General features: G+C 70.5%; 45 protein-coding genes and 4 pseudogenes. 23 read left to right on the top strand and 26 right to left on the bottom strand.

All coding sequences use genetic code 11. From position 1 onward, the window contains the following. Nucleotides 1-480: 480 nt before the first annotated feature. Nucleotides 481-996 carry a lytic polysaccharide monooxygenase auxiliary activity family 9 protein gene (locus ACF061_RS37920; protein WP_392271567.1) on the top strand — a complete coding sequence of 172 codons (516 nt, stop codon included), beginning with the start codon at nucleotides 481-483 and terminating at the stop codon, nucleotides 994-996. 397 nt (nucleotides 997-1,393) lie between these two features. Here the strand turns inward: ACF061_RS37920 and ACF061_RS37915 are convergent, their stop codons facing one another. Next, nucleotides 1,394-2,161: a TetR/AcrR family transcriptional regulator gene (locus ACF061_RS37915; RefSeq protein ID WP_392271566.1), complete on the bottom strand. Its 768-nt coding sequence runs from the start codon at nucleotides 2,159-2,161 to the stop codon at nucleotides 1,394-1,396. A 98-nt stretch (nucleotides 2,162-2,259) separates the two neighbouring features. Here ACF061_RS37915 and ACF061_RS37910 point away from each other — a divergent pair, with 98 nt between their 5' ends. From ACF061_RS37910 to ACF061_RS37900, 3 genes are all read left to right on the top strand, one after another. Then, nucleotides 2,260-2,646, top strand: coding sequence for a VOC family protein (locus ACF061_RS37910; RefSeq protein ID WP_392271565.1), 387 nt, complete (start codon nucleotides 2,260-2,262; stop codon nucleotides 2,644-2,646). A gap of 834 nt (nucleotides 2,647-3,480) precedes the next feature. Continuing rightward, nucleotides 3,481-6,084, top strand: coding sequence for an SdrD B-like domain-containing protein (locus ACF061_RS37905; protein WP_392271564.1), 2,604 nt, complete (start codon nucleotides 3,481-3,483; stop codon nucleotides 6,082-6,084). A 303-nt stretch (nucleotides 6,085-6,387) separates the two neighbouring features. Continuing rightward, on the top strand, nucleotides 6,388-7,068 hold the full coding sequence (locus ACF061_RS37900) for a hypothetical protein (protein ID WP_392271573.1): 681 nt from the start codon (nucleotides 6,388-6,390) through the stop codon (nucleotides 7,066-7,068). A 7-nt stretch (nucleotides 7,069-7,075) separates the two neighbouring features. On the opposite strand, the gene ACF061_RS37895 is transcribed toward ACF061_RS37900, so the two are convergent. Further along, nucleotides 7,076-8,416: a right-handed parallel beta-helix repeat-containing protein gene (locus tag ACF061_RS37895; protein ID WP_392271563.1), complete on the bottom strand. Its 1,341-nt coding sequence runs from the start codon at nucleotides 8,414-8,416 to the stop codon at nucleotides 7,076-7,078. Nucleotides 8,417-8,503: 87 nt separating this feature from the next. On the opposite strand from ACF061_RS37895, the gene ACF061_RS37890 reads away from it, so the two are divergent. The 3 genes and pseudogenes from ACF061_RS37890 (at nucleotide 8,504) to ACF061_RS37880 (ending at nucleotide 10,511) form a co-directional block, all read left to right on the top strand. After that, complete coding sequence (locus tag ACF061_RS37890) at nucleotides 8,504-9,661, top strand: Dyp-type peroxidase (protein ID WP_392271562.1); 1,158 nt, start codon at nucleotides 8,504-8,506, stop codon at nucleotides 9,659-9,661. Between the two features lie 14 nt (nucleotides 9,662-9,675). Then, nucleotides 9,676-10,078: pseudogene (locus ACF061_RS37885) on the top strand (transposase); the annotation flags it as partial. A gap of 250 nt (nucleotides 10,079-10,328) precedes the next feature. Further along, nucleotides 10,329-10,511 (top strand): DUF5302 domain-containing protein, encoded by a 183-nt coding sequence (locus ACF061_RS37880; RefSeq protein ID WP_392271561.1) that lies wholly within the window; start codon nucleotides 10,329-10,331, stop codon nucleotides 10,509-10,511. 445 nt (nucleotides 10,512-10,956) lie between these two features. Here the strand turns inward: ACF061_RS37880 and abc-f are convergent, their stop codons facing one another. The 4 genes from abc-f to ACF061_RS37860 all read right to left on the bottom strand — a co-directional run bounded on the left by abc-f (nucleotide 10,957) and on the right by ACF061_RS37860 (nucleotide 16,015). Beyond that, a complete protein-coding gene (abc-f, locus tag ACF061_RS37875) occupies nucleotides 10,957-12,567 on the bottom strand; it encodes a ribosomal protection-like ABC-F family protein (protein WP_392271560.1) in 1,611 nt (536 codons plus the stop codon). Between the two features lie 1,018 nt (nucleotides 12,568-13,585). After that, nucleotides 13,586-14,371 carry an ABC transporter permease gene (locus tag ACF061_RS37870; RefSeq protein ID WP_392271559.1) on the bottom strand — a complete coding sequence of 262 codons (786 nt, stop codon included), beginning with the start codon at nucleotides 14,369-14,371 and terminating at the stop codon, nucleotides 13,586-13,588. Continuing rightward, a complete protein-coding gene (locus ACF061_RS37865; protein WP_392271558.1) occupies nucleotides 14,368-15,324 on the bottom strand; it encodes an ATP-binding cassette domain-containing protein in 957 nt (318 codons plus the stop codon). The genes ACF061_RS37870 and ACF061_RS37865 overlap by 4 nt, the downstream gene beginning before the upstream one ends. Before the next feature lie 19 nt (nucleotides 15,325-15,343). Then, nucleotides 15,344-16,015, bottom strand: coding sequence for a DUF4097 family beta strand repeat-containing protein (locus ACF061_RS37860; RefSeq protein WP_392271572.1), 672 nt, complete (start codon nucleotides 16,013-16,015; stop codon nucleotides 15,344-15,346). 244 nt (nucleotides 16,016-16,259) lie between these two features. Between ACF061_RS37860 and ACF061_RS37855 the strand changes: the two genes are divergently transcribed. After that, a complete protein-coding gene (locus ACF061_RS37855; protein WP_392271557.1) occupies nucleotides 16,260-16,991 on the top strand; it encodes a helix-turn-helix domain-containing protein in 732 nt (243 codons plus the stop codon). A gap of 435 nt (nucleotides 16,992-17,426) precedes the next feature. Here the strand turns inward: ACF061_RS37855 and ACF061_RS37850 are convergent, their stop codons facing one another. After that, nucleotides 17,427-18,023 carry a TetR/AcrR family transcriptional regulator gene (locus ACF061_RS37850; RefSeq protein WP_392271556.1) on the bottom strand — a complete coding sequence of 199 codons (597 nt, stop codon included), beginning with the start codon at nucleotides 18,021-18,023 and terminating at the stop codon, nucleotides 17,427-17,429. Nucleotides 18,024-18,077: 54 nt separating this feature from the next. Between ACF061_RS37850 and ACF061_RS37845 the strand changes: the two genes are divergently transcribed. From ACF061_RS37845 to ACF061_RS37830, 4 genes are all read left to right on the top strand, one after another. Next, nucleotides 18,078-18,965 (top strand): SDR family oxidoreductase, encoded by an 888-nt coding sequence (locus ACF061_RS37845; RefSeq protein WP_392271555.1) that lies wholly within the window; start codon nucleotides 18,078-18,080, stop codon nucleotides 18,963-18,965. A gap of 247 nt (nucleotides 18,966-19,212) precedes the next feature. Then, nucleotides 19,213-19,869, top strand: coding sequence for a GyrI-like domain-containing protein (locus tag ACF061_RS37840; RefSeq protein ID WP_392271554.1), 657 nt, complete (start codon nucleotides 19,213-19,215; stop codon nucleotides 19,867-19,869). 366 nt (nucleotides 19,870-20,235) lie between these two features. Then, nucleotides 20,236-20,925, top strand: a complete 690-nt coding sequence (locus ACF061_RS37835) for a DUF4396 domain-containing protein (protein WP_392271553.1) — start codon at nucleotides 20,236-20,238, stop codon at nucleotides 20,923-20,925. A 349-nt stretch (nucleotides 20,926-21,274) separates the two neighbouring features. Continuing rightward, entirely contained in the window at nucleotides 21,275-22,474 is a 1,200-nt protein-coding gene (locus ACF061_RS37830) for a PP2C family protein-serine/threonine phosphatase (protein WP_392271552.1), read from the top strand. Nucleotides 22,475-22,680: 206 nt separating this feature from the next. On the opposite strand, the gene ACF061_RS37825 is transcribed toward ACF061_RS37830, so the two are convergent. Both ACF061_RS37825 and ACF061_RS37820 read right to left on the bottom strand, forming a co-directional pair. Continuing rightward, nucleotides 22,681-23,343: a response regulator gene (locus ACF061_RS37825; RefSeq protein ID WP_392271551.1), complete on the bottom strand. Its 663-nt coding sequence runs from the start codon at nucleotides 23,341-23,343 to the stop codon at nucleotides 22,681-22,683. Continuing rightward, on the bottom strand, nucleotides 23,340-24,515 hold the full coding sequence (locus ACF061_RS37820) for a sensor histidine kinase (RefSeq protein WP_392271550.1): 1,176 nt from the start codon (nucleotides 24,513-24,515) through the stop codon (nucleotides 23,340-23,342). The genes ACF061_RS37825 and ACF061_RS37820 overlap by 4 nt, the downstream gene beginning before the upstream one ends. A gap of 209 nt (nucleotides 24,516-24,724) precedes the next feature. Here ACF061_RS37820 and ACF061_RS37815 point away from each other — a divergent pair, with 209 nt between their 5' ends. Both ACF061_RS37815 and ACF061_RS37810 read left to right on the top strand, forming a co-directional pair. Continuing rightward, entirely contained in the window at nucleotides 24,725-25,645 is a 921-nt protein-coding gene (locus tag ACF061_RS37815) for an ATP-binding cassette domain-containing protein (protein ID WP_392271549.1), read from the top strand. Further along, entirely contained in the window at nucleotides 25,642-26,466 is an 825-nt protein-coding gene (locus ACF061_RS37810; protein WP_392271548.1) for an ABC transporter permease, read from the top strand. Before ACF061_RS37815 ends, ACF061_RS37810 begins: the two co-directional genes overlap by 4 nt. A gap of 301 nt (nucleotides 26,467-26,767) precedes the next feature. Here ACF061_RS37810 and ACF061_RS37805 read toward each other — a convergent pair whose 3' ends face one another. From ACF061_RS37805 to ACF061_RS37750, 12 genes are all read right to left on the bottom strand, one after another. Next, the gene (locus ACF061_RS37805; RefSeq protein WP_392271547.1) at nucleotides 26,768-27,352 is read right to left on the bottom strand and encodes an aerolysin family beta-barrel pore-forming toxin; all 585 of its coding nucleotides are present in this window, start codon (nucleotides 27,350-27,352) and stop codon (nucleotides 26,768-26,770) included. Nucleotides 27,353-27,363: 11 nt separating this feature from the next. Further along, nucleotides 27,364-27,690 (bottom strand): hypothetical protein, encoded by a 327-nt coding sequence (locus tag ACF061_RS37800; RefSeq protein WP_392271546.1) that lies wholly within the window; start codon nucleotides 27,688-27,690, stop codon nucleotides 27,364-27,366. Nucleotides 27,691-28,182: 492 nt separating this feature from the next. Then, entirely contained in the window at nucleotides 28,183-28,653 is a 471-nt protein-coding gene (locus ACF061_RS37795; protein WP_392271545.1) for an NUDIX domain-containing protein, read from the bottom strand. Between the two features lie 172 nt (nucleotides 28,654-28,825). Then, on the bottom strand, nucleotides 28,826-29,476 hold the full coding sequence (locus ACF061_RS37790; RefSeq protein WP_392271544.1) for a CoA transferase subunit B: 651 nt from the start codon (nucleotides 29,474-29,476) through the stop codon (nucleotides 28,826-28,828). After that, on the bottom strand, nucleotides 29,473-30,090 hold the full coding sequence (locus ACF061_RS37785; protein ID WP_392271571.1) for a CoA transferase subunit A: 618 nt from the start codon (nucleotides 30,088-30,090) through the stop codon (nucleotides 29,473-29,475). Before ACF061_RS37785 ends, ACF061_RS37790 begins: the two co-directional genes overlap by 4 nt. Before the next feature lie 17 nt (nucleotides 30,091-30,107). After that, on the bottom strand, nucleotides 30,108-30,845 hold the full coding sequence (locus tag ACF061_RS37780; RefSeq protein WP_392271543.1) for an SDR family NAD(P)-dependent oxidoreductase: 738 nt from the start codon (nucleotides 30,843-30,845) through the stop codon (nucleotides 30,108-30,110). After that, complete coding sequence (locus tag ACF061_RS37775; RefSeq protein ID WP_392271570.1) at nucleotides 30,842-31,813, bottom strand: fumarylacetoacetate hydrolase family protein; 972 nt, start codon at nucleotides 31,811-31,813, stop codon at nucleotides 30,842-30,844. Before ACF061_RS37775 ends, ACF061_RS37780 begins: the two co-directional genes overlap by 4 nt. Nucleotides 31,814-32,328: 515 nt before the next feature. After that, a complete protein-coding gene (locus ACF061_RS37770) occupies nucleotides 32,329-33,267 on the bottom strand; it encodes a VOC family protein (RefSeq protein WP_392271542.1) in 939 nt (312 codons plus the stop codon). Nucleotides 33,268-33,271: 4 nt separating this feature from the next. Further along, nucleotides 33,272-34,291 carry an amidohydrolase family protein gene (locus ACF061_RS37765; protein ID WP_392271541.1) on the bottom strand — a complete coding sequence of 340 codons (1,020 nt, stop codon included), beginning with the start codon at nucleotides 34,289-34,291 and terminating at the stop codon, nucleotides 33,272-33,274. Then, nucleotides 34,288-35,418: an FAD-dependent oxidoreductase gene (locus ACF061_RS37760; RefSeq protein WP_392271569.1), complete on the bottom strand. Its 1,131-nt coding sequence runs from the start codon at nucleotides 35,416-35,418 to the stop codon at nucleotides 34,288-34,290. The genes ACF061_RS37765 and ACF061_RS37760 overlap by 4 nt, the downstream gene beginning before the upstream one ends. A gap of 34 nt (nucleotides 35,419-35,452) precedes the next feature. After that, complete coding sequence (locus tag ACF061_RS37755) at nucleotides 35,453-36,415, bottom strand: cyclase family protein (RefSeq protein WP_392271568.1); 963 nt, start codon at nucleotides 36,413-36,415, stop codon at nucleotides 35,453-35,455. 2 nt (nucleotides 36,416-36,417) lie between these two features. Next, the gene (locus ACF061_RS37750; protein ID WP_392271540.1) at nucleotides 36,418-37,419 is read right to left on the bottom strand and encodes a fumarylacetoacetate hydrolase family protein; all 1,002 of its coding nucleotides are present in this window, start codon (nucleotides 37,417-37,419) and stop codon (nucleotides 36,418-36,420) included. Between the two features lie 128 nt (nucleotides 37,420-37,547). Here ACF061_RS37750 and ACF061_RS37745 point away from each other — a divergent pair, with 128 nt between their 5' ends. Together ACF061_RS37745 and ACF061_RS37740 are read left to right on the top strand one after the other, a co-directional pair. Further along, nucleotides 37,548-38,465, top strand: a complete 918-nt coding sequence (locus ACF061_RS37745) for a LysR family transcriptional regulator (protein ID WP_392271539.1) — start codon at nucleotides 37,548-37,550, stop codon at nucleotides 38,463-38,465. A 103-nt stretch (nucleotides 38,466-38,568) separates the two neighbouring features. Further along, the gene (locus ACF061_RS37740; RefSeq protein ID WP_392271538.1) at nucleotides 38,569-38,706 is read left to right on the top strand and encodes a hypothetical protein; all 138 of its coding nucleotides are present in this window, start codon (nucleotides 38,569-38,571) and stop codon (nucleotides 38,704-38,706) included. Nucleotides 38,707-38,873: 167 nt separating this feature from the next. Here the strand turns inward: ACF061_RS37740 and ACF061_RS37735 are convergent, their stop codons facing one another. Both ACF061_RS37735 and rph read right to left on the bottom strand, forming a co-directional pair. Continuing rightward, nucleotides 38,874-40,640, bottom strand: a complete 1,767-nt coding sequence (locus tag ACF061_RS37735; protein WP_392271537.1) for a protein kinase — start codon at nucleotides 40,638-40,640, stop codon at nucleotides 38,874-38,876. An 887-nt stretch (nucleotides 40,641-41,527) separates the two neighbouring features. Further along, nucleotides 41,528-44,125 carry a rifamycin-inactivating phosphotransferase gene (rph, locus tag ACF061_RS37730; protein WP_392271536.1) on the bottom strand — a complete coding sequence of 866 codons (2,598 nt, stop codon included), beginning with the start codon at nucleotides 44,123-44,125 and terminating at the stop codon, nucleotides 41,528-41,530. 566 nt (nucleotides 44,126-44,691) lie between these two features. On the opposite strand from rph, the pseudogene ACF061_RS37725 reads away from it, so the two are divergent. From ACF061_RS37725 to ACF061_RS37715, 3 genes and pseudogenes are all read left to right on the top strand, one after another. Further along, nucleotides 44,692-45,085, top strand: a pseudogene (locus ACF061_RS37725) (RHS repeat protein); the annotation flags it as partial. Between the two features lie 366 nt (nucleotides 45,086-45,451). After that, a complete protein-coding gene (locus ACF061_RS37720; protein ID WP_392271535.1) occupies nucleotides 45,452-46,036 on the top strand; it encodes a DinB family protein in 585 nt (194 codons plus the stop codon). Between the two features lie 33 nt (nucleotides 46,037-46,069). Continuing rightward, nucleotides 46,070-47,008, top strand: coding sequence for an IS5 family transposase (locus ACF061_RS37715; protein ID WP_392271534.1), 939 nt, complete (start codon nucleotides 46,070-46,072; stop codon nucleotides 47,006-47,008). Here the strand turns inward: ACF061_RS37715 and ACF061_RS37710 are convergent. Together ACF061_RS37710 and ACF061_RS37705 are read right to left on the bottom strand one after the other, a co-directional pair. Next, nucleotides 46,957-47,439 carry a hypothetical protein gene (locus ACF061_RS37710; protein WP_392271533.1) on the bottom strand — a complete coding sequence of 161 codons (483 nt, stop codon included), beginning with the start codon at nucleotides 47,437-47,439 and terminating at the stop codon, nucleotides 46,957-46,959. The genes ACF061_RS37715 and ACF061_RS37710 overlap by 52 nt on opposite strands. A 512-nt stretch (nucleotides 47,440-47,951) precedes the next feature. Further along, a complete protein-coding gene (locus tag ACF061_RS37705; protein ID WP_392271532.1) occupies nucleotides 47,952-48,623 on the bottom strand; it encodes a hypothetical protein in 672 nt (223 codons plus the stop codon). A 275-nt stretch (nucleotides 48,624-48,898) separates the two neighbouring features. Here ACF061_RS37705 and ACF061_RS37700 point away from each other — a divergent pair, with 275 nt between their 5' ends. The 3 genes and pseudogenes from ACF061_RS37700 (at nucleotide 48,899) to ACF061_RS37690 (ending at nucleotide 50,426) form a co-directional block, all read left to right on the top strand. Further along, complete coding sequence (locus ACF061_RS37700; protein ID WP_392271531.1) at nucleotides 48,899-49,102, top strand: hypothetical protein; 204 nt, start codon at nucleotides 48,899-48,901, stop codon at nucleotides 49,100-49,102. A 3-nt stretch (nucleotides 49,103-49,105) separates the two neighbouring features. After that, a pseudogene (locus ACF061_RS37695) lies at nucleotides 49,106-49,435 on the top strand (IS481 family transposase); the annotation flags it as partial. A gap of 82 nt (nucleotides 49,436-49,517) precedes the next feature. Next, entirely contained in the window at nucleotides 49,518-50,426 is a 909-nt protein-coding gene (locus tag ACF061_RS37690) for an HD domain-containing protein (RefSeq protein ID WP_392271530.1), read from the top strand. Nucleotides 50,427-50,434: 8 nt separating this feature from the next. Here the strand turns inward: ACF061_RS37690 and ACF061_RS37685 are convergent. Beyond that, nucleotides 50,435-50,602: pseudogene (locus tag ACF061_RS37685) on the bottom strand (NUDIX hydrolase); the annotation flags it as partial. A gap of 1,314 nt (nucleotides 50,603-51,916) precedes the next feature. On the opposite strand from ACF061_RS37685, the gene ACF061_RS37680 reads away from it, so the two are divergent. After that, entirely contained in the window at nucleotides 51,917-52,249 is a 333-nt protein-coding gene (locus tag ACF061_RS37680; protein ID WP_392271529.1) for a hypothetical protein, read from the top strand. Nucleotides 52,250-52,641: the final 392 nt, after the last annotated feature.

The raw sequence follows: 52,641 nt of genomic DNA, 5'->3' as shown, positions 1-52,641 counted from the left end.
CGCCGCAGCGCCGGCCTTCTGCCCCACAGCACCCTGAAGGTCTACGACAACGCCGGCCACGGCCTCTACGTCACCCACGCCGACCGGCTCAACGCGGACCTGCGCGAGTTCATGACCACGGCCTGAACCGGACCGGCGGCCACGACGCACCGGCACCCGCGGCGCCGCGTCGGCCCGCCGGCCGCCAGCCGCCGATCGGCCGTGAGCGGAGCCGGAGGTGGACCTCAGGGCAGCGCGGCCGACGGCGGGTCCGCTCGGCCACCTCGACGGCACCGGTCCTTGGGCGGTGCACGACCGGCTGTGGCGCGCGCCGTACGACTTCGCGCACGAGCGAGTTTGGTCTAGACCAAGACGGGTACGCTTCCGTTGCCGCTCGTGACGCACCATTCACAGCGGTTGGCGCGAAAAGTGTACTTGTCATGAGCACGCTGTCGCTGACCCTTGTGGGCAGACGGCGTGTCCCCCCATGAAGGAGTCGCCATGAAGAGCAAGAAGAAGCTGGCCGCCGTCATCGGCGCGGGCCTTGCCCCGCTGGTGGCGGTGAGCCTGCCGGCCACCAGCGCGAGCGCGCACGGTTACATCTCCTCACCGCCCAGCCGACAGGCGCAGTGCGCCGCCGGCACCGTCTCCTGCGGGTCCATCAAGTACGAGCCGCAGAGCGTCGAAGGGCCGAAGGGCCTGATGAGTTGCAGCGGAGGGAACGCCGCCTTCGCCGAACTCGACAACGACAGCAAGGGGTGGAAGGTCACGCCCGTCAGCCGCACGACCAGCTTCAACTGGCGGCTGACGGCACGGCACGCCACCAGTACCTGGCAGTACTACGCCGGCGGCCGGAAGATCGCCGAGTTCAACGACAACGGCGCACAGCCGGGTGCGACCGTCACCCACCAGGTGAACTTCGGCAGCCTGACCGGCAAGCAGAAGGTGCTGGCGGTGTGGAACATCGCCGACACCGCCAACGCCTTCTACGCCTGCGTGGACGTGAACGTCAGCTGACGCGACCGCCGACGCCGGCTACGGCCACCGGAGCGTTCCTTCTCCGGTGGCCACTCGGCCGGGAGTCGCGGTCGGCGCACACCGGGATCCCCAGTTCCTCGCGGAGTGCGGGGCGTGATACTTCGCGGCGGTCTTCCCGCCCCGGGTGCGGCAGTGCTGCCGACGAGTGCGTCACGGTTCGGGTGGACGTGCTGTTCTGCCAATGCCGTCTGTTCGGGCGTGCGGGTCATGGCGGCAGTCGCTCGGGACCTCGTCGCACAATGTGTGGATATCGAGAGCGCTTCTGCGCGTGGCCGCCTACCGGTACAAATCGGCTCCCGGGCGTGTCCCGGACCTCTCGCAGGTGGTCATTGGCGAGAACCACCAAGCTGCACGCGGCCGGAATGGCGCGGGATCGTCATTCGCGCCGACTCACGCGGTGGGCGAGACCGTCCAGGATGCATTGCAGTCCGAAGTCGAAGGCATGGTCAGGGTCGTACAGGCCTTGGTGGGCGGCGCCCGCGGCGCTTCCGACACGGGCGGCCAGGGGGAACCGGTCGGGATCGAAGACCTTGGCCAGGAGTGGTTCGTTGACGGCCCACCACTGCTGGTCGGACATCGCGCTGTCGCGGGCGGCGGCCTGGGTCGCGAGGCTTTCGCGGGCGACGGACTGGACGAAGTTCAAAAGGAGAGTGAGAGCCGCGTCCATCTCCACGTCGTCGAGCCCCAGGCCGTCGAACGCGGCCAGCTCGTGTTCGTACTTGGTCATCAGCCCGGGGCCCAGTGGTGGGCGCGCCGTGAGCATGGTCGCCACCCATGGGTGGCGGTCGTACAGATCGCGGTTCTCTTTCGCGACGGCCTCCACCCGTCTGCGCCACGGAGCCGATGACCGGTCGCTGCGCGGCATCTGCAGGTACACGGCGTCCAGCATGAGGTCGAGCAGTTCCGCCTTGCCCGGGACGTAGGTGTAGAGCGTCATCGGTGTCACGCCCAGCTTCCGGGCGATCCCGCGCATGGTCAGGGCCTCCAAGCCGTCGGAGTCGGCGAGCTCGACGGCGACTCGGACGACGGCGTCGACCGTCAGCCCCTGTTTGGGGCCGCGGCGGGAGTCTCCGCGTCCGGGCTCGCGCCACAGCAGTTCCAGGATGCGGGCCGGGTCGCTCGTGCCCCCGTGTTCCTTGGCCATGGGCTCCATTCTCCCTGCCGAGGCCCTTGGCCCTCCACTTACTCTGTACGCAGTACGATGTACGACGTACAGAGATAGCCTCGACACCGGGACAGGTCATGAACATCACCTCCACCGCCGTCTCCCTGACCGTTGACGACGTCCCCGCCTCCGCCGCATTCCTGGTTGAGCACTTCGGCTTTCAGGAAGCCGTGACCGCCGACGGCTTCGCTTCGCTGGTCCGCGAGGGCGCGGCCGATGTGATCTTTCTCCAGCGTGGGACCGACGTCCTGCCCGAAGGCTTCCGGGACCAGCCTGCCGCGGGCGTGATCATCGCGTTCACCGTGACCGATCTGGACGCCGAGTTCGAGCGGCTGCGGAGCGAGGGCGCTCCCATCACCATGCCGCTGCGTGAGGAGCCGTGGGGCGAACGCCTCTTCCAGGTCACCGACCCGAACGGCGTCGTACTCCAACTCGTCGCCTGGACCACGCCCGAGCACCGGTGACGGCACGGGCCGGACGCACCGCGGGCGGCCGGCCCGCGCCGCGGGCAGCGCCAGTCCTCTTCCTCGCCCTCGGCGACGTCGAAGAAGGCCCGCATGTGCGCCCGGGTCCCGTGTGCCGCGCTGGAGCGATTGCTCGGGTCGCTGCCCACCCGCGGGCCTCACTGTGCCCCCGAAGGGCAGGTTCAGGCCGTTACCCAGTTGCTCGGGCTCCGGCGCCTTGACCGGCGCCGACGATGAGGTTTCGGGCCCACGGTGGCGAGAAGCGTCTTGACGCCACGCAACCGAGCGGTGGTAGGGCGCGAACCGAACCCATCTCGACCGGACAACGCCCTCGCGTGACGAGTATGTCCCGGACGCTCCGTGCGGGTGCCGGGCACTCAACAGGATCAGATTCGGCCATTACCCCGCTGTCGCATATTCTTTCGGTCACCATTTTGCGGGCCCGCGGAGAGCGGCGCGGATCCTGATGGATTTCAGGGTTCTGCTGGTGACGGCGAGACTCCGGCGCTTAGAATATCGCGCGCTGCTCGCGATAGCGGTGAGGCCGGCGGTGGGGGAGCGAGGGTGCCGTGATTGAGCTGCGCAAACTCATGACCCAGTGCCGTCCTGCCCTAGGCTCTGAACGCGCGTTCGTTTTTCCTGGTCTGCGGCGCTTACGGCTTGCCCAGAATATCCCCGGACGATCACCACAAAGCGGTTCACACAACGGCGGTGGGCCTTTTTTATTTTCCGTGGTGTTCGAGGCCGGCGTTCGGGCCTGGGGGCGCGCAGTGGGCGTACGGCGCGAAGCGGGTGCCTCGTTTTCAAGACCAGAGAACTGTGGAGTGTGATGCCATGAACCGAGTCGGCAGGGACTCGCGCCGGTCGGCCTGGAAGCTCGCGGATCCGCTGGCGCGCATAGGGTTATCCGTTCTCTTACTGGCGGGCGGCGCCGTGGGAGCGACGGCTGGACCGGCCGCCGCTTCGACCGCCGACGGCACGCTGACGGTTCAGGTGCTGCGCGACTTCTTCGGCACCGGCGTGATCAACACGACGATGGACGTGCCGCAGCCGGGCATCCGAGTGGAGGTCTCCGACCCCGCGGGACACGAGGTCACCGGCGTGACGGACGCCACCGGAAAGGTGACGGTGTCGGGCTCGACCGCGCTGAGCGGCGGTCAGTACCGCGTAGACGTCAGTATCCCGGCACCGTACAGCGACTATCTGCGGGCGGCGCCCGCGTCGACGGCGGAGAACCACTTCGACAGCTTCACGTCGTTCGTGGACGTGTCGGACGGAACGAACGCCTCGGTGGTGACGGCGGTGTGGAATCCGGCCGACTACGCGCTGCCGGACTCGCGGTACTTCGTGCCGGTCCACAGCGGCGCCAACAGCACCGACGACCGGGCGTTGGTGGCGTTCGGGACGAACGTCCGGGGCACGTGTCCCACCGATGTGGCGTGCCCGACCACGCTGGCCACGCAGGACCAGGTGGGCACCACGTTCGGGTTGGCGTACGACACGCAGCGGACCCGGTTGTTCCAGAGCGCGTTCGCCCGCCGGTACGCCCCGTACGGGCCGCAGGGCGGAGGCGCGATCTACACGGTGCCGGTCAACGGCTCGGGTGCGCCGGAGCTGTTCGCGCAGGTGCCCGACGCCGCGGTGACGCGGCACGACACCGCCGACATGATCAAGGATCCAGGGTTCACCGACGTGCCGGGCAAGGAGAGCATCGGTGGTCTGGCCCTGTCGGAGGACGGCTCCACGCTGTACGCGGTGAACCTGCGGACACGCAGCCTGGTGAGCTTCGACGCGACAGGGGACACCGCCGCGGCGCCCGAGTCGACGGTCCCGATCCCGGACCCAGGGTGCGCGAGCCGCGACGACTGGCGGCCGTTCGGCCTCCAGGCCCACGACAACAAGCTGTACGTCGGCGGCGTGTGCAGCGCCGGGAGCACGCAGCAGCGCGCCGACCTGAAGGCCGTCGTCTCCACCTACGACGGCAAGCGGTTCACCACGGTGCTGAGTCACCCGCTCACGGACGAACGCGGCACCGTCTTCGGCGCCGGCGACAAGGCCACCCACTGGAATCCGTGGAACACCAGCCTGGACACGTGGGACGACCGCAAGTCGGGCAACGTCTACATCGATCCGCAACCGGAGCTGGCCTCCCTCGCCTTCGCCCGCGACGGCTCGATGATCCTGGGTTTCCGCGACCGGTTCATGGACGTGCTCAGCTGGGGAGGGTTGGACCCCCGCCCCGGTAACGGCACGGCGGAGAACGGCATGTCCGGTGGTGACATCACCATGGTCTGCGCCACTCCCACCGGTGAATACCAGTGGGAAGGCACCGGGAACTGCCCCAACCACGCCACCCCCGCCAACAACGGTGGCCAGCCCGCCGATGTCGTCGAGTACTTCCCGGGCGACTTCTACGCCAACGCGCACCAGGAGACGGCGCTGGGGTCCGTGGCCTACATCCCGCAGCAGCAGTGGGTCGTCAGCACGGAGTTCGACCCGGTCGTCAACGTCGCGACCTCAGGGACCGGGTACCACGACATCGCGACCGGTCAGGGCCCGGGCAACAACCCGACCGCCAACGGGTTCCAGTTCGTCAGCCGGGAACAAGGCGGGTTCGGCAAGGCCGGCGGGCTCGGTGACATCGCGTACGCGGCGGCGAACGCGCCGATCCAGATCGGCAACCTCGTGTGGTTCGACGGCGACCACAACGGGATCCAGGACCCGGCGGAGGTGCTGCTGCCGGGAGCGACGATCAACCTGCTGGACGCGGACGGCAAGCAGGTCGCCACCACCAGCACCGATGCCGCCGGCGAGTACTACTTCGGTGGTGTCGGCGCCGAGTACGAGCTCACACCGGGTGCGGCGTACACGGTGCAGTTTGACGTGTGCACCGCGGACACCGGCAAGGTGCCCGGCCGGCCCTCGGCCGACGAGCTGCGGTTCACGCTTCCGCGAGCCGGTGCCAACCGTGCGCATGACTCCAATGTGACCCCGCCGACCACCGGACAGCTGTGCAACGGCTACGCGCCCGTCACGGCGCCGGACAAGCCGGGCGGCGTCGATCACACGATCGACGCCGGGGTGTACATCCCGGAGGAAACCCCGACACCGACACCGACGCCGACGCCGACACCGACGCCGACTCCGACGCCGAGCCCGACTTCCACGCCGAGCCCGACGCCGACCCCGGCTCCGACGCCGACCCCGACGCCGACCCCGACGTCGCGACCGGCCTCCCCGCCGGCCTGGCCCCCGGCCGCTACACCGCCATCAACAGCGCCCCCTGTCAACCCGGCCCCGGCCGGTGGCGGCTCGGGTTCGCTGGCGCACACCGGTGCGTCCGGGCTGCCGGAGATGATCGCCGTCGTCGGTCTGCTGGTGGGCACGGGCCTGGTCATCGCGTTCGTGAGCCGGAAGCGGCGCACCCAGAAACACTGAACGAACTGGACAACGGTGGTCTGCCTGTCCGTGGTCCGGACGGTGCGGTCAGGCAGACCACGTCTCGGCCGGTCCACGAGGGCCGGCCTGGGCGTCGTCTGTCACTGGACTGCCGAGGGTCGCCGCCACCGCACGGCGGCCGAGCGGTGTGGTGTGAGCGAGAGGGTGAATCGAACAGTGGCAGCGTCGAGTCGCGTGCGAAGCGTGAGAATCCAGCGAGCTCTACCGGGCCGTGCGGCTGACCGGCGCCGGTGGAGACCGGCCCGCTGGGTGGCAGCCGTCATCGGCACGGCGGCCGTCGCGGTGGCCGCGTTCCTGATAGCCGACGGTGGCTCCGGCCCCAGCGGTCCGCGCGCCCTGACTCCGGATGAGGCGAACCGGCTGGCGATCACGCGGTTCCGCAACTTCGAGGCGCGCGGCCGCGCGGTGACGATCACTGTTCCGGGCACCGCCGGCGGGTTGACCGTCACCGGGTCCGTCGACTACCGGGGCAAGCTCGGGTACGGCGTGGTGCACGGCAGCGGCCGCAGCACCGCCGGCGAAGGGCTGATCGAGTGGACGGCCACCTCGGTGTTCGTCCACCCGATGACGAACGCCCCGGCGCACGCACCCGCGTCGCCGCCCCGCTCGGGCTGGTACGGCCGTCGACTGCTGTCGTCCGGCAGCGCGCTGGACAGCTCGCTGGCCATCGCGCTCAATCTCGGCAGCGACCGGCCGGACAACGCCGAACTGCTGCCGCAGAACGGTGCCGCCTGGTGGGGACGGGACCAGGTGGACGGGCACCGGGTGGACATCATGACCGGGCCGTCCTCCCGCGACCGCTCCGGCACGGCGGGCACCGTGCGCTACTGGGTGGGCCCCGACGGCACCATGTACCGGGTCCGCGTCGACGTGAGGTCCGAGCCGCAGCCGGTGGTCATCGACTTCGACACCCAGAAGTACGTTCCGGTCAAGCCCGTACCCGGAGCCACACCGACGCGGTAGTCGCTGTTCAGGACGTCCGCACCCGCGCGTGCGCGGCGAGCAGGGACGCCGGCGGCAGCCGAATGCCGGCTGTCTTCGGCAGAGCCGGAACGGCCGGGACATCGGTGGCGCCCGTGGTGACGGCGTTGGGGAACTGCGGCTGCGGAGCAGGCGCCGCGATTTCGGTGAACGGGATGCCCCCGGGTGGTGTCGCCCTCGCCCAACTGCCGGACGGCGACAGCGACTTGGTCGGTAGCGGACAGGACGCGGTCGTCGCGAGCCGGGCGGGCGCCGTGGTGCGCAGATCGTTGCCGCGCAGGCAATTGCCCTGTCCCCGCGTGGCGGTGGGGAACGTCCAGCCGATGTCGACGCCGTTGCCGGTGAACGTGTTGGCCACGATCTGGTTGCCGACCGGAGGTATGTCGGCGGTTGCGGTGATCACCAGTCCGGCGTTGCTGTTGTCGGCGATGCGGTTGCGGGTGAACCGGTTGTCGCTGCCACCGTCGACGCCGATGCCGATGCCCCACCCGCCGTCGGCCTGCAGCGGGGTGGCCGTCTGCTGGTTGGCGGCGATCAGATTGCCCGCGATGACGGCGTGCTGCTGCGGGAGCAGTTTCTCCTGGTGGTCGGAGTTGGTGGTGAGTCCGACCCGGTTGCCGACCAGGCGGTTGCCGACCACGTACATGTCTCCGCCGGCGTTGGTGCCCTCGTAACCGACCGCGTTGAGTTCGGCGACGTTGTCCCGCACCACGATGCGACAGGGCTTGCACTGTCCGACATAGATCCCCGAGTCGGCTCCGCCCGACGCGTACGAGTGCTCGATGACACCGTTCTGCGCGGAGAACGCGTAGATGCCGTACAGACCGTTGCGGGTCGCGGTCACATACGAGACCAGGAACGACTTCAGGAAGGTGACGGGCTCGTCGCCGGTGTCGTAACCGCCGCTTCGCCCCGGCAGCCCGGCGGCCGCCTTCGCCGAGCCGGTGACCAGGACCCCGTTCTGCGTGTTGTTCTCCACGGTCAGGTTCTCCACGGCCACCCCGGGCGCCGATACGACGATGCCGTTCGGCTGCTGCAACCGCCCGTCGATGACGACCTTGTCCCGGGACTCACCGCGAAGAGTGACGCGCGCCGTGTCCATCCTCACGGACTCGTGGTACACGCCCGCAGCGACCAGCACCAGGTCGCCGGGCCGGGCCAAGGACACCGCATCCGAGATCGTCGGGGCATCGGCGGGCACTCGGATCGTCGCATGCGCACCGGCCGGCCGCCGGCCTTTGCCGGATCCGCCGTCGCCGCCGCCGCAACCGACCACAAGTGTCAGCGCGCCCAGTACCGCCGCCAACACGCGAAGAGCTGATCGAGGCATGATCCCAGTCTGGCATGGCGCCCAATTCCGCACCAGAAAAGACAGGTTGACCGACATCGGCGATTACGGTGTGGCACCCTGCACACCATGCACCGAGCCGATCACCGCCCGTCGCGCCGCACGTTCCTCGATGTCTCCAGCGCCATGGTGGTCGCCGGTCTGACCGCCGGGTGCACATCGGATTCCGCCCGGCCGGGCCGGCATGCTCCTTCCGCGGCGGCCGCGCCCGTGCCGGTCCCGGCGACGGGCCGGCACCAGGCAGGCGTCACGCTTCCCCAGCCGGCCCAGCGCAACCTGCTGGCCGTGGTGGCCGACCTCGCCGCCGCCACGGCTCCCGGCCCGTTACTGGCCGAATTAGGCCAGACCATCCGCACCCTCGTCGCGGGGACCGACCCGCGGCTGCTGGGCCTGCCGCCAGGCGACCTCACCGTGACCGTCGGCGTGGGCCCCCGACTGGTGCGCGCGGCCGGTGCCTCGCTGCCCGGCGCGACCGACCTTCCGCGGTTCTCCCGCGAGCGGATCAACCCGCGAGAACGCGGCGGAGACCTGCTGATACAGATCTGCGCCGGCGACGCGCTGCTCCTGCCGGTCGTCGCCGCCGCGCTCCTGGACCAGGCCGGTGACCGCATCCACGAACGCTGGCGGCAGTCCGCACGCCGCGGTACGAACGTGCCCATCGGCAACGGCTTGACCGCGCCACGCAACCCGCTCGGTTTCATCGACGGCATCGTGGGCCCGCACACGGACGCCGAACAACGGCGCGACCTGTGGCTGGCCGGACCCGCTGCGGTCACCGGCGGCACCCTCGCCGTACTGCGGCGCATGGAACTCGACCTGCCGCGGTTCGCCGCCCTGTCCGTGGCCGGACAGGAAGCGGTCTTCGGGCGTCGCCGGGCCAGCGGCGTACCCCTCTCCGGCGGCACCATCTCCTCGGGCCCGGAACTCGGAGCCAAGACACCGGACGGACGCTACCTCGTCCCGGCGGACGCCCATGTGCGCAGGGCGAACCCCACCGTCGTCGGCGCCGGCCTCATGCTCCGCCGCTCCTACAGCACCGACGGGCCCGCCCCCGGCCTGCTCTTCATCAGCTTCCAGAACGACCTGCGGACCTTCACCGCCACCCTCACCCACATGGACGCCTCCGACGCGCTACTGCGATATACCACCACAACCGCCAGCGCGACATTCCTGATCCTCCCCGGCTTCGACCGACAGCACCCACTCGGTTCCCGACTGTTCGGCTGAGAAGCCGACCGGCGATCGCCAAGCTCCTCGAGCCCGTCTGCGCCGCCCCCACCCAAGAGGCCGCCCCGGACCGGTTCGCCGAGTCCGCCGACGCCCGGGGCCGGAAGCATCCGGCGACCGATCTGTGGGAGAACGCCAGGGAGGAGTTCACCCCCTTTCCTACGGCCCGGCACCGAGACCCGCCGCATCGTCTGCTCCACCAACGCGATCGAGTCGGTGAACGCGCGCATTCGCCGGACGGTCAGAGCCCGCGGCCACTTCCCCGACGAGCGAGCCGCCCTGAAGCGCGTCCGCATGGCGATCATGTCCCTCGACCCCACCGGCAAGGGACAGACCCGTTGGACCATGCGATGGAAGACCGCACTGAACGCCTTCGACATCACCTTCGACGGCCGCCTGTCGGCAACCCGCGAGTAGCCCCAACCACCCGATTGAACCGCTCGTTTGACGGACCCCTGCACGTCGCGAGGCAGGACATCCGCTGGGAGCGGGTCTTCGCCGCCGGTGTCCCGGCCGACCTGCCGGTCCACGCCAGACGGCGCGCGCTGTCCGAGAGTCGCCGCGCGGACTTGGCCCTCGACCGGATCTTGAGTGAGGATACAAGATCCGGTCATGAAAGTGGTGCTGGAGACTTGGCGGAACCGTTCCCTACGGCAAGGAGGACCGGATGACTGAAACCCCGAAGAACGACCCCGGCGAGGACGAGGTGCGCGCGAGATTCAAGGAGGCACTGGCGCGCAAGTCCCAGGCCTCGCAGGCCAAGCACGCCCAGGAAGAGGCACGCAGCAAGGTCAAGAACATGAACGGTCGCGCGGGCCAGAAGCGGAACTTCCGCCGCAAGGCCGGCTGACCGGGAACCTCGTCCGGAACAAGCTGCGGCATCCCGTTTCTCGGAGTGCCGCAGCTTTTTTGTGGCCGCGGGACCGCTCGAGAGGTGGCGGAGAGAATCGCGGGAACGCCACAGGAATGCTTCCGGTGTGCTGTGAGCGCGCCGCAGGGCCACCACACCGTGCGTCCAGAACGCTTCCGCCCGGACTCGAGGCGGGAGGGCCGCGCGTCGAGCTGCGCGGCATGCGCGGGGTGCTCTCCTCCGGCCTCGAGTCCACCGACTCGCCCGTCCGCGGCCGAGGCGCTCGTCGGCGCCTCGGCATGGTCACCCTGCCGGGTCCGGATCCGCCGGTCTGCCGGACCGGCCGGGGAGCCCGTACGGCGTCACCGCCGCTGCGCGTGCGGACTCCGCTCGGGCGGACACCCCGGGGATCGCTGCACGGGGTGCCGCGACGGCGACAGCCGGATCAGTCGCGGATCGAGCCGCCCTCCAGACGCACCGTGCGTCCGGTGAACCGCCTCTCGAGCATGCGGTCGTGGGAGACGACGACCAGTGCTCCACGGTAGTGCGACAGGGCCTCTTCGAGGTCCTCCACCAGCGCCGGTGACAGGTGGTTCGTCGGTTCGTCGAGCACCAGCAGGTCCACGGGGTCGTGCAGGAGACGGGCCAGGGCGAGCCGCCGGCGCTGGCCGACGGACAACCGGCCGACCGCGGTGGCCAGATCCGACGGCCTGAACAGCCCCAGGCCCAGGAGCGCACCGCGATGTGCCTCGACATCGCCTGGCAGGCCCTCGCGGAACGCGTCCAGGAGGCTGAGCCCGGGCGCGGTGACCGGGGTCTCCTGCGGCAGCCAGCCGGTGCGCGCCCAACGGGTGCTCGTGCCCCGGTCCGGTTCCAGATCGCCGATCAGCACCCGCAGCAGGGTGCTCTTGCCGGCTCCGTTCGGGCCGGTGATCAACACGCGCTCACCCGGGCGCACCTCGAAGTCCGGCACGCGGAGCCGGTCCGCCACCTCGACCTGGTACAGCCCGGCGACCACCGAGGCGCCCATGGCGTCGCCGCCCTGGATCCGGGGTGCGAAACGCATCGGCTCGGGCGGGCGGGGGACCGGGTTCTCCTCCAGCCGGCGCAGCCGCTCCTTGGCGTTGCGCACACGGGCGGAGATCTGCTTCTCCACACTGCGCTGGTGGCGGCCGTTGGTCCGGTCGGTGTTGCCCCGTGGCCCGGCGGCGGCGTGGTCCGTCGCGGCGCGCGTGAGTTCGCGCTGGTGGGCCAGGTCCTCCTTCCACTCCTGGTGCTGTTCCTCCCAGCGCAACCGCGCCGTCGCCTTGGCCTTCACATAGCCGGCGTAACCGCCGCTGTGGCGGTGGACCGTGTGCTGTTCGCCGTCGACGTCCCACAGGGCCGTCGCGACCCGCTCCAGGAAGACGCGGTCGTGGGAGACGACCAGGACGCTGCCGCGGTGGGAGCGCAGGTGTTCCTCGAGCCATTCCAGCGCGGCCCGGTCCAGGTGGTTGGTGGGTTCGTCGAGCAGCATCAGCTGCGGTGCGGCGGCGAGCACACAGGCCAGGCCCAACCGGGCCTGCTCGCCGCCGGACAGGCCGGCCAGCCGCCGTGCGGTGTCCACGGACGCCAGGCCCAGACCGTGCATGGCGGCCTGCACCCGGGCGTCGGCCGCGTAGCCGTCCCGGGCCTCGAAGGCATCCATGAGATCGCCGTACTCGGCCAGCAGGGCCGTGAGCGCGTCGCCGTCCGCCTCGGCCATCGCCGTCTCGCAGCGGCGCAGTTCGTTCTCCAGCGCGCGCAGTTCGGCGAGGGCGTGGTCGATGGCGTCCCGCACCGTGTCGTCGGGCGCCGGCTCGGCAGTCTGCGGCAGATAGCCGGTGCCGCCCGGGGCGCGCACCAGCACCCGGCCCGCATCGGGCTTGTCCACTCCGGCGAGCAGACGCAACAGGGTGGACTTGCCGGAGCCGTTCTCCCCGATGACGCCGATTCGTTCGCCGAGGGCCACCGACTGGTGCACCCCGTCCAGCAGACGACGGTTGCCGCGGGTGAGCTGGATGTCGTCCAGGACCATCTGGAAATCACCTGGCGACGCCGCGTCCGGTGCCGGCTGCCGCTCCTCGACGAGGGAGGTGCCCGCCTCCGAAGCGGGGGACGCCGACGAACCGGTCGCGGAACGGGAAGTGGAGGGGGAGGAGGAGTTACGCATGGGTACGCACGCCGTTTCATCCGTGGATCCGAAAAGGTCGACCGGAGGCGAGCACTGCTCGAACGGGAGCCGGAGACAGGCACGACCGCATGGCGCAGGACGTGGAACAGAAGACTGCCGTGACAGGCCAATGCGGTACTCGAAACGACGCTGAAGGGGCCGCTGGATGAGCGGCGCACACCGTGCCTGTGGCGCCCGGAGCTGGAAGTGCTCGCGGGGAGGCGTCAGATGTAGTAGTAGCCTGCGGCGGCGAATGCGGAAATCACGCAATGGATCTTAGCAGAGACCCCCCTCGCACTTCTCGCCGCCGTCCTCGCTCCGGCGCCCGCCGCGCCCGCCTCGACGGACACCTACGTCGGCACCTGGGCAGCGCCGCCCACCGCCGTACCGCCCACCGACTCCACGGTGCGGGCGTCGTGAACGACGGCGTCGGTGGCAACCGTCTGGCGGGACCCGGACCCGGACCCGGACCCGGCTCCGGGCTCGCCCGCCGAGTCCTTCGCCGTGTACTTCGGCGAGAGCGCTCCGAAGAGGTTCGACCGTGAAGTGCAGGGCCAGCCCGGCGTCCGTGCCGTCACCGTGCTGCTCGGTGTCAACGACCTGGGCCGGCCGGCCGTTGCCGCGCCCGCCGGTGAGGAGGTGACGGGCACCGGAACTCATAGACGGCCACCGGCAGTTGACCCAGCGTGCCCATGAGCACGAGCGGCGGTGCCGCGGGCACAGCGGGCGGCTGATGCCGTCCAGGAGCCGTACGGGCCCGGCAAGACGCGCGGGCGCACGTCGGCCGCACTCCATGGGCGTGGCGGCGTACGCCGGCGAGGTGCCGGGTGCGCCGCCCTGAAACCGCTCGCGGGTGGTGGCCCGCGCTGTTCATGGGGCGGGGTTACTTCGTTTCGCGGTTGAACGTCGAGGTGGACCAGAGGTAGCCGAGGACGGTCAGGCCCAGGCACCAGGCGACGGCGAGCCATCCGTTGTGGCCGATGTGGGTGCCGAGGAGCAGGCCTCGGAGGGTCTCGATGGCGGGGGTGAAGGGCTGGTACTGGGCGATCGGCTGGAACCAGCCGGGCATGGAGTCGACCGGGACGAAGGCGCTGGACAGCAGCGGCAGCAGGATCAGCGGCATGGCGTTGTTGCTTGCGGCCTCGGCGGTCGGGCTGACCAGGCCCATCCCGACCGCGATCCAGGTCAGGGCCAGGGTGAAGAGCGCGATCAGCCCTAGGGCCGCGAGCCAGTCCAGCACGGTGGCGTCGCTGGAGCGGAAGCCGATGGCCACGCCGACGGCGCCGACGAGGACCACGCTGAGGACCGACTGCAGCACGCTGCCGATGACGTGGCCGATGAGCACCGACGGGCGGTGGATGGCCATCGTGCGGAAGCGGGCGATGATGCCCTCGGACATGTCGTTGGAGACGGAGACCGCGGTCCCGATCACGGTGGAGCCGATGGTCATCAGCAGCAGACCGGGAACGATGTAGGCGATGTAGGCGGAGCGGCCGCCGCCGCCGATGCCCGCGCTCATGGTGTCGCCGAAGATGTAGACGAACAGCAGCAGCAGCGTGATCGGTGTGAGCAGCAGGTTCAGCGTCAGGGAGGGGTACCGGCGCGCGTGCAGGAGGTTGCGGCGCAGCATCGTGTGCGAGTCGCGCACGGCGAGGGGGAGAGGGCTCATCGGACAGCCTCCTCGGGCTGGTCGGGGACGCCGGCGCTGCCGGTCAGTGCGAAGAACACGTCGTCGAGGTCGGGGGTGTGCACGGTCAGTTCGTCGGCCTCGATGCCGGCGGAGTCCAGCCGGTCGAGGACGGAGCGCAGTTCGCGCTGGCTGCCGTCCGAGGGGATCCGCAGGGTCTGCGTCTCCTCGTCCCGGGTGCCGGCACCCAGGACGAGGGCGGCGGACTGGTAGGCGGCCGGATCGGTGAAGCGGAGCCGGACGTGTCCGCCGGGGACGAGCCCCTTCAGTTCCCGGGCGGTGCCCTCGGCGGCGATCCTGCCGTTGTCGAGGACGGCTATGCGGTCGGCGAGCTGGTCGGCTTCCTCGAGGTACTGGGTGGTGAGGAAGACGGTGACGCCGTCGGTGACCAGCTCGCGGATGATCTGCCACATGGTGTGGCGGGAGCGGGGGTCGAGGCCGGTGGTGGGCTCGTCGAGGAAGATGATCCGCGGGTCGCCGACCAGGGTCATGGCGATGTCGAGGCGGCGCTTCATGCCGCCGGAGTAGGTGGCGGCCGGCTTCTTCGCGGCCTGGACGAGGTCGAAGCGCTCCAGCAGTTCGGCGGCGACCCGGCGGCCCTCGCGCCTGGAGAGGTGGTGCAGGTCGGCCATGAGGAGCATGTTCTCCTCGCCCGTGATCAGCCCGTCGACGGCGGAGAACTGCCCGGTGACACCGATCGCGGCGCGTACGGCCCGCGGGTCGGCGGCGAGGTCGTGGCCCGCGACCCGGACCTGCCCGCTGTCGGGCGCGATGAGCGTGGACAGGATCTGCACGGTGGTGGTCTTGCCGGCGCCGTTCGGACCGAGCAGGGAGAAGACCGTTCCTTCGGGCACGGTCAGGTCGACGCCGTCGAGCACGCTCTTGTCGCCGTAGGACTTGCGCAGCCCGCGCGCTGCGATGGCCGACTCGGTCATGGGAGGAACTCCTTCTCGCTCACAGGCTGCGGGCGGTGATGTCGCCGTAGGCGGTGGTGGCGTGGATGGTGAGGTCGGCGGCGGGTCCGCCGGTGTTGACGAGGCTGTTGCTGACGCGGCCGTAGCCGGTGCCGGCGTCGAGGGTGGCGGAGACTCCGCGGGCGGCGCCGACCGCGATGTCGCCCTGGTCGGTGCGCAGCGTGACCGTGCCGCGCACGGCCTCGGCGATGTGGAGGTCGCCCTTCAGGGTGCTGATCTCGGCCGAGCCGCTCAGACGGCCGACGCGGATGTCACCGGCGGCGAGGGTGAGGCGGGCGCTTTCGGCCTCGTCGAGCTTGACCGCGCCCTGGGCGCCCTCGAAGGTGACGTCGCCGAGCCGTCCGACGCCCCTCAGTTCGGCGCCGGCGGCCTTGGCCACGACGCGGGAGCCGGCGGGCAGCTGGACGGTCACCTCGAGGGATCCGGAGGCGCCGAGGACCCGGTTCTTCGCCGCCGGTGCCTCGATCCGTACGACGCCGTCGGCGTGGGTGACCGTGGTCTGCTCCGCTGTCTGCGCGTCGCGGCTCCTGGAGGCGTCCGCGGGCAGGACCTCGACCGTGGTGTCGGCCCGTCCGGAGGCGATGATCCGGATGTGCCCGGCGGGGATGTCGAGGACGGCCGCGACGGGGGTGGGGGTGTCGAACTTCCGCATCGTGTTCTTGCTCGTCTGCATCGCGCGCTCCTTCGTCCTGTCGTTTCTGACGGTGGAAACGCTACGTTGCGTTTATGGATTGGGCAACACTCTTGTCGCAAGAGTCAGCGATAGACGCAGGTCAGAAGCCATCAAACATTGCAATGGCTTGAAGGCTAACGCAACCCCTCTCACCAGGTTCATTGCAATGGACTGGGGGTGAACGCTACAGTGGTCACCCCATGGACCACGTGAGGAGACCGCGATGCCGGGAGGCAGGCTCACCCAGCAGGAACGCCAGCAGATCGCGCTGGGACTGGCCGACGGCCTCGCCTACGCGGAGATCGCCAGGCGCCTGGACCGCCCCACCTCGACGATCACGCGCGAGGTGATGCGCAACGGCGGCCCCACCGCCTACCGCGCCGACCTGGCCCACCGTGCCACCGAGCACCGCGCCCGCCGCGGGCAGACCGCTCGCCGGGACCCCGGGACGCGCCCGCAGCCGCACGGGCGCGACGCCGAGGCGGTGCGCGAGTACGAGGAGGTGTTCACCACCGTCCTGATGGCTTCGGGCATGCCCAAGATGATGGCCCGGGTGCTGGCCTGCCTCTGCCTGACCGACACGGGCAGCCTCACCGCGTCCGCACTCGCCCAGCGCCTCCAGGTCAGCCCGGCGTCCGTCTCCAAAGCGATCGCGTTCCTCGAGAGCCAGGGTCTCGTCCGCCGGGAACGCGACGGACGCCGCCGCGAGCGCTACGTCGTCGACGACGACGTCTGGTACCAGTCGATGATGGCCAGCGCCCGCTCCATCGCCCAGGTCGTCGAGATCGCCCGGCAGGGCGTCGGCGTCCTCGGCTCCGGCACCCCGGCCGGGGTCCGCCTGGAGAACATCGCCCGCTTTCTCGACTTCGTCTCCGAGAGCACCGCCCGCGCCGCCGAACAGGCCCGCGACATCCTGGGCACCAAACCCGCGACGCCCTCGGACGGCGCCGCCTGAACCACGTTCGGGCCGCGGACGAGGAGCCGTCCCGACGCTCACCGCCCGGTGGGACCGTCGCCCACTCCGGGCACGTCCCGGCGCGGCCGGCTGACAGTCGGGCCGGCGACCACCGCCGCCCCGGCCGGGCGGCAGAGCCGGGGCGGAAGCCGCCGACCCCCCGGTGTCGCCTTTCCGGTGCCGAGTCCCACCAAGGGGCGGGGCGGGGAAGCGACGCTCGACCTCGGCAGCGGGCACCGGCCGGCGGCCACCTGACGGGGAGTCGCCCGGCCGCCCCCCGTCACCTTCCGCGACTACCGGATCGGGACTGTGCCGGCGAGCTGTCCGCGCCGAGGCGGCGGCCGCCGGCATCCCTTTTGTGCAAGCGGCCCGACCGGGCCCGTGGCGACGCGTGCACCGCGCCGCGGTGCCTCCTTCGACCGGGAGCGTCGCCCGTCACCGCAGCTGGTCGAATGCCTGGCCGGCGTCGGCCACGGCCTCGGGATGGACGTCGCGGGCGCTTCGGCCGTCGGCGATCTTCTGCCAGTTGGTCCGGGCGAGCACCCGTTGGACCGCGAGTACCTGGGCGGCGCGAAGCCGTGCCTGGATGCCTTCGCCGAGGGCGTCCGCCAGTGCCTCCTCGTCCTCGAGCCGGTAGCGCGTGAGCCGTGCCGCCAGGCTCGGTGTGGTGAACACCAGCCGATGGAACGCCACCACCTCGGGATGATCGTTGAGGCCGGTGACGGGGTCGTACCGATCGAGGCCGGCCCGGAAGTGCCGGTGCAGCGCCGCCACCGGCTTGATGCCGGACCCGCGCTCACGTACGACGCGTGCCGCCTCGCCCTGGTGGTCCGCGAACCGGTGCAGCACCAGGTCTTCCTTGGTGGGGAAGTACCGGAAGAGGGTCGGCTTGGAGATCTCGGCCGCCGCGGCGATGTCGTTGACCGAGACGCGGTCGAAGCCGCGCTCGAGGAACAGCGAGACGGCGGCGTCGCCGATGGCGTCGCGCGTCCGCTCCTTCTTGCGGGCCCGCAGGCCCGTCGGCTCGCTCATCTGACCACCGTAACATTCATGACCGCGTTGCTTTTTTAACCGGGTTACGTTTCTATGGGCGGCGTGAAACAGACAGACATCCCTCCCGTGCTCGTAACCGGCGCGACGGGCCGGATCGGCCGCCTCGTCATCGACCGGCTCCTCGACGCGGGCGTGCCGGTCCGCGCCCTCACCCGTCGCTCCGAGGTCGCGGCGACACTGCCCGCCGAGACCGAGGTCTTCACCGGCGACCTCACCGTGCCCGAGTCGCTCGACCCGGCACTGAACGGCGCCGGTGCGGCCTTCCTCCTCTGGACCTCCCCGCCCCGGACCGCCGCGGCAGTCGTCGAGCGGCTGGCAGCCCGGGTACGACGAGTCGTCTTCCTCTCCTCCCCGCACCAGACCCCGCACCCCTTCTTCCAGCAGCCCAATCCCATGGCGACGCTGCACGCCGACATCGAGCGGCTCATCGCGGCCACCGGACTGGAGTCGACGATCATCCGGCCGGGGATGCTCGCGTCGAACTCGCTGGCCTGGTGGGCGCCCGCGATCCGGGCCGGCGAGGTCGTCCGGTGGCCTCACGGTGCCGCCGAGACGGCCCCGGTCGACGACCGCGACGTCGCGGCCGTCGTGGCGCGCACGCTCTGCCGGGACGGATACGCCGGAGGCGACTACGTCCTCACGGGTCCCGAATCGCTTACCCAAGCCGCGCAGGTGAACGTCATCGGTGACGCCCTGGATCGCCGGATCGCGTTCGAGGAGATGACGCCGGAGGAGTTCCGAAGCCTCTCGGAGGGCATGGCGCCCAGCTCGGTCGTCGAGATGCTGCTCGCCGCATGGAGCGCGGCAGTCGGACAGCCCGCGTACGTCACCACTGCGGTGGCCGACATCCTCGGGACGGCGCCGCGAACGTTCCGTCAGTGGGCGGCCGACCACGCCACCGCGTTCACGGAGGGTTCGTAACCTCCTCGACCGCGACCTGCGCCGCAGCCCTCGGTCCGCCTGGCGGCCGAGGCGCAACACGCCCGCAAGGCGCAGGCGGAGCAAGTGGGCCGAGCACCCGGCAGACGGCGGCACCGGGACCGAGCGGCTGCGGGCGGCCGAAACGCGGCACCGGAGCGCGGTCCCGGAAGCCGAGGGCCGGCTCGCTGACGACCGGGCGGGGCCGAGCCCCGCGTCGGCGCGAGGCACGGAGGGTGAGCCGCCTGACGTGGCGGCCGACGGGCACGTCGCCGCCGTCGACGTCGTGGAGCCGAAGGACAGCGAGGCCGGCCTCGAAGGCGACCGGACCACGGCCGGGGAACCGCGTCCCGAGGCGGCGGAACTGCCGGCGGGCGATTACTCAAAACCCGCCGGAAGGGAATTTTATACCCTGCTACCTTTGTCTCCGCGCCAGCCGAAAAGAGGAGGAAACATGTTCACGGTGGAAGAAATCCCGGAATCCCGCATCGCATATTTGAGGCGAACCGGCCCGTACGGGGAAGCGAACGGAATTCAGATGGAAAGGCTCAAATCCTGGGCCGCCGCGAACGGCCTGCTGCGCGCCGACTCCGCCGTCCTGGGCATCGCCCGCGACGATCCCGCCCGCACCGCGCCCCGCGACTGCCGCTACGACACCTGCCTCGTACTGCCCGACGATGCCGAGGTCCGTCACCCCGATGTCCTGGAAACCCGCCTCGCCGGCGGCCGCCACGCGGTCCTCACCACCGCGCACACCCCCGAGGGCCTCGCACACGCCTGGGCCGGCCTGTTCGACGGCCTTGCCGCCCAGGACCTCACCTTCGACACCACCCGCCCCGTCCTCGAACGCTACCGGCCCCGCCTGCTCGCCCAGCACCTCTGCGAAATCTGCATTCCCATCACATGACCCGGACCGCCGCCGTCCCCCGAGGAATGACACTCAGCCTGAGTCCTTTTTTCAACGCGAGCGAAAGTCACCCTGCCCGGACCCCGTTCTACGGCCTCGGCCAGCCCTCTCCTCCGGAATCCCGTTCAATGCCCGGACACGCCTCGCGTCGCGAAACGCAGCTCCTCGAACAGGTCACGCAACTCGCTCGGCATGCGGGGAGCCACGTCCGTGCCCTCCTCCAGCAGACGTACATTCTCGGGCACCGGCGGTGGTCCTGGCGCGTTAGCACCTGCGCCCCAGAGGGTAGCCGGGTGCGCGACCGTGCGAGACGCCTGATCGTCGACGGCCGCTCAGCCACGGGAGGCCGGAGGAAGGGCCCTGACCATGCCACCACCTTGGTTGACCGCTCTGGCCTGGGCCGCCCTCGCCGTCGCCTTCGTCAGCGCGGGGTGGATCCTTTTCGACATCTACGGCCGCGGCTACCGCCAGCACATGGGCGTGATGGAGGCCGTCTGGCCGGTGACCGCCCTGTACTTCGGCCCAGCCGCAGTGGCGGCCTACCGGGCGTGGGGCCGACCCCGATCACATCGCCGGCAGCGGGAGCACGGCGAACCGCCCGGCAAGCCCGGCTACGCCACCACCGCGGTCGGCGTCTCGCACTGCGGCGCCGGCTGCACACTCGGCGACATCATCGCGGAATTCGCGGTCTTCGGCCTCGGCATCACCATCGGCGGGCTCGCCCTGCCCGCCGAATACATCGGCGACTACGTGCTCGCCCTGGCCCTCGGGATCGGGTTCCAGTACTTCGCCATCGCCCCCATGCGCGGCCTGGGTCCGCGCAAGGGCCTGATCGCGGCGGCCAAGGCCGACGTACTGTCCCTGACCGCCTTCGAGGTCGGGCTGTTCGGCTGGATGGCGCTGATGTTCTTCGTGTTCTTCCCCGCTCCGCACCACCTGCGCCCGGACGACCCCGTGTACTGGTTCCTGATGCAGATCGGCATGATCGCCGGTTTCTTCACCGCCTGGCCGGTCAACACCTGGCTGATCCGCTCCGGGATCAAGGAAGCCATGTGACGCTCCCGAGTGAGCTCGAAAACCTCGCCCGCGGCCGGGACCGACCGGTGTCACTAGCGAGGACGACGGCGCTCACGGCCGTGGCCGGACCGTCGGTTCGCGTCGGGGTGCGGAGGCTTCGAAGCCCTCGAATCCCGCCCCGTCTCGAGGCGGTCTCCGGCGCGGCTCTGCCCGGACGCCCACGGGGAGGGCGACGTCCTTTCACACGGACGCCTCTCCCAACTGGTCATTCACCGCAATCACCGTCCGCGATGATGGTCACACGCGGCCGCGTCACGGTCGGTGGCGACGATGCAAGGACGGTGACCGTGGCCAGGCGGGAGCGCGTGGACAACGCCGGGAGACGGAGATGGCGAAGGATCGGATCGGGCTGGCCGAGCTTCTGGCCGCTGCCGAGAAAGCGGCGCCGGTAGCGTCCCTGGACATGGTCGCGCACAATCTGCGGGAACGGTTCGGCGCACAGCACGTGACCTTCCTGCTCGTCGACATCGTGGGCCGGCAGGTGGTGCGGATCAGCGAGGAGGCGGCCTCGCAGGAGGGGCGGCACGCCGATCAGATCCCCCTGATCGGCAGCACCTACGACAAGGTCCTGCGAACCCAGAAGCTGGTGCGTGAACCGGGTGACGGGCACAGCCAGCGGGTGGTCGCGCCGGTGACCAACCGGGGTGACACGATCGGCGTGCTGGAGCTGTTCCTTCCCCAGGTCACGCAGGGGGTCCTGGAGCAGGTCGAGGAGGCCGCGCACGCGCTGGCGTACATCATCGTCACCGACCGCCGGTTCACCGACCTCTACCACTGGGGCCAGCGCACCATTCCCGTCAGCCTGGCAGCCGAGATCCAGCGCCAGCTCCTGCCCTCGGCCCCCTTCTGCGAGGCGCCCGAGTTCGCTCTCGCCTGTGCCCTGATTCCCGCCGACAGCATCGCCGGCGACACCTACGACTACACCCTCGACCACGACACCCTGCACCTGTCCATCACCGACGCGATGGGGCACGACGTCGAAGCCTCCCTCATGGCCACCCTCCTGATCAACGCCTCCCGCGGTGGCCGCCGCGCCGAGGAGGGTCTCGCCGATCAAGCCGGCTGGACCAATCAGGCCATGCTCGACCACGGCCGCGGCACCTTCGCCACCGGCCAGCTCCTGCGTATCGCCCTGGACGGGTCCGGCGCGCAGCTCGTCAACGCCGGCCACCCCTGGCCCCTGCGCCTGCGCGACGGCGCGGTCGTCGAAGTACGTCTGGCCGTCGACCTGCCCTTCGGCGTGCACGCACCCGGCCCCTACCGGGTCCAGTACCTCGACCTGCGCCCGGGCGACCGGCTGGTGCTCTACACCGACGGTGTGCAAGAACGCCGAGCGCAATCCGTCGACCTGCCCGATGTGATCCGCAACACCGCCGGCGAACACCCCCGCGAGGTGGTCCGGACCCTGACCCAAGCGGTCACCGACGCCTGCGGCGGACATCTGGCAGACGACGCCACCGTCATCTGCCTGGACTGGCACGGCCCCCCGACCGCAGACCGCCAGGCCCACGCCGACCTCGAGGAGTAGACGCCACCACGCCCGCGGCCCAGCCGGACGCCCCCGCCTACCTGGGCCTGGGCCCACCACTTCCCCGCCCGCCGCTCCGGGAAGGCCGACGACCCCGGAGCCGGGCAACGAAGTCGGCCGGTCGCAGTCGGTCCACACCAGTGTGCTCTGCGTCGACCGGTCGGACTATGGCTGCCGGGCTGCCCACCACGGGGGCCGGGACGCCATCAGCGAGGCAGGGTGACGAGCCCCGTCTCATAGGCGGTGATGACGAGCTGGACCCGGTCCCGGGCGCCCAGTTTGGTGAGCAGCCGTGAAACGTGCGACTTGGCGGTGGCCACCGTGATGAAGAGCTCCTCGGCGATCTCGGTGTTCGACCTGCCGCGTCCGACCAGGGTCAGCACTTCCCGCTCCCGCTCGGTGATGCCCTCGACGGGCCGTGGGGAGCGTTCCGGGACAGCCGCGGGCCGCCTGATGAAGTCCGAGATCAGACGGCGCGTCACGCCCGGCGCGATCAGTGCGTCACCGGAGGCGACCACACGGATCGCCGCGAGGATGTCGTCCAGCGCCATGTCCTTGACCACGAAGCCGCTCGCGCCGGCCCGGAGCGCGCCGTAGACGTGGTCGTCCTCGTCGAAGGTGGTCAGGACGAGGACGCGTGTGGTCGCCGAACCGGCGGTGATCAGGCGGGTGGCCTCGATTCCGTCCATACCGGGCATCCGGATGTCCATGACCACGACGTCGGGGCCGGCGTCCCTGGCCAGCTGGACGGCCTCGGCGCCGGTGGCGGCTTCACCGACGACCTCCAGATCGGGGTGATCGGCCATGATCACACGTAGACCGGACCGGACCAACGGCTGGTCGTCGGCGAGCACCACACGGACGGTCATCGGGCCTCCACCGGAACTCCGACGGACGCGGGCAGCGGCAGCCGGGCCGCCACCCGGAAGCCGCCCTCGGGGCGCGGCCCGGCGCTGAGGCGGCCGCCCAGCAGACCGACTCGTTCCCGCACCCCGATGAGGCCGAAGCCGTGGGTCGAGCGGTCCTCGGTGGCGCCGCGCCCGTTGTCGACGACCTCCACGGACAGCTCCTCGTCCCCGTAGTCGATGGCCACCCGGCAACGCCCGGTGCCCGCGTGTCGGACCACGTTGGTCAGTGCCTCCTGCACGATGCGGTAGGCGGACAGGTCGATGTCGGCCGGCACGGGACGCTGCTCCCCGGTGCGGCACACGTCGACGCGTACCCCTGCGCCCGCGGTCGCCGCCGCCAACCGTTCGATCTCCGCCAGCCCCGGCGTGGGCACGAGCCGTGACTGCTCCGAGGCGGTCGCGCCTCGGTCGGCCTGACGGAGCGACACCAGCGTGCGTCGAAGTCCCGAGAGTGCCTCTCTGCTGGTGGCCTCGATGGAGCGCAGGGCCTCGCGCGCCTCGGCCGGCTGGGTCTGAATGACCCGGCTGCCCACGCCGGCCTGGATCGCGATGATGCCGATGCTGTGCGCGACCATGTCGTGCAACTCCCTCGCGATCCGAAGCCGTTCGGCGGTCACCGCCTCGGCCACCTCCTGTGCCCGCAGCGCCGCCGCGTGCTCTCGGCGCTCGCGGCTCAGCAGACCGACCATGCAGGATGCGGCCAACGCCAGGAGGGCGATGAGCCCGTTGGCGGCCAGAGCGTTCCCATGCGCGCAGCCGCCGATCACCAGGAGCTGCACCGTGAGGGACACGGCCACAGCGACAGTCGTAGGGCGCCGTGCGCAAGTGGCGACGATGAAGCCCAGAACGAGGTCCGCCGCCAGGAACGACAGGAACTGGCCCTGATGTGACGCCGCCCGGCTCTCATGGGCGGAACCCGCAGGGCCCACCACCACAGCGGTGGATCCGAGGAGTGCCATGACCAGAGCCGGCAGCGGCGTCCGTCGCACCACACCGGCGAGCAGGCTCACAGCCAGCAGCGCCCCGACCCCGTGGATCGTGCCCGACGCCCGCGGCGCGGCCCCCACCAGCAGACCCAGCACGAGGAGGTAGGAGGCACCCCCCGCCCAGGCCACGGCCCTGGTTTTCGTCATCGGCGGTGTCCCCTGCCGGGAACAAGGCCGGGGTGCGCGACGCGCGCGGGCAACGAAATGGTCGTCATGGGGTTCACGCCGCGAGACTAACCGGACCACCAGCAGCGCGACATCAGCCCGTGGACGTACGCCCACGGTCGAATCCTGCCGTACGAGTGCCACCCATGGCCCCATGCCCGAGCGGGGCTCCTCTCGGCAGTGTGGGTGTCGTGATCGAAGTCAGCGAGCTCACCAAGCGCTACGGCAGCAAGACGGCCGTCGACCATCTGTCCTTCACCGTGCGGCCGGGCCAGGTCACCGGATTCCTCGGCCCCAACGGAGCCGGCAAGTCCACCACCCTGCGGATGATCCTCGGCCTGGACGCGCCCTGCACCGGCTCCGCCACCGTCAGCGGCGTCCCCTTCCACCGCCACCGACGCGGGCTGCGGCACGTCGGCGCCCTCCTCGACGCCGGACAGGTTCACGGCGGACGCAGCGCTGCGGCCCACCTGTCCGCTCTGGCCCGCAGCAACGGCATCCCGCGGCGCCGGGTGGGCGAGGTGCTTCACGAGGTGGGGCTGGCCGAGGTGGCGAACCGCCGCATCGGCGGATTCTCCCTCGGTATGAAGCAGCGGCTGGGCATCGCCACCGCCTTGTTGGGGGACCCGCCCGTGTTCATGTTCGACGAGCCGATCAACGGCATGGACCCGGAGGGCGTGCTCTGGGTACGCCGGCTCTTCCGGCGCCTGGCCGCCGAGGGGCGCACGGTCTTCCTCTCCAGCCACCTGATGTCGGAGATGGAGAACACCGCCGACCAACTGGTCGTCATCGGCCGGGGCCGCCTCATCGCCGCCGAGCCGGTACGGGACTTCGCGGCCCGGGGCAACCGTGGCAGCGTCGTGGTGGGGACACCGCGGGCCACCGAGTTGGCGGCCGTGCTGACCGCGGCGGGCGCCTCGGTCGAGCCGGAGGGCTCGACCGGCGCGGAGAGACTCGCCGTGACCGGGCTCCCGGCCGACCGGATCGGGGCGCTCGCCTTCGAGAACGGTATCCGGCTGAACGAGCTGACCACCCGCGCCGCCTCACTGGAGGCAGCCTTCATGCGACTCACCGCCGACAGGACCGAATACCAGGCAGGACAGCCCCGATGAGCACGCTCACCTCCGCCCCCCGGACCACCCCCGTCACCGCGCCGCCCGCCCGCTTCCGCGACCTGCTCGCCGCCGAGTGGATCAAGACACGGTCCTTGCGGTCCACACCGTGGACGATCGCACTCACCCTCCTGTTCGTCATCGGGGCCACCGCCGTGGCCACGCTGACGGACAAGGCCGCGCCCTCCGGCCCCGCTGATTTCCGGCCCTACGACGCCTATCCGCCGGCCGGCTACTGGACGCTGATCCTCGTCGCCGCCAGCATGGGCGCCCTCGCCGTCGTGAGCGAATACAGCAGCGGGCTGATCCGCACCACCACCGTGGCCGTCCCGGCCCGCGGCTCGGTCGTGCTGGCCAAGGCAGCCGTCACCGCCGCACTGTGGACCGCGGTCGGCACGGCCGCCTCCACCGGTTCCTTCCTGGTCTCCCAGGCCATCCTGCACGGGCACCGTGCCGGCCTTCCGATCACCCACCCCGGTGTGTTCCGGGCGCTGGCGGCATCCGCGTTGCTGGCTCCGGTCTGCGCCCTGGTCGGTCTGGGGCTCGGTGTTCTGCTCCGGCATGCCGCCGGAACCATGGTCGCCGGCGTCTTCACCCTGGTGATGCTGCCCCCCATGTTCTCGGAGAGCAGCCGCTGGTCGGCGGAGATCAAACACGCGCTGGTGTCGGCCGCCTGGAACCGCCTGATCCAGCCCTGGGGGCCGGAGCCAGGATCCTTGGGCTACACCGCCACGGTCCCCGGCTCCTGGATCGTGTACGCGCTCTGGCCGCTGATCACGGTCGCACTCGCCGTCCTCGTAGTGAAACGCCGCGACGTGTGAGTGCGCCCCCAGGGAGCCCTCCCCTGGCCGCAGCAGGCCGACGGCGACGAAGCGCCGCCGACCACTGCTCGGCGAGGTGGAGCGCGCTCGCGCCGCGGCGCTGCGGTCGGCCCTGCGACCGCTCGAACGGGCGGCGCCCTGGTTGGCCCGCACATGTGTCCCCGGGTGGACCACCCGGCCCGAGCCGGCTCAGTAGCAGGTGGAGCGTCAGATCCCGGCTGGTTTCGCACGTAGCACGCCGAATAGCGACGATCACGGGTCAGGGTCTGGGGCTACGGCCTGGTGACGCAGTGCTTTCCGCTCATTGAGAGAGCTGGCCCGGCTTCTTGTTCGGGTTGTACCGGCCGGGGGACACCTCCACGATCGCGTCGGAATAGAAACCGACAGTGATGTCCTGATGGACAGTGATGGAGGTGGGGAGACCGGCGTTGCGGAGCACCGTGTCGACCTTGTGGGCGCGGTAGCGACTGCTGCCGTCTGCGCCTGTGTACCAGTCGCGGTGCTGGAAGGCGAGCCAGCCCGTCAGAGTGGCCTCGTAGGCGATCCGGAACTGCGCTGAACCCAGGGTGGAAAACAGGTACGCGGTCTCTGCCGAGTGTTTGGGAACGCTGCTTTTGACCGAGTCGGAGACGCCGACCGTCACTGTGTGACTCTTGGTCTTCGTCTCGCCCCATGCGTGCTCGAAGCCGAAACTTGTTTCGCCGCCGATCTCCGCGCCGGCCTCCCCGCCGGGTACACCAGCCTTGATCGAGACCTTGTACGTGATCTTCTGCCCGACCGAGAACTTGTCGGTCCACGACCAGCTGCTGCTGCAGGTGTCCGTCTTGGCGACGCTCATGGTGGCGCCGTATACCACCGGGTGGTCTTCGTTGTTGATCCACTCCACGTGACGCGCGATCACAGGCTTGGTGGTGACCCCGACCAAGCGTGCGCTCTTCGCAGTGAGCGTTGCGGTGACCGGCTGCCATTTGAACAGGCTGTAGACGTTCCCGTACTCCGGACCCGCTCTCCATTGGCGGCGCCTTCGGGAGTAGGGTCCTTCAGCCAGTACTCGTCGGGCTTCCTTCCGATCGCCTTTCCGATGGCCGTCTTGATGCGGTCGGTCTGGTCAAGGCAGAAAGCCTTGGCCTCGGATGCGTTGATGACATGCTGAACAGTGCCGGTGACCGACGCCTTGCATTGTCCGGGCTTCTTGCTCGCCGTCAGGTTGATGTTGAAAGGCATTGCTACCCCCCTCGGCTGGGTCTTCCAGTGGCGGCAAGCGAAGTGCGATCAGCGCGGGGAGCTCGGATGCGCGAAGAAAGCCCCCGGCCGGGTAATCGAACTTCCTCTCGATCTGGCTGTGCACCAACTCGGTCAAGGTTCTGCGGAGTTGCTCGGTCTAGCAACCGGCTCTCGGATCCTTGGCCGGAAACGAAGCGCTCGTGGCTCGTTGGCAAAGTCCTTGTGTCTGGGTCATTCCTGCGCTGGGCCGCATTCGTATTGATGGGTGTGCGGTTCAAGGAATGTGTCCGTGAGGTTTGCAGTGACTGAGGCGGGCTTGGCGCCGGCGTCTTCGGCGCCAGGCCGACCAGTGCGGAAGGGAAGGTGCGAGGTCGATGTCCTTGCGGGAGCGCAGCACCGGGCGGTGAGCCGCGGATCCCCCTCGTCCCAGGTCGGACAGCGGGGGACAGCTCAATGGTCACCCCTCGAGTCTTTGCGCCCACCGGCACCAGCTCAAGCCGTGGCCTCCGCCGCCAACACCCATGACCGCTTGTCCTCATGCCCCCGGTCATGGCCGTCCCGGTCGTACGCTCGCGTCGCGGGCCCCGACGCCGCAGGCCCGCCGAGCTCCGCGCCGACAAGGGCGTCTTCGGTAAGGCGGGCGAGGTGAGCGGCGGTGCGTCGCATTACGTCGCCGTTGGGGTCGCGGTAGTCGTGGGAAGCACCCGAGTACACACCGAGCAGTTCCAGTGAGCCGACGGTCAGGCCGGTCTCCTCCTTCACCTGACGTCGGCCGGTTTCTTCGAAGGACTCGCCGGGCTCCGTGATCCCACCGGGCAGGCTCCCGTCTCTGATGTCGGCCCTGGCCAGCGGCGGCACTTCGTCCCGGGAATCGGTGACCAGGACAGAAGTCCCGGGAAGAATCAGCGGTCGTGTGCCCACGGCCTGGCGGAGTGCCGACACGTAGTCGTTCGTGGTCCTCATCCCTCGTGTTCTCGTCGACCGCGCGCAACGTGACGGTGCCGGTGCGGGGTGACAGAGCCCGCCCGCGGCCCCCGCCAGTTCCGTCGACCGCCTGCGCCTTCTGGTCACGAGGCGCGAGGATGTTCTCTCCGTGTCAATGGCTTGGTGGTGGTGAGGCCCCGGGTCGCGCCGTTCAGCAGGCGGCGGAGAAGCTGCTCACGCGTACGGCGGCGCCGGTGCGCGCGATGACGTCCTCGACGGTGACGCCGGGGGCGGTCTCGACGAGGGCGAGGCCGGCGGGGGTGACGTCGAGAACGCCGAGGTCGGTGATGATCCGGTGGACGCACGCCTCGCCGGTGAGGGGCAGGGTGCAGTCGGTGAGGATCTTGGGGCTGCCGTCCTTGGCGGTGTGTTCCATCAGGACGACGACGCGGCGGGCGCCGTGGACGAGGTCCATGGCGCCGCCCATGCCCTTGACCATCTTGCCGGGAATCATCCAGTTGGCGAGATCGCCGCGTTCCGAGACCTGCATGGCGCCGAGGACGGCGGTGTCGATGTGGCCGCCGCGGATCATGCCGAAGGAGAGAGCCGAGTCGAAGAAGGAGGCGCCCGGCAGCACGGTGACGGTCTCCTTGCCCGCGTTGATGAGGTCGGGGTCGACCTGCGCCTCGGTGGGGTAGGGGCCGGTGCCGAGGATGCCGTTCTCGGAGTGCAGGACGACATGGACGCCCGGCGGGAGATGTCCGGGGATCAGGGTGGGCAGGCCGATGCCGAGGTTGACGTAGGAACCGTCGGTGAGTTCGGCGGCCGCGCGGGCGGCCATCTGCTCGCGGGTCCAGCTCATGGGCGTACGGTCCTCTTCTCGATCTGCTTGTCGGCGGCCTGCTCCGGGGCGAGCGCCACGACCCGCTGGACGTAGATGCCAGGCAGGTGGACCTCTTCGGGGCGCAGGTCGCCGGGTTCGACGAGTTCCTCGATCTCGGCGACGGTGACGCGGCCGGCCATGGCGGCGAGCGGGTTGAAGTTGGCGGCGGAACGGCGGAAGACGAGGTTGCCGTGGCGGTCGCCGCGCCAGGCCCGCACGAGGGCGTAGTCGGTGGTGATGCCGTGTTCCAGGACGTGGGTACGGCCGTCGAAGCGGCGGGTCTCCTTGGGCGGGGAGGCGACGGCGACCGTGCCGTCGGGCGCGTAGCGCCAGGGCAGGCCGCCCGTGGCGACCTGGGTGCCGACGCCCGCGGGGGTGTAGAAGGCGGGGATGCCGGCGCCGCCGGCGCGGAGGCGTTCGGCGAGGGTGCCCTGCGGGGTGAGTTCGACCTCCAGTTCGCCGCCGAGGTACTGGCGGGCGAACTCCTTGTTCTCGCCGACGTAGGAGCCGGTGACGCGGACGATGCGGCCGGCGGCGAATCGCAGCGCCGCGGCCCGGCCCTGGCCCCGCGCGATCCCGGAGATCAGCGCCACCTTGCCTTCCAGCCGCTTCACGGTGGGCCCTCGCGCAGGGCGTCGGAGACGGATTTGACGCCGCCGTGCGCGGTCATGCCGCCGTCCACCGGGATCTCCGCGCCGCTGATGAACGACGCGCCGTCGGAGAGCAGGAATACGACCAGGGGCGCCACCTCACCGACGGTGCCGGTGCGGCCGAGCGGCGTCTCACGGACGTTCGCCTCCCGGAACGCGGGCGCGGCGGAGGCGGCCATCGCCGTCTCGATGTAGCCGGGGTGGATCGTGTTGACGCGGATGCCGCGCGGGCCCAGCTCCAGGGCGGCGGTCTTCGACAGGCCGCGCAGTGCCCATTTGCTGGTGGTGTAGGCGACCGGGTAGTGGGCGGTGAGGGCCGCCGAGGAGCCGACGTTGACGATGGAGGAGCCGGGCGGCATGAGCGGCGAAAGGTGCTGGACGCCGAGGAGCGGGCCGGTGACGTTGACCGCGTGGACGCGAGCCATGTCCTCGGGGCGTACGTCGTCGATACGGGCCCGCCAGGTGATGCCGGCGTTGTTGACCAGCCCGTGCACCTGCCCGTACGCCTCCTTCAGCTCGGCGGCGAGTTCGGCCCACTCCGCCTCGCTGGTCACGTCGAGGCGGCGGCAGCCGGGCGTCTCGGTCACGTCGGTGGCGATGACGCGGGCGCCTTCCCGGGTGAGCGCCGCGGTCTCGGCGGCGCCCTGGCCGCGGGCGGCTCCGGTGACGACGACGACCTTCCCCGCGAGCCCCGTCACGGCCGTTCCCGCGAACGGCGGCGGCCGGTGGGCAACGGCACCGGCCGCACGCCGGGGACGACGGTGTTGGTGAGGGTACCGAGCCCTTCTACGGTGAGGGTGACGGTGTCACCGGGCTTCAGCGGCGGCGGCATCCGCTCGCCGCGCCGGCCCCACAGCTCGGCGAGGCAGCCGCCGTTGCCGCAGGTGCCGGAGCCCAGGACGTCACCGGGGACGACGCGGGAGCCCCGGGAGGCGTAGGCGGTCATCTCCTCGAACGTCCAGCTCATGTTGGACAGCAGGTCCTCGCCCACCGTCACGCCGTTGATCTCGGCGGTCAGGGCGAGCCGCAGGAAGCCGTCGGCGTCCCGGTGGCACTCCAGCTCGTCGGCGGTGACGAGGTGGGGCCCGAGGGTGGTGGCGGTGTCCTTGCCCTTGCAGGGGCCGAGGCCCACCTTCATCTCCGCGCTCTGCAGGTCGCGGGCGGACCAGTCGTTGAAGACGGTGTAACCGACGATGTGGTCCCGGGCCTCTTCCGGGGTGAGGTCCCGGCCCTCCCGGCCGATGACGGCGCCCACCTCCAGCTCGAAGTCCAGCACGGCCGACCCGGGCGGTACCGGGACGCCGTCCCGGTGGGCGTAGATCGCGTGCGGGTTGGTGAAGTAGAAGGTCGGCGCCGCGTACCACTGCTCAGGCACCCCGGCGGTGTCCTCCACGGACCGGCGTACCCCCTCCACGTGCTCCTCGAAGGTCACGAAGTCCCGTACCGAGGCGGGCTGGAGCGGCGGCAGCAGCCGGACCTGGGAGACGTGCGGGCCGGCGGGCACGTCGAGGGCCGCCGCGCCGGCGGCGAGCAGCGCGGGAAGCCCGCCGGTCTGCTGGACCAGTGCGGTGAGCGAGGTGACACCGGGCAGGGGGAAGAGGGTGCCGTCATCTTCGACGACTGCCACCCGGCGGCGGTGTCGATGTTCGTAGGCGGCGAAACGCATGGCGCGGCTCCAGCGGAGTGTGATCGGAAGAGGGGGACGCGCATGAGGTCGTGGTCCACCAAGACGCGGCTCCGGTAGTCGGCCGCCCGGGTGAGGCGGGGGCCGCAGCGGCCACCGGCGGTCGGTGAACCGTGTCGGATCGGCCGGCGCCAGGCGACTGAGCACCATCTGCCGCGCACGCGCGGCGGTGGCCATGTCGCCGGTCTCGCCCATGTCGGTGTGCATCTGGCGCATGTGCTCGACCACGACGGCGCGCAGGCCCAGCTCCTCGAACCAGGCGGCGTCGGCCACCTCGTGGACCACGATGTCGCAGTCCCGCGCGAGGGAGGCGAGGTCGTCACCGCGCCGAATGTCGCCGGAGCAGACCACGGAGCCGGGCCCGGTGCCGAACCGGTAGGCGTAGGACGGGGACATGGCGGGGGTGAGGGAGCAGGTGCACGGCGCCGTGAAGGGGACGCGGCAGCGCGCGTCGGGGCAGGGTCTTGCCGCCGCGTCCCCGGAGCCGACGGGGCCGGTCAGACCGGCGGGGCGACGAAGACGCCGCGGTCGGGGTCGTTGAAGGACTCCTTGGCGACCAGTTCGTTCATGGGGTTGGCGGTGCCCCACTGATCGGTGACCTCGGGCCGGGAGAAGTCGTAGACGTGCGGGTGCCAGGTGTCCTCGTCCAGGCACTCCAGCTCGGTGGTGTACTCCACCGTGTTGCCGTGCGGGTCGAGGAAGTAGGTGAACGTGTTGTCGCCCGCCATGTGCCGGCCCGGGCCCCAGATCTTCTTGAAGCCGGCCCGGATCACGCGGCCGGAGCCGCGCATGTACTCGTCGATGCCGCGCATCTCGAAAGAGATGTGGTGCAGGGCGGTGTGCGGTCCCTGGGCGATGGCCATGGAGTGGTGCTGGCTGCTGATCCGCATGAAGTGCATGACCTCGCCCATGTGCGGGGAGGACAGCGTGTCCGACAGCGCGAAGCCGAGGTGACGCTCGTACCACTCCCGAGTCCGGTTCAGGTCGGGGGAGTTGAGGACGACGTGGGACAGCTTGACCGGGATGGACTCCTTCTCCTCGATCTTGCGGTGCTGCCGGACCTCGACGTCGGCGGAGACTTCGATGGTACGGCCGTCGACGTCGAAGAACCGGAACCCGTACCCGCCGCCCGGGGTGTCGACCTTGCCCGGCTGGCTGATCAACTGCACGCCGCCCGCGAGCAGCCGCTCGGCGAGGGTGTCGACGTCGGCCGCGCTCGCGGCGCCGTAGGACACCAGGTCGAGGCGCTTCTCGTCGGCCTTGCGCAGCCGCACGACGTACTGCTCCGGGGAGCCCTCGGCGGCGAGGAAGGAGATGCCGGAGTCCTCACTGACCTTGGTCAGGCCCCAGACGCCGGAGTAGAAGTCGAGCTGCTTGTCGTAGTCGGGCACGGCGAGGTCGACGTGCCGAAGGTGGGTGAGCAGACGTGTGCTCATGGTGTCAGTCCTTCCTCAGGAGGGCGGCGGCGTTGCCGCCCCGGACGGCGTGGAAGTCGGCCTCGGACAGCTGTGCGGCGCGCAGGGCGCCGACCGGGTCCTCGGTGCCCATGTCGAACGGGAAGTCCGAGCCGAGCAGGACCCGGTCGGCCCCGGCGACGCGCACCAGCTCCCGCAGTACGTGGGGGTCGTGGACGAGCGAGTCGAAGTACAGCCGCTTGAGGTAGCTGCTGGGCAGGTGCGCGCAGCCGGCGCCCGCGTCGGGGCGGGCGGTCCAGGCGTGGTCGGAACGGCCGATGTGGGTGGGCAGATAGCCGCCGCCGTGAGCGGCGATCAGCTTCAGGCCGGGATGGCGGTCGAGGACGCCCGAGAAGATCAGGTGGGAGAGCGCGACGGCGTTCTCGGTGGGCTGCCCGACGGTGTTGGACAGGTACCACTGGTCGAGGCGCTCGTCGAGGGTGCAGCCGAAGGGGTGCAGGAAGAGCAGCGCGCCGGTCTCCTCGGCCCGCGTCCAGAACGGCTCGTAGGCCGGGTCGGACAGCTCCCGGCCGGGTGCGTGGCTGGAGATCTCCACCCCCAGCAGGCCCGATGCGAGGGCGTGGTCGAGGGCCCGCACCGAGAGGTCCGGGTGCTGGAGCGGCACAAGGCCCAGTCCGCGCAGCCGGTCCGGGGCGGCCGCGCAGTGCGCGGCCGTCGCCTCGTCGGCCAGCCGGTACACCTTCTCCGCGGTCGCTTCGCCGGCCCAGTAGTGGTAGTGCGAGGGGGAGGGGCTGACCAGTTGGACGTCCACGCCCTGGGCGTCCATCGCCGCGAGGCGCACGGTCACGTCGGTCAGGCGGGGGAAGCGCTCGCGGACCATGGGGCCGCTGACCGCGAGGGCGGCGGGGCCGTTGCGGCGGGCATCCAGCGCCCGCGCCTCGGCGAGTCCCGGCTCCCCCTCCACCAGCGCCTCGATCTCCGGCAGCAGGACGTGCGCGTGCACATCGACGGTCGGGGCGGCTGTCTGAAGCCGCGGTGTGCTCACGGCAGTTCCCGGAGCATGGTCATGGTGCGGCCCATCAGGCCGGGTACGTCGGCGTCGCGCGCCCCGTCGAGCTGCCACTGCCCGATCTGCACGGACGCCTCCACCACCGGGCGGACACGGGCGATGCGCCGCTCGTGATACTCCTGGAACAGGGCGTCGTCCCAGTCATCGGTCCCGGTGAGCATCTGGGCGAGCACCCACGCGTCCTCCAGGGACAGGGCGGCGCCCTGGGCGAGGGTGGGCGGGCAGCAGTGCGCGGCGTCGCCGATCAGCACGACCCTGCCGCGGTGCCAGGAGCCCTCCACCAGCATCCGGTCGAACCATGTGTAGTTGACCTTCGCAGGGTCGGTGATGTTCTCGGTGATCTCCGGCCAGAAGCCCCCGTAGTGCCGGGTGAGACGGCGCATCTCGTCGGCGTAGGACTCGGAAGGGATCGACGCCCGGTCCCGGTTGGCCTCGACGACGTACGCGTAGATCGTCGTCTCGCTGGTGGGGCAGTAGCCGGCGATGTACGCCGGGCCGCCGTAGGCCAGGTCGGTACGGGTGACCCCGGCCGGGCGCGGGGCCGCGATCCGCCAGATGGCCATGCCGGTCGGCTCGGGCTCGGCGGTGATGCCGACCGCGGCGCGGGTGGCGGAGCCGAGGCCGTCGGCAGCGATCACCAGGTCGTAGCGGTGCTCGGAGCCGTCGGAGAGCCGGACGGAGACGCCGTCGGCGTCCTGGTCCAGGGTCTCGGCGGTGGTGCCGAGCCGCACGGTGGCGCCGCTGGCGCGCACGGCGTCGATGAGGATCCGCTGGAGCTGGGGGCGCTGCATGCCGACGGTGGCGGGCAGGTCGTCGCCGCCGGTGCGCAGGTCGTCCTGGACGTGCAGGACGGTGCCGTCGGGGGCGGTGATGCCGACCGAACCGAAACCGAAGCCGGACGCTTCCACCTGCTCCCAGACGCCCAGTTCGCGCAGGACGCGCAGGGCGTTGCCCTGGAGGGTGATGCCGGAGCCGGCGGTGGCGTTCCAGTCGTCCTTGGCCTCGACGAGGTCCACCGCGTAACCGGCGCGGCGCAGCAGGATCGTCACGGCGTTGCCGGCCGCGCCGCCGCCGACGACGAGGACCGTGCGGTCTTCACTCAGGGGACTCATGCGGGGAACTCCCTTGTTCCTCGGTCTACTTGGCGGCGATCGGATTGACGGGCGAGCCGACCGCCCCGGTGATGGGCAGGGGCGCCGCGGTGAGCCAGAAGTCGTAGCGGCCGTCGGCCGCGCAGTCCTCGGCGAGCGCGTCCGGATCCCACATCTCGCCGATCAGCAGGCCCATGTTGGGGATGGCGATCTGGTGCAGGGGCTGGAAGGCGTGCTCGAACTCGTTGGGCCGGACCTCGAAGCCCCAGGTGTCGGTCGCGATCGCGGCGACCTCGCTGCCGTGCAGCCAGCCCGCCGTGGTGAACGACAGACCGGGCGCGGACCCGCCGGCGTAATCCCCCCAGCCCTCGCGACGGACCCGGGTGAGCTGGCCGGTGCGTACCACCACGATGTCCCCGCGGCCGACCGTCACCCCGTGCGCCTCAGCGGTCGCCGTCAGGTGCTCCTCGGTGATCGCGAACCCGTCGGGCAGCTCCCCGTCCTTGCCGATCACCCGGCCGACGTCCAGCAGCACACCACGCCCGGCGACGTGCGGGGCCATGTGCTCGATGCCGGTGACCAGGTCCCCGTCGGAGGTGACGACCCGCTCCGCCGGCCTGCCGTTCCACGCCTTGCCGTGATCGAAGATGTGCCCGAGCCCGTCCCACTGGGTGGAGCACTGCAGCGGCATGGCGATCACGTCGTCGGCGCCGCCGATGCCGTGCGGGAAACCCTGCAGGCCGAGGGCCGCGTCGGTACCGGTGTCCAGCATGGTGTGCACCGGATTGGTGCGCCGCCGCCAGCCCTTCTGCGGCCCCTCCATGTCGAAGCGCTGGGCGAGGGAGAAGCTGACGCCCCGCCGGATCAGTGCCGCGCCCTCGCGGCGCTTGTCCTCGTCGAGGAAGTTCAGGGTGCCCAGCACGTCGTCTGCGCCCCAGCGGCCCCAGTTGGAGTACGCCTCGGCGGCCCGCGCGATCGAACCCTCGGCGTCGGTGCGGTCCAAGGACACGCTCACCGCGCCACCTCCGCGACACAGCGGGTGCGCTGGGTGCCCAGCCCGGTGATGGAGGCGTCCATCACGTCGCCGTCACGCAGCAGGCGGCCCCAGTGCATGCCGTTGCCGGCCGGGGAGCCGGTGAGCACCAGGTCACCGGGGAGCAGCCGGGCGGTCCGCGACGCGTACGCCACCATCCGGGCGACGTCGAAGATCATGTCCCCGGTGGATTCGTCCTGCATGGTCTCGCCGTTGAGCTTCAGCGTCACCCGCAGGTCGTCCGGGCGCGCGATCGACTCGGCGGGCACGATCCACGGGCCGAGCGGGGTGAAGCCGGGGGCGTTCTTGCTGCGCAGCCAGTCGGTGCCGATCTGCGGCATGTCCCGGCGGAACACGCTCGCCCGGTCGGTCAGGTCGTTGGCGATGGTGTACCCGGCGACGTATTCGAGAGCTTTCTCGACACAGACCTGGTGGGCGGGCCGGCCGATGACGGCCGCCAACTCCAGCTCCCAGTCCGGCTTCTCGGCCCAGGCGGGCAGGACGACATCGTCGTACGGTCCGGTGACCGCGCTCGGCAGGCCGATGAACACATACGGCAGGTCCTCCGCCGCACGCCGGTCCATGATCTCGGCGGCCTCGGCGCGTCGCTCCTCCTCCGGCCGGTCGTCGTCCGGGGCCCGGTGCGCGACGTGCAGGTCGATCACGTGCTGCCGGTAGTTGGCACCGGACTGGAACACCTGCCGCGGCTCCACGGGAGCATGGACCCGGAACGCCTCGAGCGGTTCGCGGGCGGGGCCGTCCTCCTCGGCCAGCGTCCGCAACCGCGGAAGAGCCGACTCCCAGGTCTCCAGGAGAGCGCGGATCGACAACCGTTCGTCGCCGAGAGCGGTTCGCAGGTCGAGTATCCGGGCGTCGGGGGTGACCAGGGCGGGGAACGCGGGGCCGGCCGGGGCCGAGAGCGTGGCGAGAGCGAACGGCCCCGCGAAGAGCGGGGACGCGGGTGCGGGTTTCACGGACATGTCCTCCTGATGTGCGGTGGCACTAATGTGGACCCGCCTACCGCGATCAGGGAAATTGCTTCTATGGATGATCGACATACACACCACGAATAACTCCCGGTCAACGCCGTGTCACAAGGGGAAGTCCAGTGAATCTGGCCCGCCTGGATCTCAACCTCGTCGTCGCCCTGCGCGCCCTGCTGCAGGAGCGCAACGTCACCCGCGCCGGGCAGCGCGTCGGACTGAGTCAGCCCGCGATGAGCGCCGCCCTGGCCAGACTGCGCCGCCACTTCGACGACGACCTGCTCGCCCGCGTCGGCGGCCACTACGAGCTCACCGCCCTGGGCCAGGTCCTCCTCGACCGCACGACCACCGCCTACGACCTGCTCGAACGGCTCTTCGCCAGCCAGGCGGCCTTCGACCCGGCCAATGAGAGCCGCGAGTTCAAGCTGATCGCCTCCGACTACGCGGTCGCCGTCTTCGGCACCGAACTCGCCCGGGTCGTGCACGAGGAGGCTCCCGGCATCCGGCTGCGCTTCGCGCAGACCCCGACCACCGTGGTCGACGACACCGCCACACTGCTCAGCACCACCGACGGCCTGCTCATGCCGCACGGCGTCATCAGCGACTTCCCCGCCACCGACCTGTATGAGGACCGCTGGGTCTTCCTCGTCGCCGCGGACCACCCGAGCGTCGACGACCGGCTCACCCGGCACGACCTGGCCCGGCTGCCCTGGGTCACCTACCAGCGCACCTACGACGCCCCCGCCGTACGCCAGCTCGGCATGCTCGGCATCGAACCCCGGGCCGAGGTCTCCGTCGACAGCTTCCAGCTCCTGCCGCTGCTGGTGGCCGGCACCCGGCGCATCGCCCTGATCCAGGCCCGCCTCGCCCGTCTCCTGCAACCGCTCGCCGCCGTGCGGCTGGTGGAACCGCCGTACGAGGCGGTCCCGCTGCGGGAAGCCATGTGGTGGCACCCAGTGCACACGCACGACGCGGCCCACATCTGGCTGCGCGAGACGGCCGCGCGGGTCGGCCGCCGCCTGGCCGACGTGCCCGAGGCGTGAACGCGGCCGCCGACCACGACGATCATCCACAGCCCGGATGCTCTCCCTCCAGAAGATGCATCGCCGCAGGGGTGGGCAGGCCGCGGCTCGACTCCGCACAGTCATGCACGTCAGTACGCGCCCCTGCGGCGAGGTCGCCGACGGCCGGGCCCGGCTGCTCCGAGGCGCCCGCTTCCCGCAACGCTCCCTGGAGCGCCCCCATGCCTGTTCCGGTGTCCCCCCTGCCCCGCTGCTGCGGTGACGTCCCCACGGTGCCGGGGAGGCCCCCCGCCGTCCACCTGATGGTCGGCAGTCGTCCGCCCGTTTTCGGAACGGTGCTGCTCGCCCCGGTCCTGCCTCGCATGCGGGACCTTCTCGTGGCCGTACCCGACCACGCGGCGGTGGTGACGCGTTCGACGCTTCAGCTGCTTACGGCGAGGCTTGGGGGAAGTCCGCGGGCGATGCGCCGAGTCGTGCCCGTTGCAGGGTCGTCAGTCTGTGGATGTAGAGAGCAGCCGCGATGGCCGTGGGGATGACGAGGAGCCGGAGGATCAAGGCCGTCCAACCCGTGGCGTTGAAGGCGTAGTCGCCGTGGGGTCTGTCGGCCCAGTCGCTGTGGTTGACCCTGTTCCAGTGGCACGTCCTCCAGAATTCCGGCCAGGTGACCAAGGTGGCCAGCCAGAGACTCCACCAGAGGTCCAGTGTCGCGGCCGGGGCCGTGATCCTGGCCTGGGCGGGCGGGCTGGAGGCGTGCCAGATGTCGTTGGCGATCTGCTTGGGCAGATAGACGTTGCCGATGGGGATGAACCAGGCGAGGACAGCCATGGAGGGGTGATATCGCAGCCGCCCGGGCGTGAAACCCTCGGCCACGGCGCGAGCTCGGGCGAACCAGATCAGCCAGCACACAATGAGAGCGGCACCAGAGATGATCTGAGATTTCCCCCATAGGTCGGAGGCGGGTCCGCCGTCCCAGTACTGGTAAGCGTCGTTTCCGTGCAGGGTGAACACCAAGTAGATCTGTTGGACGGCTGTGCTCGTGGCCACCGCGGTGAACAAGGTGAGCGCCGCGTACACGGCGACGGTGGCGGGCTCTGGGCTGGTCGCCAACTTGCGTTCTTCGGCCAGCGTGCGCCGTGGCTCTCCGTCATCCTGTGCGGGGATGGACGGGCGCTGTGGCATGTCCGGAGTGGTGACCGTAGCGGTGACCGGCCAGGCCGGCTCGGTCACGGCCGCCTCCTGTGGCGGAGCCGTGTGAGCCGGGGTGGTGCCGGGAGCCATCCGGATGTGCGGGTCCTCGTGTTCGAGCAGTCGTGCCGCGTCCTGCCCCAGCCGGGCCAGGACGGCGGCCGGGAGCCATGGTTCGGGATGACGATACTGCGTCTCTTCCCGAGTACGGAGCGTGTCGAGGGACGGCCGGGTGGTCGGATCCTTGGCCAGGCAGCCCTGGATGAGGGGGAGGAGTGGTTCGGGGACGCCGGTGAGGTCCGGTTCCTCGTGCACCACGCGGTACATGACGGCGTGGGCCTGCCCCCCGGACGCCTCGAAGGCCAGGTGCCCGCAGGCGGCGAAGGCGAGCACGGCGCCGAGCGAGAAGATGTCGCAGGCCTCGGTGAGACGCTCACCGCGGATGTGTTCAGGGGCCATGAATCCGGGCGTGCCCACGACCAATCCGGTGGAGGTCAGTCCGCTGCCGGTCAGGTCGTCCAGCGCGCGGACGATGCCGAAGTCGATCACCTTCGGACCATCAATGGTGATCATGACGTTCGAAGGCTTCAGATCGCGGTGGACCAGCCCGGCGGAGTGGATGTCCGCCAAGGCACCGCACAGTCCGGACGCCAGGCCACGCACGGAGCGTTCTGGCAGCGGGCCGTGCTGGTTCACCACCTCGGCGAGGGTGGGGCCGGGAATGTAGGCGGTGGCGACCCAGGGCCGTTCGGCGTGCGGGTCGGCGTCCAGTACGGCGGCGGTCCAGTTCCCGCCGACCTGGCGGGCCACGGTGATCTCGTTGGCGAAGCGGGTTCTGAAGTTCGCGACCGCCGCCAGTTCGGCGCGAATCGATTTCACCGCCACCATCCGCCCCCTCGACGACCGGGCAAGGTACACCACACCCATCCCGCCCTCGCCGAGCCGGCCAAGCAAGCGGTAGTCCGCTATCCGCTCCGGATCGTGCTCCCGCAGCGCTAACACAGCGGGCACCTCCCTCCGCCACGGGCGCCGCAGGGCGCGTGAACAATCAGCCAGGCTAGTGGAGACGGCCTGAGAAGCCATCCGCTTTCCGAACGCGCGACCACTCCGCGCCGCGCCGGTTGCGGATGACGGGTCGCCCGGTGCGGTGACCGCGCTGCGGCTCGGGCAGGCGCTCAAGGAGTTCACTGCTCTGCGGATCCGGCGGCGGACGGCGGCCTCTTCGGGGGCGGCGGAGTCTTCGGCGGACAGTCGGGCCTGGGCTTCAGCGGCGCCTCGGCCCCGGGCCCGGTGGACCGCTCCTCCATGACGGCCTCCTCCGTGAGCGTCTTCAGCGTAGAGCTGGGACGTGGCCCCGGGAGGACGAACGGCGGTCGCCCGGGGCGTAACGCTGAAGACGAGCACCGGATCCTGGCAGCTGGGCAGCGGTGTGCCGTCCGGCTCGACTGCTCCGAACGGCGGGCTGCGGGTGTGGCGGCGCGAGTGGTGTCAGGCGCCGCGTTCGGAGAAGATCTCGTCTTTCCACGTGTCCGGGGCCTGGCGGATCTCGGTCAGCAGGCGGCCGGAGACCCTGCTGTCGAACAGCACGCCGGAACGCGGACGTCGTTGACCTCCACCGTCGGCGTGCCCGGCCCCTGCGGCTCCTTCGTCCCACCCGCGCGTTCGTACGCCTTCTCGGCCGCGCTCACGAACGAGCGGTACTTCATGGTCCGGACGGCCGAGTCGAAGGCCGGCCCGCCTCATGGGGAAGCGGGACGGAGATGAGGCGGTGTGCGAGGAGGCGCCGGCCGAGCGCTGCGCCGAGGCGTCCCAGGTGTGCGTGTGGCTGAGGGGGACGCCCTGGTGGAGATCACCGAGGAGCCGGCCAGGCAGAGGGCGGCCTCCTAGGGCGCCGTCGGTCAGGAGAGCAGCTCGATGTAGCCATCGGTGCCGTGGACGCGGATCCGCTGGCCGTCCTGGATGGAGAGGGTGGCCTTTTCCACGCCGACGACCGCCGGCAGTCCGTACTCCCGAGCGATGACCGCGCCATGGGTCATCAGGCCGCCCACCTCCGTCACCAGGCCCGCGATGCCGACGAACAGCGGCGACCAGCTCGGGTCGGTATAGACCGTGACCAGGATGTCGCCCTCTTCGAGATCGGCCTGTGTCATGTCCAGGATCACGCGGGCCCGCCCTTCGACGGTCCCGGCGGAGACCGGCAGGCCCAGCAGGGCGCCGGGCGGTGCGTCGTCGCGTCGGTACGCTCCGGTGACGGCTTCGCCGTCCGAGGTGAGCACCCGGGGCGGTGTCAGCGCCTGGTACGCGCCGAACGCGTCCTTGCGCCGCCGGATCAGCTCGGCGTCCACCCGGTGCGAGCGCGCGGCCTCGTGCAGTTCCTGGAAGGTGAGGTAGAAGGAGTCCTCCTTCTCGGCGAGTACGCCGGCCCGCACGAGGCGTTCGGCCTCGGCGAGCAGGGCCCGCTTGTAGACGAAGTAGCGGCTGACGATGCCGTACTTCGGGTACTCCCGGTACCCGATGAAGGTGCGCACCCGGTCGATCATCCGCTTGGTCTCGTCGGCCTTCCGCTCCCCGCCCGGCAAGGCCCGCAGGCGGGACAGCACGTCCTGTTCCTTCCGCAGCGCCTTCCGCCTGCCTTCCTCGAAACGTCGTGCGGCGGCACCCGGCGGGAAGTTGCGGACGTTGTCGAGGATCGCGGGCACGAGGGCGGCAGGCTGTTCCCGCCAGCGCGGTCGCGTGATGTCGATCTCGCCGACGCAGCGCATCCCGTAGCGGAGGAGGTAGGCCTCGATGGCATCGCGCGCCTCGGGACCGCCCGGGAGTTTGGCCAGGTCATCGAGGAAGTCTTCGTCATCGACGGCTTGCAGGAACGCCACCACCTCCGGATGCGGGCGGACGGCGTCCGCGACGTCCATCAGCGCCAGTCCCATCTCCGAGGTGATGTTGCCAGGGGCAGACAGCGTGAGCGTGTCGGCCGCGTTCTTCTCCCCCAGCCAGCCCCGCAAGTGGTCGTTGAGCCACCAGGTGGCCTCCATGCCCGCCGTGATCACCTGGATGCTCAGCGGATCACCGAGGACGCGTTTGTGGTCCTCGAAGGCCACCAGCAGGAAGTCGAACAGCTCCGGTCCGCTCTTCATGCGGATGTCGCGCTCCAGCGCGGCGACGGACGCCTCGCTGCGCTCGACCAGTTCGGTGACGAGGGCCGCATCGGTGTCGATCGGGGCGCGAGCGCCGCCGGGCGGTGGCCCGGCGGGCCCCGTGTCGGGGAGCGACGGGATGAAGTCGTCGCGGTCGAGGAGCGTTTGCAGTGCGTCCGTGATCAGCGGGTCACCTCGCCCCATCATGTCCAGGAGGGCGGCGCGGCTCGTGGGTGCGGCCAGGCGCGGGGTGATGTCCACGAACAGCCGCCCGCCGGCCTCCTGCATCGGGACCATGGCCGTCATCCGCCACAGTGAGAGGCCGAGGGGCTTCATGGCGTCGGTCATCATCTGCTGGTGCCCGACGGAGACGTAGACGTGGTTGTCCTGGTCGTCGGCCTCGGGGACGGGGAACAGCGTGGTGATGGGTCGGCTCTGCACGATGTGGAAGTCGTCGCCGGCCAGGCACCACTCGATGTCCTGGGGACGGCCGAAGTGTGCTTCGATCCGCCGCCCGAGCCGTGCGAGCCGCACGACCTGAGCGTCCGCCAGCGCAGGCTGTCCCTGCTGCCGTGCGTCGACGGCGACGTCCCGCGTGCCGCCGGTCGGCAGGGCGTGGACGGCGCGCTGTTTGGTGACGATCGTCTTGTCGACGATTTCACCGTCCCGGACCTTGAACTCGTCCGGGACCATCAGTCCGGAGACCAGTGCCTCGCCGAGGCCGAAACCGGCGTCCACGGTGGCGGTCTTCCGGTGGCCCGTGACGGGGTCGGCCGTGAACAGGATGCCGGACGCCTCCGGGAAGACCATCCGCTGCACGACCACGGCCATACGGACGGTGCGGTGGTCGATGCCTCTCCTGAGCCGGTAGGTGATGGCCCGTTCGGTGAACAGTGAGGCCCAGCACCGGCTCACGTGCTCCAGGACCGCCGCCGGCCCTACGACGTTCAGGTAGGTGTCCTGCTGGCCGGCGAAGGAGGCCGTCGGCAGGTCCTCCGCCGTCGCGCTGGAGCGGACGGCGTAGGCGGCCTGCTCGCCGAACCGTGCGAGGGCGCGAGTGATCGCCTCCGCGACGTCGCCCGGGACGGCGGCTCCCTCGACTGCACGACGGAGCCGCGCGCCGAGCGTGCGGATCACCTCCCGGTCGTCCGGATCGACCCGCGCCAACTCGTCGAGCTGCTCGTCGATCGACGGCACGTGCGCCACGACCCGCCGGAAGGCGTCCGTCGTCACACAGAAGCCGGCCGGCACCCGGATTCCCTCGATCCGTGACAGCTCACCCAGGTGCGCCGCCTTGCCGCCTACGACCGCGACCTGGCTCCTGGCGACCTCTGCGAGGTCCGTCACGTACTGCTCGTTCATCGCGCCGCCTCCCGGAACCACCGCACCGCCGCTCCCGCCACACGTCGACCGCCGCACGCACACGTCGCGCCCCTCATTTCCGCAGGTTGTCGGGTATTGGCCGCCGATTCTCCGCCCTGACGGGGGCCTTGTGGCAAGCCCCCCACTGTGTTATAAATTGAGCATGGCAAGGAGAGTGCCCTCCTTGCCTTTCGTATTTCTCGGGGAGGATGCTTCTCAGGCGTTGCCTGCGGGAACCGTTGGAGTGCGAGTCGGTCACGGGCTCGGCCCACGTCACCTCGGGGGAGCCGTCCCCGGTGTCCTCCCGCGAGGTTGACCGTCACCCTCCAGCCGTTGACCTGCCGGCCTCGCCCGGCCATGAGGCACACGTCATCGTCCGTCAGCTCGTACTCCCCACACGCGGGCCCCTGCACAGCATCCGCCGCAGCGGACGCCGACGGGGCTGCGGGCAGGACGACGATGCCGGCGAGCGCCCCAGCGAGCATCAGGGTTGTGATCGAGGTTCGCATTCTGGCCCAACGAGCCCGAACACGGCCAGGGTCACGCGCACCGGCATCGCTCCGCCCTACGCCGGGCAGTACGGCTCCACCGACCAGAGCGAACGCATCAAACTCGGTGACACGCGCTCTTCCACAACGGCCCGCTCGGCCTGTCCGCCAAGTCCACTGCGGGTGTGGACATGGACTTCAACCGGGAGCCCGGGGGTACGTTGAACTCCATGACGACCGGGGGCAAGAGCTACTACTACCTCACCGACGCGATCGGCTCGGTGATCGGCCTGGTCGACGTGGACGGCAACAAGGTCGACACCTAAACCTACAGCCCCCCGCCGCGTCCGCCTCCTGGCCCAGTCCAGCGAGCCGGTCGACCAGCCCTACCGCCGCCGGCAACTACCAGGACCCCACTGGCCTCTGCCACCTCCAGGCCCGCTACTACGACGCCAACATCGGTGAACCAGACAATGAAGTAAAACCTGACCAGAAGCGAAGGTGCAGAGATGAGTGTGATGACCGTCGTTCTGGTGGGCGTCATCATCGGTGTCGTAGTCGGCCCTCTGACCGTCCTGCTCGTGCACAGAGCGCGGCGCAGACGATGACGTCCTCGTCCAGTAGCCCCGGTTGTGAGCTCCTGTACTCGGCGCTTTCCTGCGGACATCGCAACACGTGATCATCACTGACGTGTAAGAGGTTGTCTCACGTGGCAAGCTTCGCGAGCTTCTTGTAGCAGGTCAGGGCGGCGGCCATGGCCAGGCCTCAGCTCTGCCAGTCGTTGCGGACCATTACGGGATCTTGAGACCACAAGCAGCCCATGGCAGGCTCATGCCGCATGATCGATGAATTCGCGAAAGACAACCTGCACGGGAGACTGCGGCGGGACCGCAACGCGCTGCTCTGGAAACTCGATGGCTTGTCCGAATACGACGCCCGCCGACCGTTGACAGCGACCGGGACCAACCTCCTCGGCCTGGTCAAACACGTGGCCAGTGTCGAGGCCAGGTACTTCGGCGAGGTCTTCGACCGCCCTTCCCCGGAACCGCTGCCCCGGTGGCAGGACTCCAACGGCAGCGATCTGTGGGCGACCGAGGACGAGTCCCGCGATCAGATCATCGGGTTCTACCGGCGCACGTGGGACCACTCGGACGCGACGATCAACGAGCTTCCCCTCGACGCCCCCGGTCAGGTGCCGTGGTGGCCGGAGCCTTATGCCGACACGAACCTGTTCGCCGTCATGGTCCATGTCCTCGGCGAGTCCATCCGGCATGCCGGGCACGCCGATATCCTGCGCGAGGGCCTCGACGGCCGGACCGGGCTGCGCGCCGAACACGAGAAGCAGATCGACGAGGAAGCCCGTGCAGCCTACTGCGCGAAGATCGAGCAGGCCGCCAGGTCGGCCGCACCAATCAAGGCGTAGCGGTTGTCTCACGTGACTTGATGTGCGTGCGGCATGATGCCGGTCGTGGGTGCTGATCTATCGAAGCGTCGGGTTCCTGATGAACTCTGGAAACTGGCCGCCCCGTTGCTGCCATCGTTCGCTGCTCGTCCGCAAGGTGGTGGGACGGCTCCGTGTGACGATCGGGCCGTGTTCACGGCAGTGGTGTACGTGCTCACCAGCGGCTGTGCCTGGCGGCATCTGCCGCCGGCATTCGGCACGTCGCACGCCACCGCGCATCGCCGCTTCACGGTATGGACCGAGGCCGGCCTGTGGCGTCGGCTGCACCGGGCGGCGCTGGACGAACTCGGGGCCGGGGCGAGGTGGACTGGACCTCAGCGATCGTCGACGCGGCCTCCGTTCGCGCCAAAAGGGGGATCGCTGACCGGGCCGAACCCGGTCGATCGAGGCAAGAAGGGCAGCAAACTGCACGTGCTGCCCGATGCCCAGGGCATCCCGCTCGCCGTCGCCGTGTCCGGCGCCGACATGCACGACAGCCTCGCCCTCAAGCCGCTCATCCGCGGCATACCCGCCGTCCGGTCCCGCCGGGGACCACGGCGGCGCCGACCCGTCAAACTCCGCGCGGACAAGGCGTACTTCTCCGCCGCACACTGGCCTGGCTGCGCGGGCGCGGGCTCGTCGCACGCATCGCGCGGCCCGGCATCGAGTCCGGCGAACGCCTCGGTCGGCACCGCTGGAAGATCGAGCGGTCGATCGCCTGGCTCTTCGGCTACCGCCGCCTCACCGTCCGATACGAACGGAAGGGCTCGCACTTCCTCGCCTTCCTCGGCCTGGCCGCCGCCCAGATCTGCTACAAGAAGCTCGCGAAGCTTGCCACGTGAGACAACCTTCTTAGCGTGTGCTGCGCAGCCAGTGGACCGCATCCGGGGAGAAGGGGGCGGTCAGCGGGTCGGGAAAGACGCCAACGCGAGATCCCACTGGTCAGCTGCGTGAAGGAGTGCAGCCGTATCCAGCTGCACTTCTACGACGTACTGGTAGAGGTCCGTTCCGTCATTACGCTGCTGCCACGGGGGCGCCCCCTCCAAAGACAGGTGAACGCGAAGCAACACCCTGGTCTCGTTCCGGTCGGCGAGGCTGAACGCCAGGACTGGCTCGACGAACCACGTGTCCGCGGACAACTCGCCGTCGGCATCAGGTCTGGTCACAGCCACCGCCCCCGCTGCTACCGCGCGCAGCCAGGCGGACACCTCACATGCTTCATCGATCAGCAAGCAGGGATCGGCAAAGGACCAGTTGCCTGCGGGAGTTGTGACGGAACCACCGATGACCAGCCAGTTGTCGTCGTGAGAGTCGCCCGTGACTGCGGGAAACTGATAGCGGAGCGGGCGAAGGTCAACACTGTTCGCATGATCGCTCAATCGCACCGTGACAGGATGTCACGGGTCTTATCCAGCCCTGCACAGAGTGGGCTGAGGAACAGGGTGACGCCGTGACCAGTGCTGGCATGACTTCGTAGAGGCGCCCGGTCGGTCACGGAACAGGGCCCTCAACGCCCGCGTCACCTACCCCGAGCACGAACCGTGGCTCTACCCGCCCTCGGTCCTCAACGCCGTCTACGACCGGGATTCCACCCTTCCCAGCCCCGCCACATCATGACCTCGACGTCCGACGCCGACCCCAGTTCAGAGACGACAACAGCCACCCCCAACGGCGCGCCCGACAGCACCGCCGACGCCCCGGCTCCCGCTACCGCCGACCTCCCCCCAGGTCCCGGGGTCGCCGTACGTCCCGCCGGGTCACCGCATGCTTCGTGTTTCTGCCCACGTTTGAGCGGTGGTTGCTGGGCTTGCCGACTGCCGGGCCACGGTCCGCGTCGACCGAGCGGGCAGAGGTAGACGACGGCATACCCTCTGATGGCTTCTCAGCGGATGGCCGGTCAGCACTGCCACAGGAACGAGGCTTCCTTGCATGGCGCGCATGCGAAGGCGTATCCGCAGCCGCCTCCACCGAAGTTCATCGCTGTCCGGTGGTCGCGTCCCTCCTCGAGCTGGGCCATGAAGCTCATCGGCCGCGCGCACGACGGGCATGCCGGCGTCTCGTCGTCCTGCAGCCACGATGGAACGCCGCCCAGCTGGCCGAGGACGTCCCGCAAGGGACGGCCGTAAGCCTGCGACCAGTTACTGCGTGCCTCGAGGTAGGGAACCGCGTCGGTCGCCGTGCAGTCGATCCCGCACGTCTCTGACAGCAGGGTCTCGTCTTCCGCCGGCACCAAAGCGGGCGTGAGTCCGGCGCGAGGCAACAGCAGCGCCCGGTTGCCGCCCGCGACCGGATCCCACTCGTCGCACAGCCCCGGTTCGTTCTGGCACATGAAGACCGACAGGACGCACTCGGCCACCGCCGCTGCCTCAGACCCCCGGCCGCCGGGGGCGTTCACCAGCAGCTGCGCGAGGAACTGCATCGACCCCGAGCACGCCGCGCACCGCGGCCAGGTGAACCCGGCCGGCACCAGCGGCACGCCGCCGGTGCGTGTCACCAGCGCATGGTCATCGACCGGACCGGTATACGTCATCAAGGTGGTGGTCACGGTCAAAAAGCGTAGATCAGCCATACGACAGCTCCCTGCGGCCCGACCACGCGAGCACGATGCCGGGCTGGTAAGACGGGCCCCTTCACGCACGATCGTCCGCCGCCCCAGAGGTTCCACCGTGGTCCCCTACGCCGCCATCGACGTCCCACGCCCTACCGTCGAGTTCCTCGCCCGCTTGCCGGCCACGCACCGCCGCCGGGTCGGCACTCCGAGAAGGTCCCGCGCCTTGCGTGTTCGGCGGGTGCGCACGCGCAGGTATCACCGGGGTAGAGTCTCGCGGACTCGGGAGGTGAACCATGGCCGCGCTTTTCTGCTCCGTTGTCGTGGTCGGCGTCACGTTGATAGCTTTCGCGGTCCTGCGTGAGCACGGAACGCGGTTCGCGAAGGCGGCCTCCTGGTTCTGCCTGGCAGTCGCCGCGCTTCCCGGACTGGGGCTCATCGGCGTCTTCTCCAAGTGGTCTTCGGGGCGTGAGGCTGGTGCGGAGCTACGACGCTGCTAAGTCGCGGCCGACTACGTCGGCCTGGGGGGTGACAAGGTCCTGGTCGGCTGGCAGCGGGTCACCCTCCGGCTCGACGGCAGAGTGCTGCAGGTCCTGGACGAGCAGCGTGCTCTGCAGGCCACCCTGCCCAGCCCTCTGCCGCCTCCGGCCTGCGATCGCCTGAAAGGTGCTCGTCCGGCCGGGCCGTCACCTCTGCTGCCTCCGCCCGCCGACCAGATCGCCGAGCGGACGGTCAGCAGCGTCGGCGGCTTCATGGCCGCCGGACAACGCGTCCAGCTCGGCCGCGGCTATACCCACCAAGTCGTCACCGCCCACCTGAGCGAGGACGTGATGCCAGCTGAGACTCAACACATGATCGGCATCGCTCGATCGTGGCCCTGTCGGCTCACAGCTCGTCTCGGCTACCGTTCCATGCATGCCGTCTGCGCTGGACACGCCTCAAGGAGCGGCCGAACTCGCCGAGTCCCTGCTTCCTCAGCTCGGGAACCGCTGGCTGCACACCCAGGCGGTCGCCGCCCGGGCACAAGAGGCTGCTGCGGCTGTGTCTCAGGCCGACCGGGATCTCCTCGTCGCCGCGGCGTGGCTGCATGACATCGGTTACGCCCCCGAGCTGCGGGACACCGGGTTCCCTCCCCTCGATGGCGCCCGCCACCGGGAAGCACTGGGTGCGCCGGCGCGGCTGGTGCGGCTGGTCGCCCACCGCTCCGGTGCCGTGTACGAGGCAGAGCAGCGCGGGCTGTCAGCGGAGCTGGCCGTCTACGAGCGGGAGGACTCCCCGGTCCTCGACGCGCTGACCTTCGCCGACATGACGACCGGCCCCGCCGGGCAGTCCTTCGACTTCGACGTCCGGATCGACGAGATCCTGGTCCGCTACGCACCGGGCAGCGAAGTGCACAACGCGATCAGCAAGGCGCGCCCCTCCCTCGGCGCCGCGGTGCAGCGCACCCAGCGACGGATCACGGCCTTCACGTCACTACCGCCGAGCAAACGGGCGATCATCGACAGAAGCGGCTGGTGGCCTCCGACCCTGTTCGCGGTGGAACACCAGGACGTGGAACTGCTGGCTCGGCTGCTCGATGCCGGCGCAGACCCTGACGAGGGCAACGGTGCTACTCCGCTGACGCACGCCATTGAAACGGAAGGTGACGTCGCGCTGCAGAGCGGTGAACCCCTCATGGTGGCAACGACGGCAGTCCTCCTCGCGTACGGTGCAGACCCGGAACTCCCGGATGCCACTGGTGAGACGCCGCTTCAGGCAGCCGAGCGCTACGACCACGCCCCCGCGATCCGGTTGCTGCGCCGGCATCTGCCGGGCGACCGCTGAGCAAAGTCTCAGCCGATATAGGGCTCGGCCCGGTCGGCCAACCCGTGCTCGATCCGCATCCGCATCGACGGGTGGATGCCCAGCTCGTCCAGCTTGCTCGGGTCGACGAACGCCACTTCCTTGCTCTCGCTGCTCGTCCGCAGCCGGCCGCCCACGATGCGGGCGCGGAAGCAGATAAAGTCCCCGCCGGCGCCCCTCAGCCGACGGGTTGCGGGCCTTGGCGTCTGCCCGCGCACGGTCGGCCCACCGGCCGGGTCAGGTGCCCACCTCCCGCCCCCGGCCGCCTTCCCACAACCGCATCGCACCGAGGAGCGCAAGCCCACGGCCAAGAGCATCGACGCAGCCTCCGCCACCACCCACCTCCAGGGCATCGGGCGCGTGCCCGCGCCCCGGCACGGGAGTTGAAGGCCGGCGACCAGATCAGCACAGTCGAGGACGCCTCACCCGAGTCCCGCGCGGCGTGCCGCCGCGCTCCACGCCGACGCAGCCCGCCGCGCCGGCAGCGGTCAGCCGGACGGGGCCGCTGAATCCGTGAACACGTTTCCCGGCGCCACGCCCGCCCTGTACGAGCCCGGGGGAGGGTAAGGAGCACCGGGAGATCGTCGTCGTAACGTTCTCCGCTCCACCCGCCCACCCGGCTGCGCCGCCGCCTTCCAGGGTGGCTGCCGACGCTGAGCAATCCCATACGGCACCACAGGCCGCTGCGTGCCGCCCCTCCCTGGCTGCCCGCTCTGCCCGCCGCCCCGTGTTCCGTCCGGCGTCCCCGTTCAACCCCCGGCCCGGGAAGGTCCTGTTGCGCGGCTTGCCTCGCACCCCGCCACTGTGCGGTCAGCGGCCGGGGGAGCAGCGGATCACCTCCACCCGTCTCCCCGGACCGTTCCACCCCTGTTCCGCCGGCCGCCCAGCGACGTTGCGGGGCTTGCCCCGTGCCCCGTCACGGTCCGGTCAGCCGACCGAACGCGGGGCGGAGACCACCACCCCGCCCCTGTCCGGCCACTCAACCCGACCAACCCGTGCACGTAGTCAGCGCGTTCGAAGGAGAATCCCAGCCGCCCCCACCTCAGCTCCCGCCCCCGCTCCCGTTCCCGTCTCCGCCGTTCCCGCCGCTTTGGAGGTCCCGGCCGTCGGGGCGCGCAGGGCGCCCCGCTACCAGGAGATTCCCGCCGAGGCAGGCAATGCCAACGTCCGCGCTCTCCTGGCCCACGGCATCCACCCCGCCAGCCGCCAGCCCCTGACCGGCGCCCCCGGTGCCGACTGCGGGAACTGCGCCTTCGCCTACCGCATCCTGCTCCCCACCCCCGGCCGGGGCCGCACGGGCAACAGCGAGGACCGGACCCGCGAGCACCTCAAGTGCGCGAAAGCCCCGATCAGCTGCCGCGGCCGCCAGGGCCCCGACCTGCGCCTCGCCGTCGGCGACCGGCCCGCCACCCCCGCCTGCACCCTCTACTGCACCCACGCCGACTGGCCCCCCGGGCCACGACCAGACCGTCTTGGATGCCATCGGGTCGGGCCGCGACCACGCCGACGACTGGGGCGTCTACGCCGTGTACCGGATCTTCGGCATCGACCTTGAGCACCGGCGCGTCTGGGTCGAGCTGGAAACCGAGATGGTCCCGAACACCGTCAAGCCTGGCAGCTACTTCGCGCGCGTGCCCGAGCCCCAGCGCTCGCACCCGGACAAGCCGCACCTGTACCGGTTCTGGACCGACCTGGCCCGCCTGCACACCGCCCAGCTCACCCACGCCACCGAGGCGGACGAGGGGGAGTGCACGCACGAGCTGGTCCGTGGCGGCCGCGTCCTGATCGGCCAGCCCGCCCACTGACCACGCCCACCCCCCGAGGCCCCGGCCCCCGTCACCTGCCCGGCGACCGGGGCCGCCCCATGCCCCTCCCCTTCCGCCAGGCCCCCTCGGCAGCTCCCGGCCCCGGCACCGCGCGCGCGGTGCCGGGGCCGTTCCGTGCCGGTATCCCGAGAACACGGACCGTCGACCGCCGCCCCTCCGCCAAGCCCCGGACCACGGCTGCGCCGCAGGGGACCGGTCGGCCGACGCCAGGAAGCGGAGCCCCTCCGCCGGCCTTAGAGGTCGTTTTCTCCCGATGTTTTATCCCGGAATAGGTGTTTGATCCTGGGATGTCGGGACGCGCCAGGAGATCGTGTTCTCGCCGGTGAGGCGGCGGGCCATCAGGTCGGTCATGGCCAGCTGGATCATGGCTT

This window comes from Streptomyces sp. NPDC015220 (genome assembly GCF_043079345.1).
In the GTDB taxonomy this organism is placed as follows: domain Bacteria; phylum Actinomycetota; class Actinomycetes; order Streptomycetales; family Streptomycetaceae; genus Streptomyces.
Note: the sequence above shows the minus strand (reverse complement) of the source record. Positions and strands in the feature narration are given on the sequence as shown.

Excerpts from the sequence above, each read along its gene's own strand:
- ACF061_RS37860 (WP_392271572.1), bottom strand. The coding sequence starts at position 16,015 with ATGCGGAAGTTCGACACCCCCACCCCCGTCGCGGCCGTCCTCGACATC.
- ACF061_RS37700 (WP_392271531.1), top strand. The coding sequence starts at position 48,899 with ATGGCCGCGCTTTTCTGCTCCGTTGTCGTGGTCGGCGTCACGTTGATA.
- ACF061_RS37750 (WP_392271540.1), bottom strand. The coding sequence starts at position 37,419 with ATGTCCGTGAAACCCGCACCCGCGTCCCCGCTCTTCGCGGGGCCGTTC.
- ACF061_RS37740 (WP_392271538.1), top strand. The coding sequence starts at position 38,569 with ATGCACGTCAGTACGCGCCCCTGCGGCGAGGTCGCCGACGGCCGGGCC.
- ACF061_RS37895 (WP_392271563.1), bottom strand. The coding sequence starts at position 8,416 with ATGCCTCGATCAGCTCTTCGCGTGTTGGCGGCGGTACTGGGCGCGCTG.
- ACF061_RS37865 (WP_392271558.1), bottom strand. The coding sequence starts at position 15,324 with ATGACCGAGTCGGCCATCGCAGCGCGCGGGCTGCGCAAGTCCTACGGC.
- ACF061_RS37715 (WP_392271534.1), top strand. The coding sequence starts at position 46,070 with ATGATGCCGGTCGTGGGTGCTGATCTATCGAAGCGTCGGGTTCCTGAT.
- abc-f (WP_392271560.1), bottom strand. The coding sequence starts at position 12,567 with ATGGTCCTGGACGACATCCAGCTCACCCGCGGCAACCGTCGTCTGCTG.
- ACF061_RS37855 (WP_392271557.1), top strand. The coding sequence starts at position 16,260 with ATGCCGGGAGGCAGGCTCACCCAGCAGGAACGCCAGCAGATCGCGCTG.
- ACF061_RS37775 (WP_392271570.1), bottom strand. The coding sequence starts at position 31,813 with ATGCGTTTCGCCGCCTACGAACATCGACACCGCCGCCGGGTGGCAGTC.
- ACF061_RS37880 (WP_392271561.1), top strand. The coding sequence starts at position 10,329 with ATGACTGAAACCCCGAAGAACGACCCCGGCGAGGACGAGGTGCGCGCG.
- ACF061_RS37845 (WP_392271555.1), top strand. The coding sequence starts at position 18,078 with ATGGGCGGCGTGAAACAGACAGACATCCCTCCCGTGCTCGTAACCGGC.
- ACF061_RS37910 (WP_392271565.1), top strand. The coding sequence starts at position 2,260 with ATGAACATCACCTCCACCGCCGTCTCCCTGACCGTTGACGACGTCCCC.
- ACF061_RS37705 (WP_392271532.1), bottom strand. The coding sequence starts at position 48,623 with ATGGCTGATCTACGCTTTTTGACCGTGACCACCACCTTGATGACGTAT.
- ACF061_RS37830 (WP_392271552.1), top strand. The coding sequence starts at position 21,275 with ATGGCGAAGGATCGGATCGGGCTGGCCGAGCTTCTGGCCGCTGCCGAG.
- ACF061_RS37915 (WP_392271566.1), bottom strand. The coding sequence starts at position 2,161 with ATGGCCAAGGAACACGGGGGCACGAGCGACCCGGCCCGCATCCTGGAA.
- ACF061_RS37770 (WP_392271542.1), bottom strand. The coding sequence starts at position 33,267 with ATGAGCACACGTCTGCTCACCCACCTTCGGCACGTCGACCTCGCCGTG.
- ACF061_RS37835 (WP_392271553.1), top strand. The coding sequence starts at position 20,236 with ATGCCACCACCTTGGTTGACCGCTCTGGCCTGGGCCGCCCTCGCCGTC.
- ACF061_RS37890 (WP_392271562.1), top strand. The coding sequence starts at position 8,504 with ATGCACCGAGCCGATCACCGCCCGTCGCGCCGCACGTTCCTCGATGTC.
- ACF061_RS37870 (WP_392271559.1), bottom strand. The coding sequence starts at position 14,371 with ATGAGCCCTCTCCCCCTCGCCGTGCGCGACTCGCACACGATGCTGCGC.
- ACF061_RS37825 (WP_392271551.1), bottom strand. The coding sequence starts at position 23,343 with ATGACCGTCCGTGTGGTGCTCGCCGACGACCAGCCGTTGGTCCGGTCC.
- rph (WP_392271536.1), bottom strand. The coding sequence starts at position 44,125 with ATGAACGAGCAGTACGTGACGGACCTCGCAGAGGTCGCCAGGAGCCAG.
- ACF061_RS37690 (WP_392271530.1), top strand. The coding sequence starts at position 49,518 with ATGCCGTCTGCGCTGGACACGCCTCAAGGAGCGGCCGAACTCGCCGAG.
- ACF061_RS37905 (WP_392271564.1), top strand. The coding sequence starts at position 3,481 with ATGAACCGAGTCGGCAGGGACTCGCGCCGGTCGGCCTGGAAGCTCGCG.
- ACF061_RS37920 (WP_392271567.1), top strand. The coding sequence starts at position 481 with ATGAAGAGCAAGAAGAAGCTGGCCGCCGTCATCGGCGCGGGCCTTGCC.
- ACF061_RS37820 (WP_392271550.1), bottom strand. The coding sequence starts at position 24,515 with ATGACGAAAACCAGGGCCGTGGCCTGGGCGGGGGGTGCCTCCTACCTC.
- ACF061_RS37790 (WP_392271544.1), bottom strand. The coding sequence starts at position 29,476 with ATGAGCTGGACCCGCGAGCAGATGGCCGCCCGCGCGGCCGCCGAACTC.
- ACF061_RS37795 (WP_392271545.1), bottom strand. The coding sequence starts at position 28,653 with ATGAGGACCACGAACGACTACGTGTCGGCACTCCGCCAGGCCGTGGGC.
- ACF061_RS37800 (WP_392271546.1), bottom strand. The coding sequence starts at position 27,690 with ATGCCTTTCAACATCAACCTGACGGCGAGCAAGAAGCCCGGACAATGC.
- ACF061_RS37850 (WP_392271556.1), bottom strand. The coding sequence starts at position 18,023 with ATGAGCGAGCCGACGGGCCTGCGGGCCCGCAAGAAGGAGCGGACGCGC.
- ACF061_RS37810 (WP_392271548.1), top strand. The coding sequence starts at position 25,642 with ATGAGCACGCTCACCTCCGCCCCCCGGACCACCCCCGTCACCGCGCCG.
- ACF061_RS37720 (WP_392271535.1), top strand. The coding sequence starts at position 45,452 with ATGATCGATGAATTCGCGAAAGACAACCTGCACGGGAGACTGCGGCGG.